General features: G+C 70.8%; 61 protein-coding genes, 1 tRNA gene and 1 pseudogene (1 of these 63 cut by a window edge). 40 read left to right on the forward strand and 23 right to left on the reverse strand.

What is annotated here, in order from left to right; translation table 11 throughout:
* The 3 genes and pseudogenes from OB08_RS00005 to OB08_RS00015 form a co-directional block, all read left to right on the forward strand.
* Positions 1-474 (forward strand): annotated as a pseudogene (locus OB08_RS00005) (L-arabinose isomerase); the annotation flags it as partial.
* 38 nt (positions 475-512) lie between these two features.
* Positions 513-3,497: an immunoglobulin-like domain-containing protein gene (locus tag OB08_RS00010; protein WP_461470805.1), complete on the forward strand. Its 2,985-nt coding sequence runs from the start codon at positions 513-515 to the stop codon at positions 3,495-3,497.
* Positions 3,498-3,595: 98 nt separating this feature from the next.
* Positions 3,596-4,540, forward strand: a complete 945-nt coding sequence (locus OB08_RS00015) for an aldose 1-epimerase family protein (protein ID WP_461470807.1) — start codon at positions 3,596-3,598, stop codon at positions 4,538-4,540.
* Positions 4,541-4,646: 106 nt separating this feature from the next.
* On the opposite strand, the gene OB08_RS00020 is transcribed toward OB08_RS00015, so the two are convergent.
* The 4 genes from OB08_RS00020 to OB08_RS00035 form a co-directional block, all read right to left on the reverse strand.
* Positions 4,647-5,216 (reverse strand): hypothetical protein, encoded by a 570-nt coding sequence (locus tag OB08_RS00020; protein WP_461470809.1) that lies wholly within the window; start codon positions 5,214-5,216, stop codon positions 4,647-4,649.
* A gap of 11 nt (positions 5,217-5,227) precedes the next feature.
* On the reverse strand, positions 5,228-5,644 hold the full coding sequence (locus OB08_RS00025; RefSeq protein ID WP_461470811.1) for a DUF4383 domain-containing protein: 417 nt from the start codon (positions 5,642-5,644) through the stop codon (positions 5,228-5,230).
* Between the two features lie 164 nt (positions 5,645-5,808).
* Positions 5,809-6,003 carry a hypothetical protein gene (locus OB08_RS00030; protein ID WP_461470813.1) on the reverse strand — a complete coding sequence of 65 codons (195 nt, stop codon included), beginning with the start codon at positions 6,001-6,003 and terminating at the stop codon, positions 5,809-5,811.
* A gap of 145 nt (positions 6,004-6,148) precedes the next feature.
* Positions 6,149-6,997, reverse strand: a complete 849-nt coding sequence (locus OB08_RS00035) for an SDR family NAD(P)-dependent oxidoreductase (protein ID WP_461470815.1) — start codon at positions 6,995-6,997, stop codon at positions 6,149-6,151.
* Positions 6,998-7,092: 95 nt separating this feature from the next.
* On the opposite strand from OB08_RS00035, the gene OB08_RS00040 reads away from it, so the two are divergent.
* The 5 genes from OB08_RS00040 (at position 7,093) to OB08_RS00060 (ending at position 10,343) form a co-directional block, all read left to right on the forward strand.
* Complete coding sequence (locus OB08_RS00040; protein WP_461470817.1) at positions 7,093-7,707, forward strand: asparagine synthase; 615 nt, start codon at positions 7,093-7,095, stop codon at positions 7,705-7,707.
* 70 nt (positions 7,708-7,777) lie between these two features.
* Positions 7,778-8,164, forward strand: a complete 387-nt coding sequence (locus OB08_RS00045) for an MmcQ/YjbR family DNA-binding protein (protein ID WP_461470819.1) — start codon at positions 7,778-7,780, stop codon at positions 8,162-8,164.
* A gap of 110 nt (positions 8,165-8,274) precedes the next feature.
* Positions 8,275-8,347: transfer RNA gene (locus tag OB08_RS00050), tRNA-Arg, on the forward strand.
* 52 nt (positions 8,348-8,399) lie between these two features.
* Complete coding sequence (locus OB08_RS00055) at positions 8,400-8,813, forward strand: AAA family ATPase (protein WP_461470821.1); 414 nt, start codon at positions 8,400-8,402, stop codon at positions 8,811-8,813.
* 345 nt (positions 8,814-9,158) lie between these two features.
* Positions 9,159-10,343 (forward strand): endonuclease/exonuclease/phosphatase family protein, encoded by a 1,185-nt coding sequence (locus tag OB08_RS00060; protein ID WP_461470823.1) that lies wholly within the window; start codon positions 9,159-9,161, stop codon positions 10,341-10,343.
* Positions 10,344-10,388: 45 nt separating this feature from the next.
* On the opposite strand, the gene OB08_RS00065 is transcribed toward OB08_RS00060, so the two are convergent.
* Together OB08_RS00065 and OB08_RS00070 are read right to left on the reverse strand one after the other, a co-directional pair.
* The gene (locus tag OB08_RS00065) at positions 10,389-10,967 is read right to left on the reverse strand and encodes a GNAT family N-acetyltransferase (RefSeq protein ID WP_461470825.1); all 579 of its coding nucleotides are present in this window, start codon (positions 10,965-10,967) and stop codon (positions 10,389-10,391) included.
* Position 10,968: 1 nt separating this feature from the next.
* Entirely contained in the window at positions 10,969-11,145 is a 177-nt protein-coding gene (locus OB08_RS00070) for a hypothetical protein (protein WP_461470827.1), read from the reverse strand.
* A 166-nt stretch (positions 11,146-11,311) separates the two neighbouring features.
* Between OB08_RS00070 and OB08_RS00075 the strand changes: the two genes are divergently transcribed.
* Positions 11,312-11,980: a Type 1 glutamine amidotransferase-like domain-containing protein gene (locus OB08_RS00075; RefSeq protein ID WP_461470829.1), complete on the forward strand. Its 669-nt coding sequence runs from the start codon at positions 11,312-11,314 to the stop codon at positions 11,978-11,980.
* Positions 11,981-12,278: 298 nt separating this feature from the next.
* Here OB08_RS00075 and OB08_RS00080 read toward each other — a convergent pair whose 3' ends face one another.
* Both OB08_RS00080 and OB08_RS00085 read right to left on the reverse strand, forming a co-directional pair.
* A complete protein-coding gene (locus tag OB08_RS00080; protein ID WP_461470831.1) occupies positions 12,279-13,052 on the reverse strand; it encodes an alpha/beta fold hydrolase in 774 nt (257 codons plus the stop codon).
* Positions 13,053-13,169: 117 nt separating this feature from the next.
* Positions 13,170-13,331, reverse strand: coding sequence for a hypothetical protein (locus tag OB08_RS00085; RefSeq protein WP_461470833.1), 162 nt, complete (start codon positions 13,329-13,331; stop codon positions 13,170-13,172).
* 157 nt (positions 13,332-13,488) lie between these two features.
* Here OB08_RS00085 and OB08_RS00090 point away from each other — a divergent pair, with 157 nt between their 5' ends.
* Complete coding sequence (locus OB08_RS00090) at positions 13,489-14,142, forward strand: hypothetical protein (protein ID WP_461470835.1); 654 nt, start codon at positions 13,489-13,491, stop codon at positions 14,140-14,142.
* 85 nt (positions 14,143-14,227) lie between these two features.
* Here the strand turns inward: OB08_RS00090 and OB08_RS00095 are convergent, their stop codons facing one another.
* The gene (locus OB08_RS00095; protein ID WP_461470837.1) at positions 14,228-14,509 is read right to left on the reverse strand and encodes a GlsB/YeaQ/YmgE family stress response membrane protein; all 282 of its coding nucleotides are present in this window, start codon (positions 14,507-14,509) and stop codon (positions 14,228-14,230) included.
* A 161-nt stretch (positions 14,510-14,670) separates the two neighbouring features.
* On the reverse strand, positions 14,671-14,853 hold the full coding sequence (locus OB08_RS00100; protein WP_461470839.1) for a hypothetical protein: 183 nt from the start codon (positions 14,851-14,853) through the stop codon (positions 14,671-14,673).
* 144 nt (positions 14,854-14,997) lie between these two features.
* On the opposite strand from OB08_RS00100, the gene OB08_RS00105 reads away from it, so the two are divergent.
* The 4 genes from OB08_RS00105 (at position 14,998) to OB08_RS00120 (ending at position 18,516) form a co-directional block, all read left to right on the forward strand.
* The gene (locus OB08_RS00105; protein ID WP_461470841.1) at positions 14,998-15,363 is read left to right on the forward strand and encodes a VOC family protein; all 366 of its coding nucleotides are present in this window, start codon (positions 14,998-15,000) and stop codon (positions 15,361-15,363) included.
* A 38-nt stretch (positions 15,364-15,401) separates the two neighbouring features.
* Positions 15,402-16,199 (forward strand): alpha/beta fold hydrolase, encoded by a 798-nt coding sequence (locus OB08_RS00110; RefSeq protein ID WP_461470843.1) that lies wholly within the window; start codon positions 15,402-15,404, stop codon positions 16,197-16,199.
* Between the two features lie 129 nt (positions 16,200-16,328).
* A complete protein-coding gene (locus OB08_RS00115) occupies positions 16,329-17,945 on the forward strand; it encodes an L-serine ammonia-lyase, iron-sulfur-dependent, subunit alpha (RefSeq protein ID WP_461470845.1) in 1,617 nt (538 codons plus the stop codon).
* A 115-nt stretch (positions 17,946-18,060) separates the two neighbouring features.
* Positions 18,061-18,516, forward strand: a complete 456-nt coding sequence (locus OB08_RS00120; RefSeq protein ID WP_461470847.1) for an Hsp20/alpha crystallin family protein — start codon at positions 18,061-18,063, stop codon at positions 18,514-18,516.
* A gap of 122 nt (positions 18,517-18,638) precedes the next feature.
* On the opposite strand, the gene OB08_RS00125 is transcribed toward OB08_RS00120, so the two are convergent.
* On the reverse strand, positions 18,639-19,832 hold the full coding sequence (locus tag OB08_RS00125) for a low temperature requirement protein A (protein WP_461470849.1): 1,194 nt from the start codon (positions 19,830-19,832) through the stop codon (positions 18,639-18,641).
* Between the two features lie 75 nt (positions 19,833-19,907).
* Between OB08_RS00125 and OB08_RS00130 the strand changes: the two genes are divergently transcribed.
* The 4 genes from OB08_RS00130 to OB08_RS00145 are packed head-to-tail and all read left to right on the forward strand — an operon-like array spanning position 19,908 to position 22,379.
* Positions 19,908-20,516, forward strand: coding sequence for a TetR/AcrR family transcriptional regulator (locus OB08_RS00130; RefSeq protein ID WP_461470851.1), 609 nt, complete (start codon positions 19,908-19,910; stop codon positions 20,514-20,516).
* A 19-nt stretch (positions 20,517-20,535) separates the two neighbouring features.
* Complete coding sequence (locus OB08_RS00135) at positions 20,536-20,826, forward strand: DUF4287 domain-containing protein (protein WP_461470853.1); 291 nt, start codon at positions 20,536-20,538, stop codon at positions 20,824-20,826.
* Positions 20,827-20,868: 42 nt separating this feature from the next.
* Positions 20,869-21,648: an ABC transporter ATP-binding protein gene (locus OB08_RS00140; RefSeq protein WP_461470855.1), complete on the forward strand. Its 780-nt coding sequence runs from the start codon at positions 20,869-20,871 to the stop codon at positions 21,646-21,648.
* Positions 21,645-22,379: an ABC transporter permease gene (locus OB08_RS00145; protein WP_461470857.1), complete on the forward strand. Its 735-nt coding sequence runs from the start codon at positions 21,645-21,647 to the stop codon at positions 22,377-22,379. Before OB08_RS00140 ends, OB08_RS00145 begins: the two co-directional genes overlap by 4 nt.
* A 76-nt stretch (positions 22,380-22,455) precedes the next feature.
* Here OB08_RS00145 and OB08_RS00150 read toward each other — a convergent pair whose 3' ends face one another.
* The gene (locus tag OB08_RS00150; RefSeq protein ID WP_461470859.1) at positions 22,456-22,896 is read right to left on the reverse strand and encodes a MarR family winged helix-turn-helix transcriptional regulator; all 441 of its coding nucleotides are present in this window, start codon (positions 22,894-22,896) and stop codon (positions 22,456-22,458) included.
* Positions 22,897-22,938: 42 nt separating this feature from the next.
* Here OB08_RS00150 and OB08_RS00155 point away from each other — a divergent pair, with 42 nt between their 5' ends.
* The 5 genes from OB08_RS00155 to OB08_RS00175 all read left to right on the forward strand — a co-directional run bounded on the left by OB08_RS00155 (position 22,939) and on the right by OB08_RS00175 (position 28,284).
* A complete protein-coding gene (locus OB08_RS00155; RefSeq protein ID WP_461470861.1) occupies positions 22,939-24,744 on the forward strand; it encodes a DUF2207 domain-containing protein in 1,806 nt (601 codons plus the stop codon).
* A 602-nt stretch (positions 24,745-25,346) separates the two neighbouring features.
* Positions 25,347-25,901, forward strand: coding sequence for an alternate-type signal peptide domain-containing protein (locus OB08_RS00160; RefSeq protein WP_461470863.1), 555 nt, complete (start codon positions 25,347-25,349; stop codon positions 25,899-25,901).
* 110 nt (positions 25,902-26,011) lie between these two features.
* Positions 26,012-26,566, forward strand: coding sequence for a hypothetical protein (locus OB08_RS00165; protein ID WP_461470865.1), 555 nt, complete (start codon positions 26,012-26,014; stop codon positions 26,564-26,566).
* 72 nt (positions 26,567-26,638) lie between these two features.
* The gene (locus tag OB08_RS00170) at positions 26,639-27,517 is read left to right on the forward strand and encodes a hypothetical protein (protein WP_461470867.1); all 879 of its coding nucleotides are present in this window, start codon (positions 26,639-26,641) and stop codon (positions 27,515-27,517) included.
* Entirely contained in the window at positions 27,514-28,284 is a 771-nt protein-coding gene (locus OB08_RS00175; protein WP_461470869.1) for a signal peptidase I, read from the forward strand. Before OB08_RS00170 ends, OB08_RS00175 begins: the two co-directional genes overlap by 4 nt.
* 29 nt (positions 28,285-28,313) lie before the next feature.
* On the opposite strand, the gene OB08_RS00180 is transcribed toward OB08_RS00175, so the two are convergent.
* The gene (locus OB08_RS00180; RefSeq protein ID WP_461470871.1) at positions 28,314-29,225 is read right to left on the reverse strand and encodes an aggregation-promoting factor C-terminal-like domain-containing protein; all 912 of its coding nucleotides are present in this window, start codon (positions 29,223-29,225) and stop codon (positions 28,314-28,316) included.
* A 251-nt stretch (positions 29,226-29,476) separates the two neighbouring features.
* On the opposite strand from OB08_RS00180, the gene OB08_RS00185 reads away from it, so the two are divergent.
* Positions 29,477-29,824 carry an HNH endonuclease gene (locus tag OB08_RS00185; protein WP_461470873.1) on the forward strand — a complete coding sequence of 116 codons (348 nt, stop codon included), beginning with the start codon at positions 29,477-29,479 and terminating at the stop codon, positions 29,822-29,824.
* Positions 29,821-30,288 carry a GNAT family N-acetyltransferase gene (locus OB08_RS00190; RefSeq protein WP_461470875.1) on the forward strand — a complete coding sequence of 156 codons (468 nt, stop codon included), beginning with the start codon at positions 29,821-29,823 and terminating at the stop codon, positions 30,286-30,288. The genes OB08_RS00185 and OB08_RS00190 overlap by 4 nt, the downstream gene beginning before the upstream one ends.
* Before the next feature lie 42 nt (positions 30,289-30,330).
* Here OB08_RS00190 and OB08_RS00195 read toward each other — a convergent pair whose 3' ends face one another.
* Together OB08_RS00195 and OB08_RS00200 are read right to left on the reverse strand one after the other, a co-directional pair.
* The gene (locus OB08_RS00195) at positions 30,331-31,143 is read right to left on the reverse strand and encodes an esterase/lipase family protein (RefSeq protein WP_461470877.1); all 813 of its coding nucleotides are present in this window, start codon (positions 31,141-31,143) and stop codon (positions 30,331-30,333) included.
* 124 nt (positions 31,144-31,267) lie between these two features.
* Positions 31,268-31,912, reverse strand: coding sequence for a TetR/AcrR family transcriptional regulator (locus OB08_RS00200; RefSeq protein WP_461470879.1), 645 nt, complete (start codon positions 31,910-31,912; stop codon positions 31,268-31,270).
* Positions 31,913-32,023: 111 nt separating this feature from the next.
* On the opposite strand from OB08_RS00200, the gene OB08_RS00205 reads away from it, so the two are divergent.
* Entirely contained in the window at positions 32,024-33,445 is a 1,422-nt protein-coding gene (locus OB08_RS00205; protein ID WP_461470881.1) for an MFS transporter, read from the forward strand.
* Here OB08_RS00205 and OB08_RS00210 read toward each other — a convergent pair.
* Entirely contained in the window at positions 33,429-34,445 is a 1,017-nt protein-coding gene (locus OB08_RS00210; RefSeq protein ID WP_461470883.1) for a GlxA family transcriptional regulator, read from the reverse strand. The two genes, OB08_RS00205 and OB08_RS00210, sit on opposite strands and share 17 nt — an antisense overlap.
* A 126-nt stretch (positions 34,446-34,571) precedes the next feature.
* Between OB08_RS00210 and OB08_RS00215 the strand changes: the two genes are divergently transcribed.
* The 4 genes from OB08_RS00215 (at position 34,572) to OB08_RS00230 (ending at position 37,607) form a co-directional block, all read left to right on the forward strand.
* Positions 34,572-35,639 carry a methyltransferase domain-containing protein gene (locus OB08_RS00215; RefSeq protein ID WP_461470885.1) on the forward strand — a complete coding sequence of 356 codons (1,068 nt, stop codon included), beginning with the start codon at positions 34,572-34,574 and terminating at the stop codon, positions 35,637-35,639.
* 38 nt (positions 35,640-35,677) lie between these two features.
* The gene (locus tag OB08_RS00220; protein ID WP_461470887.1) at positions 35,678-36,367 is read left to right on the forward strand and encodes a M23 family metallopeptidase; all 690 of its coding nucleotides are present in this window, start codon (positions 35,678-35,680) and stop codon (positions 36,365-36,367) included.
* Between the two features lie 87 nt (positions 36,368-36,454).
* Complete coding sequence (locus tag OB08_RS00225) at positions 36,455-36,730, forward strand: hypothetical protein (RefSeq protein ID WP_461470889.1); 276 nt, start codon at positions 36,455-36,457, stop codon at positions 36,728-36,730.
* Positions 36,731-36,773: 43 nt separating this feature from the next.
* Positions 36,774-37,607: an aldo/keto reductase gene (locus OB08_RS00230; protein WP_461470891.1), complete on the forward strand. Its 834-nt coding sequence runs from the start codon at positions 36,774-36,776 to the stop codon at positions 37,605-37,607.
* A 105-nt stretch (positions 37,608-37,712) separates the two neighbouring features.
* Here the strand turns inward: OB08_RS00230 and OB08_RS00235 are convergent, their stop codons facing one another.
* Entirely contained in the window at positions 37,713-38,456 is a 744-nt protein-coding gene (locus OB08_RS00235) for an SDR family oxidoreductase (protein WP_461470893.1), read from the reverse strand.
* Positions 38,457-38,586: 130 nt separating this feature from the next.
* Here OB08_RS00235 and sigJ point away from each other — a divergent pair, with 130 nt between their 5' ends.
* Positions 38,587-39,468: an RNA polymerase sigma factor SigJ gene (sigJ, locus tag OB08_RS00240; protein WP_461470895.1), complete on the forward strand. Its 882-nt coding sequence runs from the start codon at positions 38,587-38,589 to the stop codon at positions 39,466-39,468.
* A 33-nt stretch (positions 39,469-39,501) separates the two neighbouring features.
* Positions 39,502-41,634, forward strand: coding sequence for a S9 family peptidase (locus OB08_RS00245; RefSeq protein ID WP_461470897.1), 2,133 nt, complete (start codon positions 39,502-39,504; stop codon positions 41,632-41,634).
* Between the two features lie 14 nt (positions 41,635-41,648).
* Here the strand turns inward: OB08_RS00245 and OB08_RS00250 are convergent, their stop codons facing one another.
* The 6 genes from OB08_RS00250 to OB08_RS00275 form a co-directional block, all read right to left on the reverse strand.
* Positions 41,649-41,834: a DUF1918 domain-containing protein gene (locus OB08_RS00250; protein WP_461470898.1), complete on the reverse strand. Its 186-nt coding sequence runs from the start codon at positions 41,832-41,834 to the stop codon at positions 41,649-41,651.
* Between the two features lie 61 nt (positions 41,835-41,895).
* Positions 41,896-42,120, reverse strand: coding sequence for a hypothetical protein (locus OB08_RS00255; RefSeq protein WP_461470900.1), 225 nt, complete (start codon positions 42,118-42,120; stop codon positions 41,896-41,898).
* A gap of 26 nt (positions 42,121-42,146) precedes the next feature.
* A complete protein-coding gene (locus OB08_RS00260; protein ID WP_461470902.1) occupies positions 42,147-42,563 on the reverse strand; it encodes a VOC family protein in 417 nt (138 codons plus the stop codon).
* A 113-nt stretch (positions 42,564-42,676) separates the two neighbouring features.
* The gene (locus tag OB08_RS00265; RefSeq protein WP_461470904.1) at positions 42,677-43,054 is read right to left on the reverse strand and encodes a SpoIIAA family protein; all 378 of its coding nucleotides are present in this window, start codon (positions 43,052-43,054) and stop codon (positions 42,677-42,679) included.
* Positions 43,055-43,106: 52 nt separating this feature from the next.
* A complete protein-coding gene (locus OB08_RS00270; protein ID WP_461470906.1) occupies positions 43,107-44,084 on the reverse strand; it encodes a DNA-3-methyladenine glycosylase family protein in 978 nt (325 codons plus the stop codon).
* Positions 44,085-44,187: 103 nt separating this feature from the next.
* Positions 44,188-44,943, reverse strand: coding sequence for a winged helix-turn-helix domain-containing protein (locus OB08_RS00275; RefSeq protein ID WP_461470908.1), 756 nt, complete (start codon positions 44,941-44,943; stop codon positions 44,188-44,190).
* 579 nt (positions 44,944-45,522) lie between these two features.
* On the opposite strand from OB08_RS00275, the gene OB08_RS00280 reads away from it, so the two are divergent.
* The 8 genes from OB08_RS00280 to OB08_RS00315 all read left to right on the forward strand — a co-directional run.
* A complete protein-coding gene (locus tag OB08_RS00280; RefSeq protein WP_461470910.1) occupies positions 45,523-46,563 on the forward strand; it encodes a LacI family DNA-binding transcriptional regulator in 1,041 nt (346 codons plus the stop codon).
* Positions 46,564-46,670: 107 nt separating this feature from the next.
* Positions 46,671-47,978 carry an ABC transporter substrate-binding protein gene (locus OB08_RS00285; RefSeq protein WP_461470912.1) on the forward strand — a complete coding sequence of 436 codons (1,308 nt, stop codon included), beginning with the start codon at positions 46,671-46,673 and terminating at the stop codon, positions 47,976-47,978.
* 55 nt (positions 47,979-48,033) lie between these two features.
* Positions 48,034-49,005, forward strand: coding sequence for a carbohydrate ABC transporter permease (locus OB08_RS00290; protein WP_461470914.1), 972 nt, complete (start codon positions 48,034-48,036; stop codon positions 49,003-49,005).
* On the forward strand, positions 49,005-49,892 hold the full coding sequence (locus OB08_RS00295; RefSeq protein WP_461470916.1) for a carbohydrate ABC transporter permease: 888 nt from the start codon (positions 49,005-49,007) through the stop codon (positions 49,890-49,892). The genes OB08_RS00290 and OB08_RS00295 overlap by 1 nt, the downstream gene beginning before the upstream one ends.
* The gene (gene yicI, locus OB08_RS00300; RefSeq protein WP_461470918.1) at positions 49,892-52,132 is read left to right on the forward strand and encodes an alpha-xylosidase; all 2,241 of its coding nucleotides are present in this window, start codon (positions 49,892-49,894) and stop codon (positions 52,130-52,132) included. The genes OB08_RS00295 and yicI overlap by 1 nt, the downstream gene beginning before the upstream one ends.
* A complete protein-coding gene (locus tag OB08_RS00305; RefSeq protein ID WP_461470920.1) occupies positions 52,129-53,583 on the forward strand; it encodes a GH1 family beta-glucosidase in 1,455 nt (484 codons plus the stop codon). Before yicI ends, OB08_RS00305 begins: the two co-directional genes overlap by 4 nt.
* Positions 53,584-53,674: 91 nt before the next feature.
* Positions 53,675-53,974 carry a GNAT family N-acetyltransferase gene (locus OB08_RS00310; protein ID WP_461470922.1) on the forward strand — a complete coding sequence of 100 codons (300 nt, stop codon included), beginning with the start codon at positions 53,675-53,677 and terminating at the stop codon, positions 53,972-53,974.
* A 94-nt stretch (positions 53,975-54,068) separates the two neighbouring features.
* A protein-coding gene (locus tag OB08_RS00315) for a hypothetical protein (protein ID WP_461470924.1) crosses the window boundary here: on the forward strand, positions 54,069-54,238 show its 5' portion. It continues 58 nt past the right edge of the window; the window shows 170 of its 228 coding nt (coding positions 1-170); it begins with the start codon at positions 54,069-54,071; the stop codon falls past the right edge of the window.

Below are 54,238 nucleotides of genomic sequence, written 5' to 3' on the forward strand. Positions count from 1 at the left end.
GAGCGCATCCTCGGCGCCCACATGCTCGAGGTCTCGCCGTCGCTCACCAGCGCGAAGCCGCGCCTCGAGGTGCACCAGCTGGGCATCGGCGGCAAGGACGACCCGGTGCGCCTGGTCTTCACCGCCGACCCCGGCCCCGCGCTCGTCGTCGCCATGAGCGACATGCGCGACCGGTTCCGCCTCGTCGCGAACGTCGTCGAGAACGTCGACGCCCCCGACCTGCCCAAGCTGCCCGTCGGCCGCGCGGTGTGGGAGCCGGCCCCCGACTTCGCCACGTCGGCCGCGTGCTGGCTCGCCGCCGGCGCCGCGCACCACACCGTGATGACCACCGCGGTGGGCATCGAGGTGTTCCGCGACTTCGCCGACATCGCCAAGACCGAGCTCGTCGTGATCGACGAGGACACCACCGTCCGCTCGTTCCAGCGCGAGCTGCGCTGGAACCAGGCGTACTACCGACTCGCTCAGGGCCTCTGAGCGGACCGCAACACCCGAACCCGAGGGGGGCCTCACCGATGAGACCGCAATCGCCACCGTCCACTCGCGTACCGCGCCGGCGTTCCGCACGCCGCGCGGTCGCGGCATCCGTCGCCACGGCCCTCGCGGTCTCGGTGATGGGCCTCACGGCACCGCTGGCCGCCAACGCGGCCGCGGTGCCGGCTCCGAGCGCCCACTACGACATGTCACACTCGGGAACGTCGCTTCTCGACGTCTCGGGGAACGGCCGCAACGCGACCCTCTCCGGACTCGCTGACGGCTCGTTCGCGAAGGCGGGCGCCGATGACGTGCTGCGCTTCCGCGCCGACGGCTACGCGTCGCTGCCGAAGGGCCTCGTCACCGGCACCGACAACGACTTCACGGTCGAGTACACCGTGTCGACGCAGACCTCGGCGAATCACTTCGGATGGGTGATCGGCGACGGCGTCGGCCCGTGGAACACGACGACCCTCGGGAACCACATCTTCCTCAGCCCGCGGTCGTCGCAGAGCGGCTACACGAACCAGGTGCTGGCGGCGATCCGCGTGAAGAACGGCACCGACAACGGCGAGTCCCGCATGCCTGCCGGCGGCGGCCTGAACCCCGGCTTCACGACGCTGACCATGGTCGGCTCGGGCAACACGCTCACGCTGTACCGCGACGGCTCGGTCATCTCGACCCTGACCCACACGCGCTCGCTGAGCTCGATCATCCCCGCGGGCAACGTGCTCGGCTACCTCGGCCGCTCCCTGTACCAGGGCGACTCGCTCCTGCGCGCCGACGTCTCGGACGTGAAGTTCTGGGACGTCGCGCTCACCGGTGAAGAGGTCACCGCGAGCATGCCGACCGCCGCCGACAAGACGGCGGCCACCGCGGCCCTGCTGCGCGGAGACGTGCTGGCGAACATGCTCGGCGCCAACCCGTCGCTGGATGCGGTGTCGAGCAACCTCACGCTGCCGGCATCCGTCAACGGCGTCACGCTCACGTGGGCGACGTCGAACTCCGCCGTGATCTCGACCACCGGTGTCGTGTCGCGTGCGATCGCCGCGAACACGCCGGTCACGCTGACGGCGACCACGTCGCTCGGGTCGACGCTCACGTTCGACGCGACGGTGCTCGCCCCGAACGTGTCGGCCGACCTCGACGCGATCCGCCTCGCCGCGCGCACCACCGAGCACCTCCCGCTGGCCACGAAGGGCGCGGTGAACGGGGCCGCGATCACGTGGACGTCATCCGACCCCGAGCTCGTCACGCCGACGGATGCCGCGTACACGGCGCCCGCCGTCGGTGCGGCCGACCCCTTCCGCGGCGGCGGCCTCGTCGAGCGCCCCGCCTACGGCGAGGGCGACGTCGAGGTCACGCTCACCGCCCACGCGACGCTCAACGGCCAGACCGCCGAGCGCACGTTCGAGGTCGCCGTCGCCGAAGAGGGCCGCTGGGCTCCGGATGCGGGCTACGCCTCGGCGTACTTCAAGTCCGACGGCGACGAGAAGATCTACCAGGCGGCGACGTCGGGGAACGACTTCTTCACGTTCTCGCCCGTGAACGGCGGCAACGCGGTCATCACCTCGACGGCCGACACGAAGGGCCTGCGCGACCCGTACATCCTCCGCTCCAAGGACGGCGACAAGTACTACATGGTCGCCACCGACCTGTGCATCAGCTGCGGCACCGGCTGGGGCCCCGCGCAGTCCAACGGCAGCCTCAAGATCGAGGTGTGGGAGTCGACCGACCTGGTCCACTGGGACCGCACGAACGGCCAGAACACCGGCATCACGATCAACCAGCCCGCCGCCGGCATGACGTGGGCGCCCGAGGCGTACTGGGATGACGAGCTGCAGTCGTACGTCGTGTTCTTCGCATCGCGCCTGTACTCGGATGCGTCGCACACGAACAGCGACAAGCTGTACGCCCGGATGTTCTACGTGCTGACGCGCGACTTCCAGACGTTCACGTATCCGCCGGCCACGTGGCAGGACACCGGGTACGCGCGCATCGACTCGACGGTCACCAAGATCGGGGACTACTACTACCGCTTCACGAAGAACGAGGAGAGCGGCGCAGCCGGCACCCTCGAGGCGGGCAAGGACATCTTCCTCGAGCGCTCCAAGGTGCTCACCGCGCCGACGACCCAGTCGAGCTGGACGGCCGACCCGAACACCACATGGCAGCTGACCGACACCCGCATGACGAGCCTCGAGACCGGCCAGTCGGGCGAGGGGCCCGAGGTCATCAAGCTCAACGCGGGCGACCCGAACAACAACGCGGCCGGTGACGGCTACGTGTTCCTCGTCGACAACTACAGCGCGGGCGGCTACCGGGCGTTCGTGACGTCGGAGGGCGCCATCGCCTCGAGCCAGCAGTCCAACCGCCTGTCGCAGCGGGCGGAGTGGGTCGTGCGGGCACCGGGCGGCCTGCCGGCCAGCCCGCGCCACGGCGCCTTCGTGAGCGTCACGCAGACCGTGCTCGACGCGATGCACGACTGGACGGATGTCGCGGCCGTGGGCTCCACGACGGAGCTGACCGCCGCCGGCCGCACCGCCACCGCCGCGGTCGCCGCGGACGACGACGGCGACGTGGTCGGAACCGTGACGTTCGCCGGCGGCTCGTGGAGCGAGACCGTCGACCTCGAGGACGGGTCCGCTTCGGTCACCGTCCCGGCGGGCGTCGGCTCGGTCACCGCGACGTACGACGGCTACACCGACGGGCTCGTGAGCCCCTCGACATCGTCGGCGGTGACCTTCGGCCTCGAGCTGACCGCGACGGCGACCACGCGCTGCGTCGCCGGCAAGATCACCGAGATCGTGAGCGTCACCAACGCCGACGACGTCGCGGCCACCGTGACGATCACGGGGACGTACGGCATGAAGACCGTCACTGTCGCGGCGGGCAAGACGGCCTCGGCCTCGTTCGCCACGCGCGCCGCGTCGATCGCCGCCCACCCGGTGACCATCACCGCGCAGTCCGCCGACGGCCGCAGCCACACCTCCACGGTGTCGGTCGCAGCCGCCACCTGCCAGTAGTCCCGACGACGGGGGGCCCGCGACCGGTGTCGCGGGCCTTCCGCCCGTCGCGGGATACTGGGACCTTCCCGACACATCAGACCTGAGGATCTCCACCCATGGCACGCACCCCCTCGTCCGGCACCCAGCACGCGCTCCGCGCGGGCGACTACGAGGCCGTCATCGCGAGCGTCGGAGCCACGGTCCGCTCGCTCACCTACGCCGGACGCGACCTGGTCGTGCCGTTCGACGCCGACGAGGTGCGCCCGTCGTACCGGGGCGCGACGCTCGCCCCGTGGCCGAACCGCGTCGTCGACGGCCGCTACACGTTCGGCGGCGTCGAGCGTCAGCTCTCCCTGACCGAGCCGGCGCGCTCGCACGCTCTCCACGGCCTCGCCGCCTGGCTCGACTTCGAAGCCGTCGACAAGGGTCCCGACCACGTGACGCTGGCGGCCGTGATCCAGCCGCAGTCCGGGTATCCGTGGCGCATCGTCGTGGTCACGCGCTTCGAGCTCGGTCCCGACGGCCTGACGCAGACGGTGACCGCGCGCAATGAGAGCGCAGAGCCGGCCCCGTGGGGCACGGGCCCGCACCCGTACCTCGTCGCCGGCGACGGTCTCGTCGACGACTGGACGCTCGAGCTGCCGGCCGCCGAGGTGCTGGCCGTGACGCCCGACCGCCTCATTCCGACCGATCTCGTCGCCGTCGACGCCGACGAGCCGGAGCGCTTCGACTTCCGCACCGCCCGCACGATCGGCTCGGTCGAGATCGACCACGCCTACTCGGGCCTCGCCCGCGACGCACGCGGCCTCACGACGGTGCGCGTCACGGCGGCGTCGGGTTCAGGCGTGCAGATGTCGTGGGACGACGCGTGTGCGTGGGTGCAGATCCACACCGCCGACAAGCCCGAGCCCGCGCTGAGCCGGCTGGGCCTGGCCGTCGAGCCGATGACGTGCGCACCCGACGCGTTCAACGCCGCGGACTACGACTTCGACGCGGGGCTTATCGTGCTCGAGCCGGGCGCCGAGTCGACGGCGTCCTGGCGCATCGCGGCGATCGACTGAGCCGAGCCCGCGACGGTCTGAGGCGACCTCGTCGCCGCGGACGCCCGGCTGAGCCCGCCGAGGGGCCGGTGGCACCCTCGCCCGTCGACGGGCTCAGAGGTCCGGGTCAGTGGTGGCCGGGGTCGACGAGCATGTGCTCGCCGTGCGGTGACGCGTTTCGTCCCGCCTCGGTCGCAGCCAGCGCCGGCGTGACGACCGCCGCGACCACGATCGCGGCAGCGATCATCACCCAGGTGCGCGGGGGAGCGGCATCCGCTCTCCTCTCCCCGCGTCCGCGCAGGCGACTGGCGCACGCGAGTGCCGTCGCCAGCAGCAGGGCGGATGCCGCACCCACGGCCACGATGCTCGTGCGCACCGGGTCGGCCGTGAGTGCGAGGATGCCGGCGGCGATGCCCGCGAGACTCGCCGCAACACCCGTCCGCGGGACGACGATGCGTCCGCGGACGAGTGCTGCAACTCCCCACGCGAGCGCGCCGGCACCGAGAGCGACGAGGGCGATGCCGGCCCCCCGGGCGGCGCCTCCCTGCGTCAGTGCTCCCGCGCCGAGCGCGATCTCGATGAGGCCCGCGCCCCACGCCGCGACGGCCGCCCACGAGGGGAGGGCGCCGCGGAGCGCCGGGGGCACCCGGGTCTGAGACCCGGCTGCCCCGTCGGCGGTGGCGATCGCGGAGGTCATGACAGGATCCGTCAGACCGTCCGGCCGGTGGTCTCGGTGCGCACGCCGCGCTCCGCTCCCAGGCCGACGCCCAGCAGCACCAGCGCGCTGGCGAGGTGGAGGAAGTGGTCGGCGGTGTTGAGGGCGAGGATGTTCAGCGCCGTGTCGACGAGGAAGAAGCCGACGACGCCGAGCAGCAGGTAGACCGCGCCGACCGTGATGTTCACGGCCTTGGCGGCCGGCACCGACTTCAGGCCGGCGATGAGCAGCGCCGCGCCGATCAGAAGGTGGGCGACGTTGTGCAGCGGGTTGACCTCGAAGATCCCGAGCAGCAATCCGCCCTCGGTGGCGATGAAGCCCACGCCGGCGGTGAAGGCGAAGCCCAGCAACCCGACGAGCAGGTACACCGCGCCGAAGATGATGGCCACGAGGCGATTCGGTGAGCGCATGATCGTTCTCCTGTTCATTGCGGCGGATGCCGCTTCCTGTGTGATTGTTCGGACCGTGCTCCGGATCGGTTTGCCTCCCGAACCCGGGTCTTGAACGACAGAGGACCCGGAGCCGAAGCTCCGTGGCCCTCAGTCGCGTGCCGCTCATCGCGGCGGAGGCGGGGTCAGTCCCGCAGCTCCTCCTTGATGTCGTTGCGACGCTTCACCGAATCGCGCTCGGCCTCGGCCCGCTTGACGTCGGCGTCGGCCTTCATCTCGTCGGCCTTGTCTCCGATGCGATCGGTGGTGTCGTCCCACGTGTCGCCGATCTTCTCGCCGACGGCCTCGGCCGTCTGCCTGGCGTCATCCATGAATCCCATGGACTTCTCCCTTCCTGGCGGACTGTGCACTTTCGACGCTAGAACGGCGCGCGATCCGGGACAGGGGGCTTGCGCGGTCGCTGGAGCGTTGATATCACGCGGGTTCGGCAAGGCGCAGTACACCAGCCGGTCTGACCGCGGAGCCTCAGCGGATCGGCGTCGTCGTGTCGATCGCCTCGCGCAGCGGGCGGCGCATCGGCGCCCAGTAGCGCGTCGGCGTCATGCGGGTCAGCACGTCGACCAGGCGGGCTTCGCGGCCGACCATCACCCGCGGCTTCCGGCGGACGGTCGCCTCGACGATGCGCGCCGCGGCGTCTTCCGGCTCGGTGTGGTACATCGCGGCCTGCGCGGCCGCGGCGCGGTCGGCCACCGCGGGATCGATCGCGGCGGCGAAGCGGCCGCGTCCGATGATGCCGGTCTTGACTCCGGCCGGATAGATCGCTCCGACGCTCACCGTCGAGCGCTCGAGCTCGTGGCGCAGCGCCTCGGTGAAGCCGCGCACGGCGAACTTGCTCATCGCGTACGGGATGCGACCCGCGGGGGCGGCGAGGCCGTAGATGCTCACGAGGTGAGTGATGTGCGCCGCAGGCTCCTTCCGGAGCGCCGGCAGGAGCGCCTTGGTGATGTTGACGGTGCCCCACAGGTTGACGTCCATGAGCCATCGCATCTCGTCCATCGTGAGCTGATCGACATCGCCGAGCATCGACGATCCGGCGCACGTGATGAGGGCTTGAACGTGCGGGTGGGTTGCCTCGACCTCTGCCGCGAGCGCGAAGACGGCGTCGTCGTCGGTGAGGTCGACGACGTGCGAGGTGTGACCGGTTCCCGTGAGACGGGCGCGCGTCGCCTCGAGGCCCTCGGCGTTGCGGTCGACGAGGGCGACGTGGGCACCGCGCCGCGAGAGCTCGAGCGCGACCTCGGCGCCCATCCCGCTCGCCGCGCCGGTGATGACGGTCGTCCTGCCGCGCACCTCGAGCCGCTGCATCCGCGCCATGTTCGATCCCTCTCGTCGACGTCGACCAATGCCTACGATTCTCGCGGACTCGCGAGCCGCCGCCGGACGCTAGCCTCTTTGGAGGAGGAGGTGCGATGGGCAAGACCGCAGAGGCGATCGCCGAGGGCGTCTCCATCGCATCCGCCGCCGCCCGGCTGGCGGTGCGCAACCACATCCTGGTCGAGACGATCGCGCACGACGAGACCTTCGAGCTCGCGCGCGTGGCGCCGTTCGCGCACGACGCGCTGATCTCGCTGGCCGAGGAGCAGGAGGCCGCCGCGGCGCTCGCGAAGCGCCAGCGCAAGAAGGCCTGGGGCAAGTTCACCGACCCCGACGGCACGCACGACTACCGCGACCGCGACATGCGCAACCTCCGCAAGCGGTACCGCCAGTACATCGGCGTCGCCAAAGAGCTGCGTCGCATCGCCGACGACCCGCACGCCGTCCGCACGCTCGTCGAGCAGGCCAGGGATGCCGCCTGGGGTGACGTGGAGGCGAACCTCGAGCGTCGGCTCAACGTCGAGGGCATGCGGCCCGATCTCGACCCCGACTACGAGCAGATGCGCGCCGCGCGTATGCAGTCGCTGCGGCTCGTCGACCTGCCGCGCCTCGCCGCGCACCGGCGTCGTGCGGGTGCCGACGACGAGGTGACGGACGCCGCGCCCACCGCACGGGCGTCCGGGCTCGACCTGAGCGAACTCGACGCCTGACGGCGGGCCCCGCGATTCCGGCGTCGTCGGGCTGCGGGCCCCGTCGGTGCCCTGGGCGTACTCTCGGCGCATGGACGTCGACGCAGCCGGGCATCCGATGCGCTTCGCGCCGGACCACCCTCTCGTCGAGCGTGTGCGGGCGCTGTGCATGCCGTACCCGGAGGCCGCCGAGGTGATTTCGCACGGGCGCTACACGTTCCGAGCGGGCAAGCGGCAGTTCGCCATCGTCGGAGTCGCCCACGAGGGCGCGGTCGTGTTCATCCCCGAGGCGTCGGAGCGCCCGGTGCTGCTCGAGCGCGACGACGTCTTCGTGCCGCCGTACGAGGGCGCGTACGGCTGGCTCGCGCTGCGGGTGACCGCTGACGCGGGCGATTGGATGCTGCTCGCCGAACTGCTCGACACGTCGTATCGCCAGGTCGCGCTGCAGCGTCAGCTGAGGGCGCTCGACGGCGCCTGACAGCGCCGCGCGTGAAGACACGCCCGGGATCCGTCGCCGCCGGCCCTCGATTCGCGCGGGGCAGAAGCGTGGGGTATTCTTGACGACGTTGTGCGCGAGAGCGTCAACGTGCGCCCGTAGCTCAATGGATAGAGCATCTGACTACGGATCAGAAGGTTAGGGGTTCGAGTCCCTTCGGGCGCGCACTGTGTTGAGACAGTAAGCATTGAAAACCCGCGGAGTCCCGCGGGTTTTCGTGTTTCTGGTACGCGTGGCGACCGGCGTGGCCGCGTATGAGGCTGTGCGAGCAGCGGCGGAGCAGAATCTGGCTCTCGGGCGGACCGTCGTCGTCGATGCCGTCAACGACAGCGAGCCGGCGCGAGACACCTGGCGTCGCGCGGCCGCGGCCACACTGTCTCCGCTGAGGTTCGTCCTTCTCACCCTCGACGACGAGGGCGAGCATCGTCGCCGGCTGGAGGAGCGAACCCGGAACCTCGGCCACGTTCCCGAGCCGACCTGGGAGGATGTGCGTCGTCGCCGCGCGTCCTTCGAGCCGTGGAGCGGCCCGCACCTGCGGGTGAACGCGAGCGCGCCAGTGCACGAGGTCGCGGGTGTCATTCTGACGCAGCTCGGCTCGCTGCGCCCCGTGGCACGGACGCCGGATCCGTAGATGGGGCGGCGGCCGGCCGCGCCGATCCCCTGGGGCTGGCAGCCCTGGGCGTCCACCACGAAGGCGTCCGCTCCGCCCTCGCCGACCTCACCCCGCAGGAGGCGACAGTCGCCCGGCTCGCCGCCGAAGGGGCGACCGACGCCGACATCGCGGAGCGGCTGTTCCTCAGCCCGCGAGAGTGTGCCGTTGGCGCGGTTGACCGACAGCAGGCACGGAGATCCGAACTCATCCGTGCCCGACCAGATCTCCAGCCCCGGCTGGTGTATCAGGGCAGGCGGGCGCGGTTCCCTTCTGGTGACGGCGTCGATCGCCCGACGATCGGTGCAGAGCTCTCAGGGGGTTGTCATGGCTCAGCGAAGCATCCGGATCGCCGCGTACAACGTGGAGAACCTCTTCTCCCGTCCCCGCGCGATGAATCAGCCGGAGCCGGTCGCCGCCACGGTGCTCCGCGCCCACGCGAGGGTCAACGAGCTGTTCGAGCGCGAGGTCTACACCCCGGAGGTGAAGGCCGAGATCCTCCTGCTGCTGGGTGAGCTGAAGCTTCTGCGCGACGACGGCGACGCCACCCGGCGTTCGACCTACGTGGTGCTGCGGCGGATCCGCGGACGGCTGCTGCGACGGCCGAAGAACGACCCCGACGGATCGGCGGTCACCGTCGTCGCCGACGGACGAGCGGACTGGACGGGCTGGGTCGACCTCATCAAGGACCGCATCGACGAACGCGCGATCTCGAACACGGCTCGGGTCATCCGCGAGGTGTGGGCCGACATCGTCGGCATCGTCGAGGCGGAGGACCGGCTCACCCTCGCCCGCTTCACCGACTCGCTCGTCGTCGACGACCGGACCGCCGACCCTCTGTATCCGCACGTCATGGTGATCGACGGCAACGACCCGCGCGGCATCGACGTCGGGATCCTCGCCACCGGCTCCTACCCGCTCGCCTCGATGCGGTCGCACATCGACGACGGCCCGTTCGGCGACCGCGTCTTCAGCCGCGACTGCCCCGAGTACTGGTTCACGTTCCCCGCCGGAACGGCGCTCGCGGGCGAACGCCTCGTCGTGCTCGTCAATCACTTCAAGAGCAAGTTCGGCGGCAACAACCCGACGAGCATCGCCCGGCGCAAGCGGCAGTCCTCACGCACCGCCGAGATCTACGAAGGACTCCGCGCGGCCGGCGTCGAGCACGTCGTGGTGCTCGGCGACTTCAACGACACCCCGGGGAGCGAGGCGCTCGCGCCGCTGCTGACCGGCACCGATCTCGTCGACATCGCCGCGGTGACGCCTTTCGACGACGGCGACCCCGACGAAGACCGCCCCGGCACCTTCGGCAACGGCACGAAGTCGAGCAAGATCGACTACCTCCTCCTGTCGCCGGCGCTGCTCGCTCGGGCGACCGGCGCGGGGATCTTCCGCAAGGGCGTGTGGGGCGGCGTCAATGGCACGCTGTTCCCCCACTTCGACACGATCGAAGCCGACCACGAGGCGGCATCGGACCACGCCGCGCTGTACGTCGACATCGACCTCGGGTAGGCCTCCGGTCCGCTGGGCTGACACCGGGTCTCTCCCGCCCCTTCCTCAGGCCGGGGCGACGACCCTGCGCATCACGGTCTTGTTCTTGCCGATACGGCGTTCGAGCGTGAAACCCGCCTCCTCGAACATGCCGGGCGTCACGTTGTGGAGGAACGATGCCGAGACGCGCGTGCCCGGTTCGACGATATTGGGGAACGACACCACCTCTCCGCCGCCGGCCTGGGCGATGAGGTCGAGTGCCCCTCTCAGCGCCTCGAGGGCCACGCCCTGGCGCCGGTGGTCGCGGTCGACGAAGAAGCACGTGATGCGCCACGGTGCCGGCCTCGACTCGCCGGCGTCGTACTCCTTGCGGTGGTAGATGCGGGAAAGCTCGGACGGGCTGCCGTACTCGCACCAGGCGATCGCCTGCTCGCCCTCGAAGACGAGGGCCGCGTGGGCGACGCCCTCCTCGACCATTCGCCGCTTGAAGGCGGGACCGTCCATGTCCGCCTTCTTGGTGCGCTCGGTGTCGTCGTGGAAGTAGCGGCAGTAGCACCCGCCCCACACGCCGTTGTGCTTCTCGGCGAGCGCGAGCCATGCCGGGAAGGTGTCGAGCGTCAGGGGCCTGATGACGTGCGCCGCCATGTCAGGTCTCCTGGCGGCGGGGCTCGCGGTGATCGGCGACGTCCGGCTCCGCCCGGGCGACGTCGGCGATCTCCTCCTCCGGCCGGGGCGCGACGGACTCGTCCACCTCGATCTCGGGAATCGTGGGCTCACCCGGTCGGGGGATGTGAGGGTGCGACGGCTCGGCATTCGGTGACACGGCAGATCCTTCGATCGACGACACCGCCACTGTATGCCGACCGGCGATTCTCCGACATCGGATGCGCCACCGCGCCCCGTACGTGTCGCACGGCGTGCCTAGACTCGGCGGCAGCAATGGGCGGCGAGCCGGCACTGGCCGCGCCGGAACGACACCGAGGGATCACATGAAGCTGCTGCTCACCTCAGGCGGAATCACGAACGCGTCGATCCGTGCGGCGCTGGTCGAGCTGCTCGGCAAGCCGATCGAGGAGTCCTCGGCGCTGCTGATACCGACCGCGCAGTGGGGCCAGCCCGCCTGCTCGCCCCAGTCCGTGTGGAAAACCGTCGCCGGTCGGTGGGAGGGCGGCGCGAGCCTGGTCGACCTCGGCTGGAAGTCGGTCGGGGTGCTCGAGCTCACCGCCCTGCCGGGCATCGGCGCAGAGCGCTGGGCGCCCTGGGTCCGCGAGGCGGATGTGCTCCTGGTCGACGGCGGCGAGGCGGTGTACCTCGCGCACTGGATGCGGGAGTCGGGGCTCGCCGAACTGCTGCCGTCGCTCGACGACACCGTCTGGGTGGGGGTGAGCGCCGGAAGCATGGTGATGACCCCGCGCGTCGGCGCGGAGTTCGTCGATTGGCGCCCAGAGGGCGACGACGCGACGCTCGGCGTCGTCGACTTCTCGATCTTCCCGCACCTCGACTATCCGGGCTGGTCCTCGAACACCCGCGAGAGTGCGCACCGCTGGGCGACCCGGATCACCGGGGTCGCTTACGCGATCGACGACCAGACGGCGATCTCCGTGGTCGACGGCACCGTCGAAGTCATCTCGGAAGGGCGGTGGGAGCAGCTCCGCTGATCGCGGCGGAGACACGAGGTGGCAGGCGGGCGGCGATCGGCTGTAACCCACCGTCTCTCCGATTGTCAAGGGCCGCACGGCTTCGTGCCGTCCGGGTGCAATCTGCTCCGCGGAGGGGTACTCAGGGGAGGCCTGCGGGACCGGCGCTGGGTGATGCCCGGCCGCAGATACACCTCCCACCCTCTGCGCGGCACGGCGAGGGCCGGCCGCGGGGCGCGGGCCTGTCGAGCCTGTGGGGGACTCCGGGCCCGCGTCCGCCGAGCCTCGAGAACATCGCGCTGCCCCAGGAGTGAGTGCCTCAGACGCGGTCGCGCACCACGCGCGCCGTCGCCTCGGGGTCGGGTCGGTGCATGACCGACTCGGGGACGATCACGAGTTCCGCGCCGTCCATCGCCTCGGCGAGCCGATCCGCGGCAGTCACGAGGATCGGGAACGTCTGCTCGCCACGCAGGATCGTGACGGGCTGCTCGACGGAGAGCATCTCGGCCGGCGGCGTCGACACCTGGGCGGTGAGCCGGGCGTCGTAGACGGTCGACTGCGCGAGCGGCACGAGAGCGGCGAACTGCTCGCTCTGCCGGATGCCCTCCACCATGTCCTTCGGCAGTCCGACGCCCTCGAGCTGGAAGGTCACCACCGCCTCGTCACTCTTCCCGTCGTCGACCAGCCGCTGCAGGCGGTCGGTCAGGCGGGGGTCGGGCTCGTCGACGCCGAAGCGGAACGGCGGCTCGGAGAGGAACAGCGCCCGGATCGGCACTCCGCGCGACGCGGCGTACAGCGCGAGCACCGCGCCGGACGAGTGGCCGAGCGCGATCGCCTCTCCGCCGACGGCATCGATGACGGCAGCGACATCGGCTGCCTCGTCGTCGGGGGAGGAGCCGCGCTTGTCGCCGCTCGACCCGCGGCCGCGCCGGTCGACGGTGATCGCTCGGAACCCGGCATCCGCCAGCGCGCTCGCGAGACCCGCGCCGTCGGAGGCGACCGAGAACGCGCCCCCGAGGATCACGACGGCGGGTCCGTCGCCGACCTGCTCGAACGCGATGGTGGTGCCGTCGGCTGAAGTGGTGGTTTCCATGCCGTCACGAAAGCACGGGTCCCGGACACTCTCAAGGCCGGGGTGTGCGTACGCATCGCCCAGGTACGTCGCCTGCTCGGGCGGGCGCGTCGCGTCGCGGCATCCGTTCCCCGGCCCTCAGGCCTGATCGTCCTCCTCCGGTTCGAACGTCGACTGCTCACCGGTGTGCCCGGCGGCGACGCCGTCGGGGTCGTCCGGGATGGTTCCGTCCTCCCCGAGCCCGCCGGGCTTGGGCGTGCCGTCGTCGGGCCGGCTCGATCGCTCGGTGCTGCGCTCCATGTCGGTGCTCCTCTCGCCGTTCCCGGCACCGTACGACCGTCGCGCCGGTTCCGCGCACGGGTTGACAGCGCCGCGACGGCGTGCGGGCAGAGCGGACTTTCCACAGAACGGCCTCTCTGACCCACCGGAGCCGGAGCATACCTGCCATCATCTGCCCATGACGGTGCTCGAGGATGAGATCGCGACAGACACCCCGACGCCCTCGGCACCGCGCCGCCGGGTGGGATGGCGCGCGACGGTGATCGCGCTGGCGGGTCTGGCGGCGGCGGGTTGCGTGGCCTGGCAACTGGTGGCGGGTGCTGCGCTGGGCGGCGTGACCGTCCTCTACGACGCCCAGCCGATCACCTGCACCGGTGCCGAAGTCGGGGTCATGCCCGCTGCGATTCACGACGAGTTCCTGTCGCAGGTGGTCCAGCTGAAGCACGGGGCGAGGTGCGAATTGCGGATCCAGGTGATGAACGACGGCTGGGCCGAGGTGCAGATCGACGCGGTCACGCTGCGGATGCTGGCTGCGGGCAACGCGACCGACCTCGAGGTGCCGTTCGTCAACCCCAATGGGAGCGCGGGTGTCGTGGAAGGCCAGGATGTGGTGTTCGCACTCCAGGGCCCGTTGGTCGTGGGCGCCGGCGAGCTGCAGACGTTGGAGGCGCCGCTCGTCTACGGCGGCGACCCGCATCACATGGAGTGCACGAGCACGAGCTGGTCGATTCCGGCCGTCACGGTCTCGTCGCACGGACAGACCCGCGTGCTCGAGCCGCCTGCCCACTCGGCGTTCGCGTTCCTGTTCGGCGACGTCGAGGAGTGCGGCTGACAAGGCGAGAGGCCCCCCTCGACCGCATGGTCGCGAGAGGCCCCCCGCCCGCGTCAGCGCCAGGTGCCGACCGGGAAACTGCGGGTCAGCGCGTGCGTGCGCTGCCGCGTCGGGCGAAGAACACGTAGAGGCCGAGCACGATGATCGCGCCGATGATCGAGCCGATGATGCCGGCCGGCTGCAGGAACCCGCCGTTCGGATCGCTGCCGAACAGCAGGAATCCGAGGAAGCCGCCCACGAACGAGCCGACGATTCCGAGCACGATGGTCATCAAGATGCCCATGCTCTGCTTGCCGGGGATGATCGCCCGGGCGATGAGACCGGCGATGAGGCCGATGATGATGAGGCCGAGAATTGTCCAGAGCATGATTTCCTCCTCCATTGCGAGTGCCCGGGGGGCGGGCACTCATGGTGCGTCCGTCACGCTAACAACCACCCACTCGACAGGCCCCTGCCCCTACCCCTCGCACCGTTCAGCCGCTAATATCCGCGCCGACAGCTGTCGGTGACCGTACCGAGGAGGGCGGTTCAGTCCCTCGAGCGGTGCACGCCGCTGTCCCGGCGCTGAATCGTCACGGGCACCGCGACGGCGGCCGAGATGCACAGCACGCCGGCGATGAAGATCAGCCCGGGAAGAGTGGGCGACGCGAACGAGACGCCCACGAGGTACATGCCGCCGAGCAGCAGGATGGCGTACAGGGCGAAGAGCATGGTCGTCTCCGATCGTCGAGGTGAACGGCTCCTTCCTACGCGGATCCTGGTGACGGGCGATCGGGGGTTGACTTTCGTCGTCGGGCCGAGGGGACCTGCGGATCGTGCTGGCGGGGCGGAGGCGCGGGCGTGAGAATGTGCGGCATGAGACTCGTCCAGATCGCCCAGCACGCCGACGACCCCGACCGTGCCGCCGACTTCTACACGGTGCTGCTCGACGCGACCCCCACGGCGCGGTTCGACCCGCCGGGGCTGGTCTTCTTCGACCTCGACGGCGTGCGTCTGCTGCTCGATCGCAACGCCCCGTCGTCGCTGATCTACCTCCACGTCGACAACGTGCACGAGACGCTCGAGCGCCTGGACGGCGTCGTCGACGTCGCCACGCCGCCGCACGTGATCTTCGCGCACGAGGACGACCGCCTCGGGCCGCGCGGGCACGAGGAGTGGCAGACGTTCATCAAGGACTCCGAAGGCAACCTCGTCGGGCTCGTCGCCTTCCAGCGCGCGTGACCGCGACGCGGCATCCGCTCACGCGCGAGAATGGGCGGGTGGATGCCCCGTTCCCCGCCCTCACCGAGATGCCCGCTCCGCAGTTCGTCATGTCGGCGGAGGGTCATCGCATCGCGACCTACTCGTGGGGCGACGACGACGCGCCGGCCGTGCTGTGCGTGCACGGCTTCGCGTCGAGCTGCCGCGACAACTGGGTGAGCACCGGTTGGGTGCGCGACCTCACGCGCGCCGGGTTCCGCGTGCTGGGCGTCGACCAGCGCGGTCATGGCGCCAGCGACAAGCCGCACGAGCCGGAGGCGTACGGCATGGAGGCGCTCACGGCCGACCTCATCGCCGTGCTCGACACCTACCTCCTCGGGTCCGTGCTCTACGCCGGCTACTCGCTCGGAGCCCGCGTGGGATGGCAGCTCTCGGTGAACGCACCCGAGCACGTCGAGCGCGCGGTGCTCGGCGGCATCCCGGACGGCCGCCCGCTCGCCCGCCTGCAGATCGAGCAGGCGCGCGCGTACGCCGAGCACGGCACTCCCGTCGAGGACCAGGTCACCCGCAACTACGTCACGCTGGCCGAACGCGTGGCCGGCAACGATCTGCGGGCGCTCGTCGCGCTCGCCGAGGGCATGCGCCTGGGCGACGCCGACCCCGATCCCGCGCGTCCGCCGCAGCAGAAGGTGCTGTTCGCGACCGGCTCGGAGGACGCCATCCTCGAACGCTCGCGCCGTCTGGCCGAGGCGACGCCGCACGGCGAGTTCGTCGAGCTGCCCGACCGCCACCACTTCAACGCGCCGGGTTCGCGGGTCTTCCGGGCGTCGGCCGTCGAGTTCTTCACGCAGCGCTGACCGCTCCGCGGGGCACGTGCGACGCGGCGGGGCAGTCTGCCACGGGTCAGGCGTCGGCGACCGGCATCCTGCTCATCTCGATGTGATCACGGTGCGCAGTCTGCAGCCGCGACGGCGTAGCCTGGAGGGGTGAGCGCCTACGTCTCGGCGTTCGAGCTGTTCTCCATCGGTGTAGGACCCTCGAGCTCCCACACGGTCGGTCCCATGCGGGCCGCCCTCGACTTCGTCGTCCGTCTGCGCGAGCAGGGTCTCCTCGGCTCCGTCGCACGCGTGACGTGCACCCTCTACGGTTCGCTCGGGGCGACCGGCATCGGACACGGCACCCCGGATGCGATCGTCGCCGGCCTCATGGGCCTCGAGCCCGAGACCGTCGACCCCGACGCGGTCCGCTCCGCCTGGAGCGCGTGGCCCGAGGGTCGTGTGCTGCCGCTCGCCGGCAGCCACGCGATCGCCTTCGCCAAGGACGACGTGATCTTCGAGCCGCGAACGCGACTTCCCGGGCACCCGAACGCCATGACCCTCGAGGCATGGTCGACGTCCCATGCGTCGAGGGCGATGAAGATCGGGAAGGATGCCGCGTCCGCCGCGGTGCGCGAAACCGGCGCCGCCTATGCGCTCGGCGCCGCGCCGACCGCGCAGGCGGTCGAGGTCGCCGGCGACGACGGCCTCGTCCTGCGCGAGACGTACTACTCGGTGGGCGGCGGCTTCATCCGCCGCGACGGCGAGCCTCCGCGTGTGCGGGCGGCGAGCTTTCCACTCGACTATCGCTCGGCAGAGGAGCTCCTGGCGCTGTGCGACGAGCACGGCCTGACGATCGCCGAGCTCGCGCGCATCAACGAGGAGGCGCTGCGCGACGACGAGCACATCGCCGCCGGCCTCGACGCCATCTGGGACGCCATGTCCGGCTGCGTCGAAGCGGGTCTTCACGCCGACGGGGTCCTGCCGGGCATCCTCAAGGTGAAGCGTCGCGCGGGCTCGATCCGCGAACAGCTCGTCGACGCCGAGGCCGACGGTCGCCGCGAGCTCCCAGGCGAGTGGCTGGGCGCGTTCGCGCTCGCCGTCAACGAGGAGAACGCGTCGGGCGGGCGCGTCGTGACGGCGCCGACCAACGGCGCGGCCGGCATCGTCCCCGCCGTGGCCATGTACTGGTGGAGATTCCTCGCCGACTCCGGGCTGGGCGCGGGCAACGCCGTCACCCCGTACGGCGAGCTCGTCGGCAGCGCCCTGCTCGGCTACGACGGGCATGCGACCCCGCCGGAGGAGGCGGCCGCGTGGGACGACCTCACCGTCGCCGAGGCGAACCGGCGGCGCGGCATCCGTCGCTTCCTGCTCACCGCGACCGCGCTGGGGTCGCTCTTCAAGGCGAACGCCTCGATCTCGGGCGCCGAGGGCGGCTGTCAGGCCGAGGTCGGCTCGGCGTGCGCGATGGCGGCGGGCGGGCTCACCGCCGTGATGGGCGGGACGAACCGGCAGATCGAGAACGCGGCGGAGATCGCGATGGAGCACCACCTCGGCCTCACGTGCGACCCGGTCGGCGGGCTCGTGCAGATCCCATGCATCGAGCGCAACGCGATCGCGGCGTCGACGGCGGTGACGGCCGCGCGCCTCGCGCTCCGCGGCGACGGCTCGCACTACGTTTCGCTCGACGCCGTCGTCGAGACCATGCGTCAGACGGGCATCGACATGTCGCACAAGTACAAGGAGACGAGCGAGGGCGGTCTCGCCGTCAACGTCATCGAGTGCTGACCCTGAGTCGGTGAAGTCGTTGGCACTCTCGGTATGAGAGTGCTAATCTGATCACAGTTGAGTCGAGTCGACTCAACTCTTGATCAATCGACACATCGCACAGAAGGAGCACACAATGGCAACCTACGACCCGTTCCGCGACTTCGACCGCTTCGCGTCGAGCCTGCTGGATGCCCGCCGCGGTCCACGGCGCATGCCGATGGACCTCTATCGCGACGGCGACCACTACGTGCTGACCGCCGACATGCCGGGCATCGACCCCGGCTCGGTCGACATCGACGTCGACGGCCAGCTGCTGACGATCCGCGCCGAGCGCTCGCTCACCACGGGTGAGGGCGTGAAGTGGATCACGCGCGAGCGCGAAGCGGTGAGCTTCCTGCGCCAGCTCAACCTCGGGCAGGGCATCGACACCGAGCGCATCACGGCGGACTACAGCAACGGCGTGCTGAGCGTCACGATCCCGGTGAGCGAGAAGGCCAAGCCCCGCAAGATCGAAGTGCGGTCGGATGCCGGTGCGCAGACGATCACCGCGCAGGAGACCCGCGACGAACCGCAGCCCATCGAGCAGTGACGACCGGCTGAGACGCCCGACGCCCCGCATCCTCAGTGATGCGGGGCGTCTCTCGTTCCGACCCTTCGTCTCACCCGCCGGATCGCGAGCGGCTCACCCTCGGGCTCCGACGCCCAGCAGCTTCAGCCGCCGCTGCGGCGCCCGCGCCGCACCCGCTCGAGCGTCTCGCCCGCGGCGACGAGAGCGAGGAGCGCCGACGCGAGCACGGAGAGCGTCAGTGCGTCCAGCGGCACGAGGGTCGCGGCGACGCCTATCAGCACCGCCAGTGCGATCGCGCCCGCCACCTGGCTCCGCGCCCACCGCTTCTCGAGGACCCAGCGGAACAGCGTCGTGCCGATGAGGAAGAGAAGCGGGCCGCCGAGCACGCCGAGCGCCGGAGCGAGTCCGTGCTCGTGCGGATGCGACAGCGCCTCCTTGTCGCCGACGCTGAGCATCACGACGCCGCCGATGATCGCGAGGTGGATCCACGTGTACGCGGTGCGGGCGAGCCGGCCGGGCTCGTCCGACGCGTCGATCGCCTCCGAGCCGATGCGCTCACCGTGGTCGAAGTAGATCCACCAGCATGCCGCCGCCGCGACGAAGGCCGCGCTCATGGCGATGATCGTGTCGGCGGACGACTCCTTCGCGACGAACGCGAAGCCGGAGACCAGGAGGCCCTCGCCGAGGGCGATGAGCACGAAGAGCGCGGTGCGCTCGGCGATGTGGGGGCCGGACAGGTCCCACGCGCCGATGAGCACGCGGCCGCGGCCGGGGACCGGGAACCCCAAAGCGGTGCCGAGCAGCTCGAGGCCGAGCGCCGCGATCCAGAGGGGCAGCTGCCACGGGAGGGGGAGCAGGGCGCCGACGATCCACAGCACGCCGCCGGCGACGGTCCAGACGAGCACCAGTGCGAAGTCGCGGGCGACGGGCCGGTCATGCCGTGCCGTCGCCCACACGATGAACCCGGTGCGCCCCACCTGCAGGACGACGTACGCGACGGCGAAGGCCCAGGCCCGCTCGCCGAACGCCTCGGCGATGGCGACGCTCATGACGAGCGCCACGAACGCCAGAGCGATCACGGCGCCGCGCACGGGAAGGGTCACCGGGTCGAGCCAGTTCGTGACCCACGTCGTCGAGACCCACGCCCACCACAGCGCGCAGACCATGATGACGCCCTCGAGCACGCCGAGACCGGTCTGGTTCTCGTACAGGTACGTCGACAGCTGGGTCAGCGCGAAGACGAAGACGAGGTCGAAGAACAGCTCGACGTAGGTCACGCGGTCGGTGCGCGGCGAGTCGACGGGCCGCATCACGTCGCGGCTCATCCCGAAGGGCATGCCTCATCCTGGCACCACGGGTCGCGAAGCGGGGCGGCGATGTCGTCGCCGTGCCCGCAGTCGTAGGCTGTGCGCGTGGTGGAGTACGTCGTGCCCGCGCCGAAGCGGCGCCGCGGCCGGCCGCGCGCGGGCGAGTCCGACGCGCGCGAGCGGATCCTGGCGGCGGCCATCGACGAGTTCGGCGAGGCGGGCTACGACGGTGCGACGATCCGCGGGATCGCCGCGCGCGCCGGCGTGGACTCCGCCCTGGTCCACCACCACTTCGGCACGAAGGCCGACCTCTTCGGTGAGACCGTCGGTGCGCCGATGCGACCCGACCTCGCGATCCCCGAGATCCTCGCCGGCCCGCGGGATGAGGTCGGCGAACGGATCGTCCGGTACGTCCTCGACGCGTGGGAGCAGCCCGACGTGCGCCGGCGCGGCGTCGTGCTGCTGCGCCACGCGATCGGCAACAAGCTCACCACGCCGCTCCTCGCCGGCTTCCTCTCTCGTGAGCTCCTCGCGCGCATCGCGCGCTCCCTCGAGGTGCCCGACGCCGAGCTGCGGGCCGCGCTCGCAGCGTCGCAGGTGGCGGGCATACTGATCGCGCGGTACGTTCTGCGGCTGCCGGCGCTGTCCGAGGCATCCGTCGACGACATCGTCGGGCGGGTCGGACCGACGCTGCAGCGCTATCTGTATGACTGATCACCAGCGAGAGGACCCCATGACCTTCCAGGCATATCTCGACAACATCGAGGACAAGACGGGGCTGACTCCGCGACAGTTCGTCGACCTCGCCTCCCAGAAGGGGTTCGGTCCGGGTAGCAAAGCGGGCGAGATCGTCGCCTGGCTCGGCGAGGACTACGGCCTAGGGCGCGGTCATGCGATGGCGCTCGTGCACGTCATCACCAAGGGCCCGCAGATCAGCGCGAAGCACGTGGGCACCGGCACCGCGCACTCCGATCCGTCCGACATGCTGTGGCTCGACGGCAAGGCGACCAATCCCCGCGCGTAGGTCTTGACCCCGCGGGCTGGCGGGCGAATAATTCATCGCGTGATGAATAAACAGCCGGGGAATGCGGTCGAGGTCCGCGGCCTGCACGTGCGCAGGGGCACCACCGAGGTGTTCTCGAGCCTCGACTTCGACATCCCGCGCGGCCAGATCACCGGCCTCATGGGGCCGTCAGGGTGCGGCAAGACGACGCTGATGCGCTCGATCGTCGGCGTGCAGAAGGTCGCCGGTGGCACCGTGACCGTGCTCGGCTCGCCTGCCGGGACCGCCGTCCAGCGGCGACGCGTCGCCTACGACACCCAGGCGGCGTCGGTGTACGGCGACCTCACGATCGAGCAGAACCTCCGCTACTTCGCGCGCATCATCGGCGCCCCGCGGTCCGACGTCGATCGCGTGATCGACACGGTGGGGCTGAGCGGTCAGGCCCGCCAGACCGTCGACTCGCTGAGCGGCGGCCAGGAGAGCCGGGTCTCGCTCGCGGTGGCGATGCTCGGCGCGCCGGAGCTGATCGTGCTCGACGAGCCCACCGTCGGGCTCGACCCGGTGCTGCGATCCGAGCTGTGGGACATGTTCCGCGGCCTGTCCGACGCCGGAGCCACGATCATCGTGAGCAGCCATGTCATGGACGAGGCGCTGCGGTGCGACCGGCTCATCCTCATGCGCGGCGGCCGCATCATCGCCGACACGACACCGCAGGGGCTTCTCGCCGAGACGGGGCAGACCGATCCGGATGCCGCGTTCCTCACGCTCATCGAGCGCGACGCGTCCCGCGCCGGGCACCATCCCGCCACGCGGCGCGAGGTGCGCGAGGAGGCCGGTGAATGAACGGCATCCGCACCCTGGCCACCGCCGCGAGGATCCTGCGCCAGCTGACGCACGATCCTCGCTCCATCGCGCTGATGCTCGTGGCGCCGAGCCTGCTGGTCGGCCTGTTCGCGTGGCTGTTCAGCGACCAGGACGGCGTGTTCGACATGTACGGACCGCCGATCCTCGCGCTCTTCCCGTTCATCATCATGTTCCTGATCACGTCGATCACGACGCTCCGCGAGCGTCGCTCCGGCACGCTCGAGCGGCTCATGACCACTCCGCTCGGCAAAGCCGACTTCATCGTCGGCTACGCGCTGGCCTTCGGTCTCATGGCCATGCTGCAGGCGGTCGTGACCGTGTCGTTCGCGGTGTGGGTGTGCGGACTCGAGACCGAAGGGCCGGTGTGGCAGCTCGGCCTGGTCGCGGTGACCGACGCGGTGCTCGGCATGGCACTGGGGCTGCTGGCGAGCGCGTTCGCGCGAACCGAGTTCCAGGCGGTGCAGTTCATGCCGCTCATCGTCTTCCCGCAGATCCTGGTCGGCGGCCTGTTCATGCCCCGCGAGGACATGCCCGAGGCCCTCTACGTGATCTCGGACTTCCTGCCGCTCAGCTACGCGATCGACGCGATCAACGCCGTCACGGCGGGCGACGAGGGGTGGGACGTCTACGGACCGCTGCTGGTCGTCGCCGGATTCCTCGTCGGCGCTCTCGTGCTGGCGTCGCTGACGCTCCGGCGCCGCACCCCCTAGCGGCCCGGCGCCGAGGGGTCGCAGATCACCGTCGCACGTGTGACCGAACGGTCATTCGTGACTTCCCGGCGTGGGGTCAGCAGCCGGGCTGCTTCTTGCGGAGCTTGGCCGTCAGGTCGCGCAGCTGCGCGAGCTCGTCGTCGCTCAGCAGCGACATCCGGTCGGCGATCGCCCGGCCGTGGGCGCTCGCGAGCCGGCGGAACGCCGAGGCACCGGCATCCGTCGCCCGCACCAGCGCGCCGCGACCGTCGTCGGGATCGGCGCACTTCTCGATCAGGCCCCGCGCCGCCATGCGGTCGACGAGGCGCGAGACGCTCGGCTGACTGATGAGCATGTTGGCGGTGACGTCGCGCAACCGGGCCGTCATGTTCTCGCCCCGGGTGACGGTGAGCAGCACGTCGTACTCGGCCTGATTGAGGGTGTCTTCGTGGAAGTCCTCGTTGATGTCGCCGAAGACCTCGTGCTGTGCGCGGAAGAGACTCTCCCACGCGTCGATGGCGAGGCGGCGATCCGTCATGTGCACCAGATTACGACCAAAGGGCACCCCTAGGCTGGGCGCATGGGGACAGTCGCGTCCATCGTGCGGGACGCACGCCGTCGGCGGCGTGCGCTCGTCGCCGGACTGATCGCGCTCGCGCTCGGCGCGGGGATGATGCTGGCGGGCGTGCTGCCCGCGCGCGCCGACGTGAACGACTTCGTGTTCGAGAGCCTCGACGTCGAGTACCGACTCGACCGCGCCGAGGACGGTTCGAGCACGGTGACGGTCGTCGAGACCTTCGTGGCGGTCTTCCCCGAGTTCGATCAGAACCGGGGCATGCAGCGGCGACTGCCCGACTCGTATCTCGGCGCTCCGCTGCATCCGGAACTCGTATCGCTCACCGACGGCGACGGCCGTCCGCGCGAGAGCGAGGTCGAGTCGGAGGACGGCTACTACGTGATGACCTCGCGCGCGGGCGACTACGTGCACGGGCGGCAGACGTACGTCTTCACGTACACGCTCGACAACGTCACGCGCTTCTTCGACGACACGGGGGTCGACGAGTTCTACTGGAATGTCAACGGCACCGAATGGCAGCAGCCCTTCGGCCGCGTGACCGCGCGGGTGACGCTGCCGTCCGACCTCGCCGATGCCCTCACCGGGTCGCAGGCCTGCTACGTCGGCTACGAGGGATCGACGCAGACGTGCCCCATCTCGTCGGACGGCGACGGGGTCGAGGCATCCGCTTCGCCGGTCGAGCCGTTCCAGACGATGACGATCGCGGTCGCGTTCGATGAGGGGACGTTCACGCAGTTCGACCCGTCCTACCTCGCGTCGCCGTGGGGATGGCTGCAGGCGATCGCCGGACTGGGCATGGTTGGCGCGATCGTGTTCGCCGGCGTCATGCGCTCGCGGCATCTGCGGGACGAGCCCGGGCGCCCCGTGATCATCGCGGAGTACACGCCGCCGCGCGCGGTGGACGCGCTCGAGAGCGCGGTGATGCTCGGCCACATGACGAAGGCGATTCCGGCGGAAGTGCTCGAGCAGGCCGTCGTCGGCAGCATCCGCATCGTCGAGGGCGAGCGCAAGTTCTTCGGCGGCGCGAAGCTGCGCGCCGTGCTGATCGATCCGTCGAGGGCGGACGGCGACGGCCGGATGCTGCTGGACGGCCTGTTCCCGTCCGGTGCGCCCGGCGAGGAGTTCGAGTTCGGACGCACCGACACGCGGTTCTCGTCGGCGGCGCAGAGCATCCTCAAAGCCGCGAACCAGGAGCTGGTCAACCGCGGCCTGCGCCGCGAGGTGCCTGCTCGTGTGAGGGTGCTGCCGCTGCTGGCGGCGATCGGCGCGGCGGTGCTGATCTTCCTGACGGGGTTCGCCGCTCTTGACAACCTTGTCTACCCGCTCGTGCCGATCCTCATGATCGTCGGATCGGTGCTGGCGACGATCTGGGTCGGTGGGATGGTGTCGCGCAAGCCGCTCACGGCCGCCGGCGCCGAGACGCGCGACCACCTCCGCGGGCTCGAGCAGTTCATCGAGTGGGCGGAGGCGGACCGCATCCGCATGCTGCAGTCGCCGCAGGGCGCCGAGCGGATGCCGGTCGACACGACCGATCCGCGCGTCATGCTGCGGCTCTACGAGACGCTGCTGCCGTACGCCGTGGTGTTCGGCCAGGAGAAGGACTGGGCGCGCGAGCTCGCCGTGCTCTACGGCGAGGGGAACTCGCCCGGCTGGTACTCGGGCACGAGCGGGTTCAACGCGGCGTCGTTCTCGTCGGGCATCTCCACCCTGTCGTCGAGCACCGCGTCGTCGTCATCCACGTCGGGCGGCTCGAGCGGCGGCGGCTCGGCGGGCGGCGGGGGCGGTGGAGGAGGCGGCGGCGGCGTCTGAGCGCTGCCCGGAGTCCGAGGCCTGCCGGGAGTGGGCGGGCGTGGCAGGTCGATGCGTCCCCGCGCGAGCGCCGAAACCGTCTCGGAGAAGTCGCGGAAGCGATGGCGCCTGGCCGCGCGCCGCAGAGGCACAGAGTAAGGGCCGGTCGGAGAGGCTACCGACCGGCCCTTGTCCCTTGCACCAAGAGTGTCCTGCAATCACATGCGGGTAGCTGCCACAGCAAAACAGCTAACCGTTGAAAGCACTCTATAACGGAGAGGTAACGACGACAAGTGATCAGCGTTATCTTTTCGTGATTCATTTCCGGGCGAGACACGATCCGTGAGTCAGATCGTCCTTGCTCAGCTCGAAGGACCGTCCGCCGTCGTGTCCGCGAGCCTGCATCCCGAGGCTTAGGCGCCCGGCCGGAGGCCTTTCCGAGCACGCGCCGTGGCGCATCTTGCGGTTCGGGCGAAGCCTCGGGGTTCTCTTGCGCAAACGTTGCGTATCCCGTGCGCGAATCGGGAGTTGCGTTTTCCAGACTGTTCTCATCAGGCCGAAGCGAACCGCAGGGCCGCAGAGAACCGGGCCCCAGACCCGCAGATCCCTTGGGGGGAACAGACATGAAGAAGTCCATGAAGGGCACGATCGCCATCGCCGCCGGAATCGCACTGCTGCTCGGCGGCAGCGGATCGCTCGCCTACTGGCAGGGTTCGGCTCAGGTCAGCTCCGCCACCGTCCAGACCGGCGAGCTGAGCGTCGCGCTCACCTCGGGTGCTACCTGGCAGGTCAAGCGCGGCAGCACGACGACCGACATCACGAGCACGCTCTCCTCCTTCAAGATGGTCCCGGGCGACACGGTCGTCTACACGGTGCCCTTCCAGACCAAGGCGAACGGCACCAACCTCACCGCGGGCGGCGCTATCAACTGGGGCGGCTACGCCGCCGTCCCCGCGCACCTCACGTCGAGCGTCGCCGGCACGTACAACAGCGCCGCCATCTCCGGCAGCGCCTTCACCGTCGCGAGCGGCACGGCCAACGGCCAGCTCGTATTCACGCTCACCTGGCCCTTCGGCACCAGCGCCACCAACGACACCGCGGCGTCGACGATGAACCAGAGCTGGAACCTGGGTGCGACCACCGTCACGGTCACGCAGACCGCCAACGGCGCATCCTGATCCAGCGCTCCTGACCGAAGGGGGCGGGCGGCGACCCGAATGCCGCCCGGCCCCTTCTCCACCACAGCACCACCCACCGCCCCGGACGAACCGCACAGATAGGCAGACGGATGTCGCGCAAGAAGGCAAAGGCCCCGCTGGGGATCGCCGGACTGATCGCCGGTGTCGTCGCGGTCGCGGTCGTCATGGCCCCGGGCACGCTGAGCTACTTCGTGTCGAGCACGCAGACGCAGGCCGTCTCCGTCTCGTCCGGTGGGGCCGCACTCGTCATCACGGGCACCGGCGGATCCAGCACCGGCGTCTACCCGGGCGGACCGGCGCAGCTCATCGCGACGCGCACGATCGCGAACACCGGTGACGTGCCACTGAGCCTCGCCTCGACCTTCTCGGCCACCGGCGGGCTCGCCGCCAGCGTCATCCTCACCGTGGGCGTGCAGTCCGGCGCCTGCGCCGCGACGCCGCCCGCTACGTGGCCGGCGGACAGCGGACGCTGGCAGGGCACGACCGCCGCGTCCACCACCGCCGCCGACACCACGCTGGCGCCAGGGGCCGCGCGCACGATGTGCGTGTGGCAGAGTCTGGATGCGAGCGCACCTAACGGCACGCAGGGCCAGACGGCCGCCGCGGCCATCACGATCACCGGCACCCAGATCGCCGCGCCCTGATCCGGCGGGCACCCTCGTCGCCCACCGGCCACAGACAGCACAGACACCGCCCACCACGACCGAAGGCACATCATGACGAAGCGAGCGAAGCTCATCACGGCGCTGGTCGCCGCGATCGGCCTGGTCGTCGTCACGCCCCTCGCCGCCGTCGCCTACTGGGTCGTCACCGCGCAGCTCGCCGTCACGGCACAGGCCAGCACGTTCTCGATCGCACCGTACGCCGTCGCACCGGCATCCGCTTCCTCTTCGTCGACCTTCGCCGGATGGAAGACGACGCAGTACTACACGGCGCCGCTCGCGAACAACGGAACGACGCCGTGGGCCGGCCAGACCGTCGCCCTGAGTGCGGGCACCGGGTTCGGCCCCGCGGCCGTCGCGAACGCGCAGGTCGCATTCAAGGCTGACGCGGCGGTCTGCCAGAACGACGCCACCTACACAGGCGTGACGCCCAAGAGCGTGCTCAGCGCGTCGACGTGGTCGTCGAGTGCGGCCGTCGCTCCTGGCGCGAGGGTCTATGCGTGCATCAAGCTCGACATCGCCGACACCGACACCCGCACGCAGTCGGGGCAGGCGGCGCCCGCGCAGACCCTCCGGCTCACGACCACCGCTTCCGCCGCCCAGAACAACTGGACCGCGGACGAGCAGTCCGCGCTCACCCTCTCCAGCACCGGCTGGGCGGCGTGCTCGACGACCGGCAACAGCGCGGTGCTGACGGCGCCGGTGCCTGTCCCGCCGGGGGTCTACACCGCGACCCGTGCCGACACCGGCGCCACGTTCTTCGTCACCGCGTCGCCGAACGGCAAGTCCGTCAGCGTCTCCAATCCGACGATCCTGATCGGCGACACGGCAGAGACCTACGTCACGATCAAGAATGCGCAGGGCACCGTGATCGCCTACGCCAACGTGATCTTCCGCTCGCCGCTCTTCAACAAGAGCGTGGTGTGCGCATGAGCGCCGTGACGACGGACCGGTCGCACGCCGGCACTGTGGAAAACCCGATCGACGCCACCGGGGGTGCGATGCTGGACGACATGACGGATGCCGCGGCCCCCGCGTCCCGTGCCGAAGGGCGCCGCTCCGACGACGAGCGCACGTCCGTTCCGCGCATGATCCTCACCGGGTTCTCGTGGGCGATCCTCGCGCTGGTCGCCCTCCTCGCGATCGTGGTCGTCGTGGTGCCGTTCGTGACCGGGTCGAAGCCGTACACCGTGCTCACGGGCTCGATGGCGCCGCAGTACCCGCCGGGCACGCTGGTCGTCGTCAAGCCGGCGGGCATCGACGAGATCAACCTCCGCGACGTGATCACCTATCAGCTCGAGTCGGGGCGTCCCGAGGTCGTCACGCACCGCGTGGTCGCGGTCGGCGCCGCTGCGGACGGTGAGCCGCTGCTCATCACCCGCGGCGACGCGAACGATGCCGACGATCCCGACCCGGTGCGCGAGGTGCAGATCGTCGGCAAGCTCTGGTACTCGGTGCCCTACATCGGCTGGATCAACAACGTCGTGACGGGGGAAGCGCGCGCGTGGGCGATTCCGATCCTGGTCGCCGGGCTGTTCGTGTACGGGCTCGTCGCGATCGCGATGGGGTTCCGTGACCGGCGACGGGCCAAGGCGGCTCTCGCCCGAGGCACCCGGCGCGACGCGGGCACCGAGGGCGACGCGGACACCGAGGGCGACGCGGGCGACGCCGGCGACGCCGTGACCCGCGACGACGCCTGAGCCACGCCCGAGCCCTGCCTGACCCCGGGTCAGTACCAGTCGGTGGCCTGCGAGTGCCCCCACGCGCTGCACGGCGACCCGTAGGCACGCGCGATGTAGTCCAGGCCCCACGCGATCTGCGTCGTGGCGTTCGTCTGCCAGTCAGCACCCGCGGTGGCCATCTTGCTGCCGGGCAGCGACTGCGGGATGCCGGTGGCACCGCTCGACGCGTTGTAGGCCTGGTAGTTCCAGCCGGACTCCTTGGTCCACAGCGACTCGAGGCACGAGAACTGGTCGGCACCCCAGCCGTACTTCGCCGAGGCCATCCGGGCGGCGGTGGCCTTCGCGCCGTCGACGGTGTTCGCGGCGGCGGCGGCCCGCGCGGCCTCGGCGGCCGCCTCCTCCGCCTCGCGCTTCGCCTTCGCGGCGGCCTCCTCCGCGGCCTTCTTCTCGAGGGCGGCATCGAGCCGCGCGCGCAGCTCGGCGACGCGCGCCTCGACCGCCTGCGTCTCGTCGACGAGCTCCTCTGTGGCCGCAGGGAGGAGCAGCACGGGAAGCAGCTCCAGCTCCGCGAGTCGCCCGGTGGCGTCGAGCAGCGGCACGACATCGACGGCGGTGCTCTCCGCGCCGAGGTCGAGCCCCGCGGTCGCGATGTCGGACTGCACGGCGCCGGCGGCGGCGAGCGCCGCACGCCCGGCGCCGACCGCGTCACGGGCGTCGGAGGTGATGTCGCGCAGCGTCTCGCTGCCCGCGGTGGCCTGGATCGCCGACGACGTCCCGGCGCCGGCGGGCGTCAGTGTCGCGGCGGCGGCCTCGACGGCCTCGGCGGCGAAGGTCGGAGTCGCCGCGGCGAGTCCCGCGGCCGAGACCAGGCCGAGCACGAGGCCGGTGGCGACGGAGAGAGAGGCGAGACGGTGGGAACGGGGCGCGCGGGCAGGCGCGGAAGAACGGTTCTCGAGCATGGGGGAGCGATCGATCCTTCGGGTGGATCCGCGCCGGCAGACGGGCACGGTGCGCCCTCGGGTCGGACGCCGAAACATCGAGTCTGCGTGGCTCTTCTGGACGAATCCGCTGTAGTCCCTGGCAGAACCGTGGGAGCGCCGATCCGGAAAAGTCCCGATCACGCGGCTGCCGCGATGTCTCAGGCGAGCGGATGCCGCGCCCCGCGGCATCCTTCCTCACCATCGCAGGCCACCCCCGCTACGCTCGCCGCATGGTCGTCAGTCAGTCTCGCCGCGCCCGCGCGTCGCGCCGCCGCGCACGTCGCGTGGCGGCCGCCGACAACGACCTGACGGCGGAGGAGTGGGTGTCGATCCTCGAAGCGTGGGGGGCGTGCGCGTACTGCGGCTCCGGCGACGGCCCGTTCCAGCGGGACTGCGTGCTGCCGATCTCGCGCGGCGGCCGGTACACGTTCGAGAACGTCGTGCCTGCCTGTCGCTCATGCAACGCCAGCAAGTGCAATGACGAGGTCACGGGCTGGCTGCGTCGCAAGCGGCTGGACGAGCGCGCTTTCCTGCTGCGGCACGTCGAGATCCTGCGGGCCTGGCGGGTGAGCTCGTGACCATCACCATCCGCCCGTACGAGGCCCGTGACTGGGCCGACATCTGTCGCATCCACGACGCCGCGCGCCTCGACGAGCTCGGCGGCGCCGGACTGCTCGACGCCTACCTCGACCTCGAGGCGACGTACGAGAACGAGGGCCTCTTCGACGACGAGGTCTGGGTCGCCGAGGCCGACGGCCGCGTCGCCGGCTTCCTCGCCGGATCCGGCGGTGAGATCACGTGGGCCTACGTCGATCCGGCCCTGTACCGTCGCGGCGTCGGCCGCGCGCTCGTCCAGCACGTCCTCGACCGCGCGACCGGACCGGTCGAGCTCGAGGTGCTCGAGGGCAACAGCGCCCGCGCCTTCTACGAGGCGATGGGCTTCGTCCTCGAGACCACGACGACGGGCAAGCTCGCCGGCAACGAGGGGTTCCAGGCGACGGGCCACACGCTGGTGTGGCGTCCGGCCGCGGCATCCGGCTGATCCGCGCGTGACCGCGCGTCGCCCGGCGCGCGCCGCCCGCGCTCAGCCGGCGGCGAGGTGCCTGATGCCCTGAAGGACGGCCTCGTGGGTCGTGGGCGAGCCGAGCACGCGGAAGTGCCCCGCCGTCGGGACGGCCACGTTGGTCGCGCCCTCCAGCGCGCTGCCTTCGGGGATGTGCGCGTCGTAGGGGCCGAACACCGACACGATGCGGCCGTTGATGGACGTCTCGCGCCCCAGCATCATGATCGTCTCGTCGCCGGGCAGGAACGCCCGGATGCTCGGGTCGAAGAACAGGCGTGCCCGCCGCGCGCCGCCGAAGGGCGTGGCGACGGCGACGAGCCCGATCATGCCGAGGGGCGGTCCGCCCGTCGGGGGAGTGGCGCTCGCCGCGGCCTCGGCGGCGTCGCCCCCGGTGGACGCCTCGACGGCGGCAGCGGTCGCGGCGCCCGAGGTCACGAGCAGGTGTTTGGCGATCAGGCCGCCCTTGCTGTGGGCGACGAACACGCGTCCGGCGGCGGGTGTCTCGCCGCGGGCGAGCAGCCGGCCGAGCCGCTCGGACGTCTGCGGGATGCTCCGCCGGTTGACGCCGAGTCCGTGCACCACGACGACCCGGTGGCCTGCGGCGGCGAGGGCGTCCCCGAGCGGACGCAGGAAGGTCCAGTGCTCGTAGACGCCGGGAAGCAGCACGATCTCGGGCAGCTCCGCCGACCCGCGGCGCCACGCGTCGGGGATCGGGCGGGGTCGCCAGAAGGTCCACGGGAACGAGAGCACCGCAAGCTGCCGCTTCGCGGCGTAGAGGTAGTCGGCGGCCCACCACAGCGCCCGCCGCACGGGCGAGGGCCGGCTGCGCGTCATGCGCGAAGTCTACGGGGCGGGGTGTTCGCCCCGGCCACCGGTTCATCTGTGCGAAACGGCTCCTCCGCGCAGGGTCGAAGGTCGCTTTCGCACAGATGAACGCACGCCGTCGACCGGGAGCGCGTCACACCGGGGCGGTGGTGCCGCGCACGGCGACGATCGCGGACTCGACCACAGCGGCGGCCAGCGCATCGATCACCGGCTCCGGCTGCCACTGCAGCGGACCGTGCACGGCGATGTCGGCGAAGCCGTGCACGGCGGACCAGCACGCCCACTCGGCGTAGAGGCGGCGCTCGGGAGCCAGCGCACCCGCGGCGACCATGGCGTCGAGGGCGTCGAGCAGCAGCTGAAAGGGGGCCACCACCTCGTCGTCGAGCGTCACGATGCCCTCGCTGGCCTGCGGGTCCTGCGTCGCGAACGCGAGCTCGAACCAGCCCCGCTCGGCGCGGGCGAAGTCGATGTAGGCGAGTCCGACGCGCCGCAGGCGGTCGACGGATGCCGCATCCGCGGGCAGCCCGGGCGGGGTGGCGTCCACGCGCGCGACGATCGCCCGCGCGAGCGCCAGCTGCGCCTCGGCGGCGACGGCGCGCACGAGGTGCTCGCGGTCTTCGAAGTGGCGGTAGGCGGCGTTCGGCGAGACCCCTGCGGCGCGGGTGACCTCGCGTAGCGAGACGGCCGCCGGGCCGCCGGTGCGCGCGAGGCCGAGACCCTCCTCGACGAGCGCACGTCGGAGGTCTCCGTGATGATAGGTCCGCGTCTGCGCAGCCATTGCATAGCCTCGCCTTGATGTGTACGGTGTGAACATTAATGTACACGGTGTCTACATCGAACGTAACGGCACGCGTGACGCCCATCCGCCGCACACGCAGAGAGAAGTCTCATGAGTCAGCCGACGTCCGCTCCGCAGACGAACGACGATCCGCTCCAGTACTCGCCCGGGCCGCGCACCGTGCGGGCGTTCCACCAGGTCCTCGCGAACACCGCGCTGGCGAACGTGACCTCCAGCTTCCTGTGGTTCGCGCTGACGTTCTGGGCCTACCTCGAGACCGAGTCGGTGCTCGCGACGGCGATCATCGGCGGCTCGTACATGCTGCTCGTCGCGGTCTTCGGTGTCGTGTTCGGCGTGATCGTCGACCACATGAAGAAGAAGGCCGTCATGGTGCTGTCGAGCGTCGTGACGCTGTCGACGTACCTCATCGCCGGTGCGCTGTTCCTCGCCTTCCCCGAGAGCGTGCTGATCGACTGGGGTGGCCCGTGGTTCTGGGTGTTCGCAGGGGTGATCCTGGTCGGCGGCGTCGTGGAGAACCTGCGCAACATCGCGCTGTCGACCACGGTGACGCTGCTCGTGCCGTCCGACCGCCGCGACAAGGCCAACGGTCTCGTCGGGGCGGTCCAGGGCATCGCGTTCATGGTGACGAGCGTCTTCTCGGGCCTGTCCATCGGCCTTCTCGGCATGGGCTGGACCGTGATGATCGCCATCTTCGCGACAGCGGTCGCCCTCATCCACCTCCTCTTCGTGCCGATCCCCGAGCGCGGTGTCGCCCACGTCGAGGGTGAGGCGCCGAAGGGCTTCGGGTTCAAGGGAGTCATCCCCGCGGTGATGGCCGTGCCCGGTCTGCTGGCGCTCATCCTGTTCACGACGTTCAACAACCTCGTGGGCGGCGTGTTCATGGCACTCATGGACCCGTACGGCCTGACGCTCTTCTCGGTCGAGGTGTGGGGCGTGGTGCTCGGCATCACGAGCATCGGGTTCATCGTCGGCGGCGGCCTGGTGGCGAAGTTCGGGCTGGGCAAGAACCCCGTGCGCACGATGCTGCTCGTCAACATCGGCATCGCGATCCTCGGCATGACCTTCGCGATCCGCGAGTGGTGGTGGCTCTACGCCGTCGGCATCCTCATCTTCATGTGCCTCATGCCCATCGCCGAGGCGGCCGAGCAGACGATCGTCCAGCGGGTGGTGCCGTTCGAGAAGCAGGGGCGCGTGTTCGGCTTCGCGGCGAGCGTCGAGTCGGCCGCCGCGCCGATCTCGGCGTTCCTCATCGGTCCGCTCGCCCAGTTCTGGCTGATCCCGTACATGGACTCGCCCGCCGGCCAGGACTCGCTCGGGTGGCTGCTCGGGCCGGGCGAGGCGCGCGGCATCGCGCTGGCCTTCCTCGGCGCGAGCGCCCTGCTGCTGATCGTCGTGATCCTCGCCTTCGTTTCGAAGCCCTACCGCGAGCTGTCGGCCGCGTACGCCGCGGCCCCGCCCTCGCTGACCACCGACGAAGCGGAAGCGCCGCCCGCCCTCACGCCGAAGTCGTGATGAGCGGCACGCGGTAGCGGCGCCGGTACACCGCCGGCGTCAGGCCGGTGATCCGCTTGAAGAGCCGGCGGAAGAACGCGGGATCCTCGTACCCCACGTGCCATCCGATCGCCTCGACCGACTCCTCGGAGCGCTCGAGGCGCCGCTTGGCCTCCTCGATGCGGATCCGCTGGACGTACGCGAGCGGGCTCACGCCGGTCGCGTCGGTGAACCGCCGCTTGAACGTGCGCTCGGCCAGGCCCGACCGCACGACCATCTGCTCGACCGGCGTCGCCACCGGGTAGTTCGCGCTCAGCCACTCCTGCGCTTCGGCGACCACCGCGTCGCCGTGGTCCTTGCGCCCCTCGAAGAGCATGTACGGCGCCAGTCCGTCCTGATGCCACTGCAGGGCGAACATGCGGGCAGCCTCCTGGGCGACGGATGCCCCGGCGAAACGTCCGGTGAGATACAGCACCAGGTCGTGCCACGTCGTCGAGGCGCCCGAGGTGATGAGCTCGTCGCGGCTCCCCGCGACCATCAGCGCCCGCTCGGGGTGGATGCGCACGGCGGGGTACTCGGCCTGCAGGTGCGGTGCGTAGTCGTAGTGGACGGTGACGTCGCGTCCGTCGAAGAGGCCCGTCTCGGCGAGCAGGAAGATGCCCGAGCAGGCGGAGCAGAGCAGCGCCCCCTGCTCGTGCATGCGGGTCGCCCATTCGACGATCTCCGGGTACCGGCCCCGCTTCCAGCCGCCGGGACCGAGCACGATCGAGGGCACGATGACGATGTCGGTCCGGTCGAGCCGCGCCACGCTCTCGGCCACCGGCACCGGCACGCCGCTGACCCCCATGAGCGGACCGGCTGCGGCGCCGACGATCTGCGCGCGGAACGGGGGCGGCGCGTCGGTGCCGCCGATGCCCATGAGCGCGAAGGAGTTCATGACGTCGAGCACCCCGAACATCGTCGCGACGCCCGTGTCGGGCAGCGCGATCACCGACACGCTCAGCGTGCGCTCCGCGGTCATCGAGCCTCCTCGACCCACATCGTGGCACGAATGGACCGACCGAGGGTGCGGATGCCCCTGAACCGGCGGGCGCGGCATCCCGAGCATGGAAGGACAACGATCAACGGAACCCGAAAGGACCGAATCATGGAGACGACCACCATCGACGAGACCGCGCTGCAGGCCTTCGTGCTCAAGGCCGTGGACGACCTCGCTGCCGGCTACCTGGGGGTGATGGTCAGCATCGGGTCGAGGCTCGGGCTCTACCGCGCGCTCGCCGAGTCCGGCCGGCTGACCTCGGCGGAGCTCGCTCGCCGCACCGACTGCGCCGAGCGCTACGTGCGCGACTGGCTGTCGTCGCAGGCCGCCGCCGGCTACCTCGTCTACCACCCCGAGGAGCAGACCTTCGAGCTGACGCCCGAGCAGGCGCTCGTGCTGGCGGACGAGTCGAGCGCGGTGTACCTGCCGCCCGCGTGGAACGTGCCGGCGGCGATGTGGTCGGACGAGGCGAAGGCGCTCCACTCCTTTCGCACCGGCGAAGGCATCGCCTGGGGGGATCACGACCCCCGACTGGCGCACGGCACCGCCGCGTTCTATCGCAACGGTTACCGTGCGAGCCTGACCTCGGAGTGGCTGCCCGCGCTCGACGGAGTCGTGGCCGCCCTCGAGCGGGGGATCGCCGTCGCCGACGTCGGTGCCGGCCATGGGCACACGACGGTGCTGATGGCGGAGGCTTTCCCGAACTCGCGGTTCCACGGGTACGACAGCCACGTGCCGTCGGTCTCGGAGGCCCGGCGCAACGCCCGCGAGGCGGGCCTCGAGGAGCGCGCCGTCTTCACGCAGGTGCACGCCGACGAGTACGAGCAGCGCGGGTTCGGGCTGATCTGCTTCTTCGACGCGCTCCACGACATGGGCGACCCGCTCGCCGTGCTGCGCCACGCCGAGAAGGCGCTCACGGCCGACGGCACGCTGCTGCTGGTCGAGCCGAACGCGGCCGACCGGCTCGAGGACAACCTCACCGTCGTCGGGCAGACCTACTACGCGGCATCCAGCATGATCTGCACGGCGCACTCGCTCTACGATGGCGGCGAGCTCGTGCTCGGCGCGCAGGCGGGCCCCGCACGCCTCACGGCGGTGCTGAACGACGCCGGGTTCTCCCGGGTGCGGATCGTGGCGGAGACGCCGTTCAACCTCATCATCGAGGCGAAGCGCTGACCGGCATCCGGCACGGGCTCCGGGCTACGCTCGGACCCGTGCCGGACGAGCTTCAGGATGCCGTGGTCGTCGAGTTCCCGCTGCGCGGCGAGGGCTGGGTGGCCGTCACCACTCCGGCGGCGCGCGTGCCCAGTCACGGCGTCGACCTCCTCGGCCAGCGGTACGCCTACGACTTCGTCAAGGTCGACGATCGGCCCGGGATCCACGTCCATCCGGCGTCCACCTTCCGGGCGTCCACCGTCGGCGGCCGCACCGACGAGTGCTACGCGTGGGGTGCGACCATCCACGCGCCGTTCGACGCCGACGTCGTCGCGGCCGTGGACGGGGTCGCGGAGCGGTCGTGGATCAACCCGTTCCGCGAGGCCGCCCGCCAGATCTGGAACGGCATCACGTTCCGTCCCGAGAAGATCCCCTCGATCCTCGGCAATCACGTGATCCTGCGCGCGGGTGATGTGTACGCCGGCTTCGCCCATCTCGCACCCGGCTCGCTCGCCGTCGCTGCGGGGGATCGCGTGCGCACCGGAGACGTGCTCGGGCGCGTCGGGCACACCGGCAACTCGACCTCGCCGCACCTGCACTTCCAGCTGATGGACTCGGCCGACCTCATGGCGGCCCGGGGTGTGGCCTGCGCCTTCGCCGCCTACGACGTGCGCGCCGAAGACGGATGGCGACGGGTCGAGGGAGGCATTCCCGGACCGCGCGAGCGCCTGAGGATGCTCGCCGAGTAGCCCGAACCAGCACAGGTCGCAAGCCCCTCCGGCGCCCCCGGTCGCCGGGGCTACCGTCGCTTCACCACGACCGAGCGGAGCCCCATCATGTCGCACCCCAACCTTCCTCCCATCGTTCCCGGCGACGGCGACGACCTCGTCGACGACGGCCGGTCCCGCGACGGCAGCGCGTCCGGCGACGACCGCGACCGCGGTGTGGGCGTTTTCGCGACCGGCGACGACGGAGCGCCCACCCTGCTCACGGGCGACGACGATCGCCCCCTCGATCCGGATGCCGACGACGACGCACTGTCGAGTGCCGACGCCGACGAGCGCGCCGCCACCGAGGGCACTCTCGACGGCGACGTCGACGACCGTCCGTGACGCCGGCCGCCCTCGCCGCTGGGATCCGCGACAGGATGGACCCATGACCTCGATCCCCACCGTGACGCTGAACGACGGCCATCCGTTCCCGGAGCTGGGCCTGGGCACCTACAACCTGCGCGGCGAGGAGGGCACGGCGGCGATCGTCGACGCCATCGACTCCGGCTATCGCCTGCTCGACACCGCGGTCAACTACGAGAACGAGCGCGAGGTCGGCGAGGCCGTCCGTCGCAGCCCGGTCGACCGCGACGAGCTCACCGTGACCTCGAAGATCCCCGGACGTCACCACGGCTACGAGCAGGCCATCGACAGCATCCAGGGGTCGCTGGGCCTCCTCGGGCTCGAGCGCATCGACCTGCAGCTGATCCACTGGCCGAACCCGAGCGTCGGCAAGTACGTCGACACGTGGCGCGGCATGGTCGAGGCCCGCGAGCGCGGGCTCGTCCGTTCGATCGGCGTCTCGAACTTCACCGAGGCGATGCTGACGGAGCTCATCGACGCCACCGGGGTGACGCCGGCCGTGAACCAGGTCGAGCTGCACCCCTACTTCCCGCAGGGCGCGCTGCGCGCCTTCCACGCCGAGCACGGCATCCGCACCGAGAGCTGGAGCCCGCTCGCCCGTCGCAGCGAGCTGCTCACCGAGCAGCTGCTGCAGGAGCTTGCGGTCGTGCACGACGTCACCCCCACACAGGTTGTGCTCCGCTGGCACGTCCAAATCGGGAGCACGCCCATCCCGAAGTCCGCCGACCCCGACCGTCAGCGCGAGAACGCCGACGTCTTCGGCTTCACGCTCACCGACGACCAGGTCGACGCGATCTCCGCCCTCGAGCGCGGCCGCCTGTGGGGCGCCGATCCCGACTCGCACGAGGAGATGTGACCGCGCCCGTCGGGTGAGAGCCGAGCGGATGCCGCGCCGGCGGCGTGCGGTACACCCGGCGGCGTGCGGGAACCCCGGCGCCGTGCGCTGCACGGCGCCGTGCGCTCAGCGCTGCCGGGTCAGCCAGTCGGCGAACGTCTCGGTGCCGAGCACCGCGCCCGCACCGGGCAGCGCGAGCCCGGACCGCATGCCCTTCATCTGCTTGCCGGGAAGGCTGATCGCGGGGATCCAGTCGCGGTGACCGCCGTGACGAGCGAATGCGCGCACCATCTCGTCGAGCTTCTCCTCGCGGGGTCCGGCGAGATCCGCGGCCCGGCCCCGCGCGTCGGCGGACGCGAGCGACACGAGGTGCGCGCCCACCTCGCGCGCGGCGATCGGCTGCACCCGCGCGCGCGGCGCCACGTGCAGCGGCCCGATCCGGGCACGGTCGTACAGCTGCGCGGCGAACTCGTGGAACTGCGTCGCCCTGACGATCGTCCACGGCACGTTCGACGCCTCGACGACCTTCTCCTGCGCGACCTTGCCCGCGTAGTAGTCGTACGGCATGCGGTCGACGCCGACGATCGACGGCAGCACGAAGTGCCCCACCCCGGCGCGCCCGGCCGCGGCGATCAGGTTGCCCGTCGCCGCGGTGAAGAACCTCGTCGCCTCGTCGGCTGACAGCGTGGAGACGTTGGCGGCGTCGATGACGGCGTCCACCCCCTCGAGCGCGGCGTCGAGCCCCCGTCCGCTCACGGGGTCGACTCCGGCGCTGCGGCTGAGCACGATCGGCTCGTGGCCGGCGGCGCGGGCGGCCTCGACTGCCGGTGCGCCGACGGTGCCGGTGCCCCCGGCGATGGCGATTCTCATGTGTGTGGCGATCCCTTCCGGAGCGATCCTCCCGCTCCTGCATCATCGACGATGCGGGAGGCCAGAATGTGAGGTGCGGGCTCACGTCCGGTGCGGCTGCGTCGTCGAACGTGCGAGAGGAACGGGTGACATGGACGATGTCGAGGTGCTCGAGCGCGAGCGGCGAGGACTGCTCGGGCTCGCCTACCGCATGCTCGGCACCGTGACCGATGCCGAGGACGCGGTGCAGGAGACGTATCTCCGCTGGTACCGGCTCACCGACGCCGAACGGGCCGCCATCCGCAACCCGGCGGCCTGGCTCACCCGCGTGGCCGGCCGGGTCTGCCTCGACATGCTGGGCACCGCCCGGGCGCGCCGCGAGCGATACGTGGGCGAGTGGCTGCCCGAGCCCGTGCCGGGGGAGTCCCCGATCGCGGCATCCGCTCCCGTCGATCCCCTCGACCGCGTGACGCTCGACGACTCGATCTCGACCGCCCTGCTGGTCGTGCTCGAGTCGCTCACGCCCGCCGAGCGGGTCGCGTTCGTGCTGCACGACGTCTTCGGCGTGCCGTTCGCCGAGATCGCCGAGGCGGTGGGCCGCACCCCCGATGCCGCGCGCCAGCTGGCGTCGCAGGCGAGGCGCCGCGTGCGCGAGCGCCGCCCGGGAGCCGCCAGCCGCGAGGAGCACGATGCCGTCGCGCGAGCCTTCGCCGCGGCGACCGCGACGGGCGACCTCGCGGCGCTCGTCGCGCTGCTCGATCCGGACGTCGTGCTGCGGGCCGACGGCGGGGGTCTCGTCTCGGCCGCACGCAAGCCGGTGCACGGCGCCGATCGCGTGGCGCGGTTCCTCCTCGGTCTGCCTCACCTGCTGCCGGAGGCGCAGGTGGCGCCGACCGTCACCGCCGACGGCCTCGCTTTCCTGGTCACCGTCGACGGCAGGGCGGACGCCGTGATGTCGCTCACCGTGGCCGACGAGCGGATCACCGACGTGTACATCGTGCGCAATCCCGAGAAGCTCACCCTCTGGCGCTGACGGCGGGATCGCACCTCGGGTTAGCGTGGAGCCATGCCGACGACGCCCTTCGACTCCCTCGACGACTTCATCGCTCTTCCCCGGACGGAGGCCCTGGCGCTGTCGCCGGACGGGCGGACGGTCGTGCTCACGGTCGCCGCCCTCAAAAAGGACGGCACCGGCTACGACCGCTCGCTCTGGAGCGTCGCCGCCGACGGCACCGGCTCCCCGCGCCGCCTCACGCGCTCGGCGAAGGGCGAGGCCGGGGCCGCCTTCACGGCCGGCGGTGACCTGCTGTTCGTATCGGCCCGCCCCGACACCGAGGGCGACGCCGACGACGAGTCGGGCCAGCTGTGGCTGCTCCCCGCCGCGGGCGGCGAGGCGCGGCCCGTCACGAGGCTCGCCGGCGGCGTCGACGGCATCGCCGCGACCGCCCTCGCATCGGACCGCGTCGTGGTCGCGGCATCCCTCCTCCCCGGCGCCGACTCCCTCGAGGCGGAGGCCGCCCTTCGGGCACGGCGCAAGGAGAAGAAGGTCTCCGCGATCCTGCACGAGACCTATCCGGTGCGATTCTGGGACCACGACCTCGGCCCCGCCGAGCCGCACCTGCTCGCCCTCGACGTCGACGCCCTCGCCGACACGATCGCCGCAGCGGTGGCCGACAGTGCCGCCGAGGCGCAGGAGCGGACGGATGCCGCGGCCGACGCCGCTGGCGCGTCAGAGCCCGCGAAGGCCGACCCGAAGCCGTACCCCGCCACGCTGCCACGCCCGCGCGACCTCACGCCGAAGCCGGGCAGGTCGGCGGACCACGCCGAGGCCGCGCTGACGCCGGACGGCCGCACGCTCGTCGTCTCGCTCGACCGTCGCGAACAGCGAGGAGGGAGGAGGGTGATCGTCGCGATCGACACCGACAGCGGGGAGCGCACCACTCTCTTCGACGAGGTCGACGTCGACTTCGAGATGCCCGTCGTCAGCCACGATGGCGCGCGCCTTGCGTTCATGCGGACCGTGAAGAGCACGCCGGCGGGACCCACCGACTACGAGCTGTGGATCTCGGGCATCGACGGCGCCGGCGCGCGCCGCATCGCCGAGGACTGGGACCGCTGGGCGACCTCGCTCCAGTTCGACGCCGACGACACCGGCCTCATCGCCACCGCCGACGACGACGGCCGCGGGCCGGTGTTCCGGCTGCCGCTCGACGGCGGGGCGGCGGAGCGACTCACCGACGACGACTTCGCGTACGCGAACGTCCTGGTCGACCGCGCCTCGGGCGACCTCGTGGCGCTGCGCTCGTCGTGGGTCGTACCGCCGCATCCGGTGCGCATCGCGCGCGACGGATCGATCACCGCGCTGGCGACCCCGGCGGAGCCGCCCGCCGCGCCCGGCACGATCACCGAGGTCGAGACGACCGTCGAGGACGGAGCCCGGGTGCGCGGATGGCTGCTGCTCCCCGAAGGCGCCTCGGCCGAAGCGCCCGCCCCGCTGCTGCTGTGGATCCACGGCGGCCCGCTCAACAGCTGGAACGCGTGGAGCTGGCGCTGGGCGCCGCTGCTGGCGGTCGCGCGCGGCTACGCCGTGCTGCTCCCCGACCCGGGGCTCTCGACCGGGTACGGACTCGACTTCGTCGCGCGCGGCTGGAACAGCTGGGGAGGCAAGCCGTACACCGACCTGCTCGCCATCACCGTTGTCGCGGAGGCGCGCGCCGACATCGACGAGTCCCGCACGGCGGCGATGGGCGGCTCGTTCGGCGGCTACATGGCCAACTGGGTGGCCGGTCACACAGACCGCTTCCGCGCGATCGTGACCCACGCGAGCCTGTGGGCGCTCGACCAGTTCGCCGGCACCACGGACAGCTCCGACTACTGGCAGCGGATCTTCACGACCGAGGCGATGGCCGAGAACTCACCCCACCGGTTCGTCGGCGACATCCGGACACCCCTGCTCGTCGTGCACGGTGACAAGGACTACCGCGTGCCGGTGGGCGAAGGACTGCGGCTGTGGTCGGAACTCGCCGAGCACCATGCCGACGACGACGGGCGCATGGCGCACCGGTTTCTGTACTTCCCGGATGAGAACCACTGGATCCTCAAGCCGCAGCACGCTGTCATCTGGTACGAGACGGTGTTCGCGTTCCTGGGCGAGCACGTCCTCGGCGCGGAGCCGAGTCGGCCGGAGCTGCTCGGCTGAGGCATCCGATCCGGTCAGGACCCGTGCCGGATCTCGCAGTCGCTGCCGGGCGAAAGGATCGCCTCATGCCCGTCGTCGAACCGGACGACGAGGAGCGGGGTCGCTTCGTGCCCCCGGATCTCGATGACCTCGCCGGCCCGCTCCGCCGCTCCGACAGTTCGACCGTGGATGATCACGCGATCGCCGACGCTGGCTTGCATTCGAACCACCTCCTGGCGCACACGATACGACGGGCGTCGTCGAAGCGATAGGCGGCCTTCGCTAGAGCTGTGCCCCGTTGTCGTCGCGGTTCTCGAGACCGACGTTGCGTCCGCGCCAGGACTCGTACGCGATCAGCCAGCCGATCGAGACGGCGAACGCGAGGAACAGGCCGACCAGAAGCTGGCCCCAGATCATTCCGAACACGATGCCGACGGCGAAGATCAGCGCGGTGCCGAAGGCCCACCCGGAGTGGCCCCTGGTCCAGCGCTTGCGAGGTGTGGTCATGGCGACAGCCTAGAGGGCGGTGCGGCCTACGACTCCGGAGCGTCGAGGGCGATCATCCAGTCGATGCCGAAGCGGTCGGTGAGCATGCCGAACTTCCCGCCCCACGGAGGGGTGTCGTAGGGCATGACGACGGTACCGCTCTCGGAGAGCTTGTCCCAATAGCCCTGGAGGGCGGCCTCGTCGTCGCCGCTCACCGACACGGACATGCCCGCCGGGGCGCGGTACTCCATGCCGGACGGCGTGTCGGCCGCCATGAGCACGAAGCCGTCGGGGCTCGTGAGCTGCGAGTGCATGACGAGGTCGTTCTCGGACGGGTCCTGCACCATGCCCTCGTACTCGCCGAAGGTCGAGATGTCGAGGTCGCCGCCGAACACGTCCTGGTAGAAGGCCATCGCGTCGCGGGCCTGGTTCTTGAACGAGAGGTAGGGGTTGAGGCTGGGCATTTCGTCACTCCAGTTCGTCGGGAGTATCGGGGAGGATGCCGCGCCCGGCCGCGTGGCGAGTCTCAGTGTCGTCCGGGCCTCCGACATCCACAAGAGCCCCGCGCGTGTCCGGTTCAGGACGTCTTGGGGCCCTCCCCGGCCCACGCGATCGCGTCGTCCAACGCGTCGACGGCGAAGATGCGCAGCTCGCACGGGAAGAGGAACGAGATGCCGTGGATGATCTCGCCGATCACGGAGTGGTCGGTCACCAGGGCAATCCGCCCCCACACGTGCGCCGGCTTGCCCTCGAGCCTCGCGTCCTGCCAGAGGGCGCCGAGCGAGTACCGCTCGAACTCCTCGCCCAGCACGAAGACGAGGTTCACCTTGTCTCCCCGCTCGATCGCGGCGTCGATCGCCGGGTCGAGGACGGCTTCGTAGTCGGATGCCTCGACGGCGCCGACGGCGCGGAATCCGAGCACGCTGTCCGGAAGGCCCTGCAGAGTCTCGATCATCGCCCCATCCTGTCGTGCCGGGCCAGCCGGGCGCCAGCATCGGCCCCGCGTGTCAGCGGTCGCGGTGATCTTCGGGGTGAAGGCGCGGCGCCTTGCGCGGCTCGCGGACGCCGCTCGCGTACAGCAGGCGGACCACCCGCTGACGCTGACCGGCCCACGGCGCGAGGAGGCGCAGCATCCCGTCGTCGTCAACCCTCTCGCCGGTGAGGGCGTAGCCGACCTCGTGCGCGAGGTGGAAGTCGCCCACGCTCACCGCGTCGGGGTCGCCCAGGGCGCGGATGCGGGTCTCGGCCGAGGTCCACGGGCCGATGCCGGGCTGGCTGACGAGCACCCGGTCGACGGCCTCGCCGTCTTCGGCGGCGAGCACGGCGTCGACGATCGCGTCGCCCCGACGCGCCGTGCGCACGACCGTCTTCGACTGGGGCGGCTCGAGACCGGCGCGGTGCCAGGCCCAGGACGGAACGTGCCTCCAGCCGTCGACGGTCGGCGGGGCGAACATGGGCCGCGGCGTCGGGCCCGGCGCGCGCTCGCCGCACCACGTGAGGATGCGGCGCCACGCGGCGAACGCCTGCATGCCCGTGATCTTCTGCTCGAAGACGGCGCACGCGAGCGCGTCGAAGACGAGTCCGGTGCGGCTCAGCCGCAGGTCGGGATTGCGGCGGTGGGCTTCGGCGATGAGCGGATGCCGCGACCCGTCGAAGGCGGAAGGGTCGTCGTCGGCGCCGCAGAGAGCTGGCAGCTGCGCGAGCGCCCACTCGCGGCCCGGCCCCCACGCGGCGCCGCGGATCACCCCGCGGTGCGTCTCGCGGATCGCGAGCGTCGCCACGCCCTCCGGCGTGCGGCTCGCCCGCCAGATAACGCTGCCCGCCACGGTCATGGTCGGGTCGTTCGCGCCGCGCCGCAGGAACAGCACCGTGCGGTGCAGATCGAGCGGATGCCGCGGCCGGTACTCGGTCTCGAGCGGCCGGCCGGCATCGGGTCGCGGGTCGCGCGTGCCCGCGGACAGCGGGAGCGGCGCGACGGAGGTCATGCCACGACGATACGCCCCGGCCTCCGACATCCCCAGTCCGCGGATGCCGCTCGTCGCCCCTCCCATCGCCTGAATCCGACGAGCGACGGGCGGCCGCGAAGAGTCAGAAGCGGTCGGGCGAAGGCGTGCCGTGGCCGTAGCGGATCACGACGTCGGCGTGGCGGTCGAAGCGGTATCCGACGCCGCGCACCGTGCGGACGATGTCCTCGTACCGGCCGAGCTTCGCGCGCAGGCGACGGACGTGCACGTCGATCGTGCGCTCGCCCGGCGCGTCGTCATCGGACGCCTGCCAGAGCGACGTCACGAGCTCGGTGCGCTCGATCGTGCGGCCCTCGCGGAGCACGAGGTACTGCAGCAGCTCGAACTCCTTGAACGTGAAGGCCGCCGACTCGCCGTCGATGAGCACGCGCTTGCGCGAGATGTCGACGACGACGCCGCCGGCGGCGCGGTCCTCGTCCTCGGGCTCCTCCTGCTTGGTGCGGGCGATCGCGGACGGCTCGTGCAGCGCGAGGCGCACGACATCGACATCGCGGCCGCCCGACCCGACGGGGGCGAGGGCGACGGTGGCGTAGGTCTCGGCGTCGGGGGCGAGCTCGCCGAGCGTGCGACGCAGGGCCTCGACGAGGACGCCGAGATTGACACCGGATGCCGCGGCCTTCGCCTCGTCGATGCCGACGTAGAGCGCGAAGCCGCGGGGTGCGGTGCCCGGCGGGAGGGCACGCTGCGCGGGGGCGGCGGGGGCGGCGGGAGCGGGGGCGGGCGTGGCAGGAGCGTCGACGGTCGGGACCGGACGCGTCACCGCGCGGAGGTGACGGACGGGGGCGGTGGTGGGGCGGTCGAGGAGTGCGGTGTTCGACATGATGATGGTCCTTGCGGAACAGGAGCCCTGCCGTGGGTACGGCGCAAGAGGACTCGGATGTGCTGATGCCCGGTGAGGCGGGTGCCCTGGGCAGTGCCCGGTGAGGGCGGCCCTTCGTCGGGCGATGTGCGAGGCGTCCGGGTCTGCGTGATCGACGCAGGAAATCCCGGGGCTTCGGGGGACTCGCTCAGCCGTTGTTCAGAAGCGGCGGGCGGGTCCGGCGGGTCACCGTGCTAGTGGCACATTCGACAACACATGGCAACGCGGCCGGCCATCATCATGCCGGCAGCTCCGTTCGCCTCCCAGGCGGACAGTGAGCGTGCGTTGTCAGTCATGTGGCCGATTATGACGGAGTGGGTCGTAAGGCGTCAAATCGCTCGGCCCCGGCATCCGGATCATGACGAAGTGTGACACTTTGCTCACTCGACGGGACGAGCGGTCTCATCGCGCGAAAGATGAGATTTGTTGGTTAATTCCACAAATCGCTTGCGCATCCTCGACGAACGTGCCTAACATGCCTGTCGAAGCGTTTCCGCGAAGCGTTTCGAATGAAAACTTCCGACAGACGACGAGGTCGACGTGGCGAACATCAACGAGGTGGCCGAGGCCGCCGGGGTGTCCATCAGCACCGTCTCGTACGCCCTGAGCGGAAAGCGTCCCGTCGCCCCCGACACCCGCCGGCGCATCGAGGAGGCCGTGCGCGAGCTCGGCTACAGCCCCAACGCCGGTGCCCGCATGCTGGCCGGGTCGCGCACGCAGATCTTCGCCCTCACCGAGCCGCTGCGCAAGGACACCCACGCCCCGACCCACATGGCGTTCGTGCTCGCGACCGCGGTGGCTGCGCGGCGCAACGACTACGACATCCTGCTGCTCACCGACGAGCAGGCGCACGCCGGCATGAGCCGCGTTGCCGCCAACGGCCTCGTCGACGCGATCCTCGTGCTCGACGTCGCGCCGGACGACGCGCGCGTCGACCTCGCCCGGCAGATCGTCACCCCGACGGTGTTCATCGGCATCCCCGACGACAACGAGGGGCTCATCTGCGTCGACCTCGACTTCGAGGCCGCCGCCGCCCAGGCGGTGGACCTGCTGGTGGACGCGGGGCACACCTCCATCGGGCTGGTCGGCCAGGCCGAGGCCGCCTACGTGAAGTCGAACTTCCCCCCGAGGGTGCGCGCGAGCGTCCTCGCCCGCGGGGGGCACCGCGGCGTGACGGTCGCCTACGGCACGACCGGGAAGAAGCGCGCCGACCGCGCCGCCGCCCGCCGCACCGCCGGCGACCTGCTCGACGCCGGCGCCACCGCTCTCATCCTGCACTGCGCGGAGGAGGCGCACGCCGCGGTGCTGACCGAGCTCGAGGAGCGCGGGCTGAGTGTGCCGGGCGACGTCTCGGTCATCTCGGTCGGCGCATCCTTCGACACGACCGCGCTCGCGGCGGCGGTGGACTCGATCCCCCTCGTGCCCGAGACGTCGTGCGACCTCGCCGTCGAGCTGGCGCTCGCCACGCTCGGCGCCGATCGTCCCGAGCCCGGGGTCCGGCTCATCCCGCCCACCTACAGTCCGCATGGCACGATCGCCGCACCGCCGGGCTCCTCGACGTCGGAGGCCGCGGCGCCCTGAGCCGAGGCATCCGATCCCGCGTTTCGCCGCCCGTCATCGAAGCGCTTCGATCACAACTGAATCCCCCGCACCGACCAATGCAGGTCATCCAGAAAGGAGTGCCACCGATGGCACGAATCACACGCAAGAACGCACGACGCGGCCTCGCCGCGATCGGCGCCCTGACCGTCGGCGCGATCGCGCTCGCGGGCTGCGCCGGCGGCTCGTCCGACTCCGGCGACGGCGACACCCTCAAGCTCTGGCACTACGAGGGCGAGGACAGCGCGATGGCCAAGGCCTGGAACGAAGCCATCGCGATCTTCGAGGAGGAGACCGGAGCGACCGTCGAGTTCGAGCAGAAGTCGTTCGAGCAGATCCAGAAGACCGCCAGCCAGGTGCTGGACTCGGATGCCGCGCCCGACCTGATGGAGTTCAACAAGGGCAACGCGACCGCGGGCTTCCTCGCCTCGACCGGCCTCATCGCCGACATCTCGGACGCCGTCGACGAGTACGGGTGGGCGGACAAGCTCGCGCCGTCGCTGCAGACGACCGCGAAGTACTCCGAGGACGGCGTCATGGGCGGCGACGCCTGGTACGGCATCCCGAACTACGGCGAGTTCGTCGGCGTGTATTACAACAACGACGCGTTCGCGGAGGCCGGGCTCGAGATCCCGACGACGTACGACGAGTTCGTCGACGTGCTCGACGCCTTCGTGGCGCAGGGCATCACGCCGCTGGCCGAGGCGGGCGCCGAGTACCCGCTCGGGCAGCTCTGGTACCAGCTCGCACTGTCGCAGGGCGACCGGCAGTTCGTCAACGACTACCAGCTCTACGAGAACCCGGTCGACTGGCAGGGTCCGGAGTTCACCTACGCGACGGAGACCCTCCAGGACTACGTCGACAAGGGCTACATCGCATCCGACGTCTCGTCGGTGAAGGCCGAGGACGCGGGGGTCTCGTTCATCAACGGCACCGCGCCGATCTTCGTGTCGGGCTCGTGGTGGTACGGCCGCTTCGTCGAGGAGGCCGGCTTCGACTGGACGCTGCAGGCCTTCCCGGACTCGCAGCTCTCGCTCGGCTCGTCGGGCAACCTCTGGGTCGTTCCGGAGAACGCCGCCAACAAGGAGCTCGCGTACGAGTTCATCGACATCACGATGCGCCCGGAGATCCAGGCGATCATCGGCAACAACGGCGGCGTGCCCGTCGCCGCCGATCCGGCCGACATCACCGACCCGAAGAGCCAGGAGCTGATCGCGGCGTTCAACGGCGTCCTCGACCAGGACGGGCTCTCGTTCTACCCCGACTGGCCGGCCGCGGGCTTCTACGACGTCATCGTCCAGCAGCTCCAGGGCCTCGTCACCGGCACGCAGGACGCCGAGACGACCAACGCCAACCTCGGCACCGAGTACGAAGCAGGAACAGCGGACTTCCGCTGACCCGACCGGCGGTGGGCGGCGGCAGCGCCGCCCACCGCCCGACAGGAGTCCCACCATGTCCGTCATCACGCGCGCCGAGCCCCGCACCCGCACGAGGCTTCCCGCCGACGAGCCGTCGATCCCGCAGCGCCGCGGGGGAACCGCGGGGTACTGGCTCTACCTGCTTCCCGGGTTCGTCCTGCTGCTCGTCATCGTCGTCATCCCGCTGCTCTTCAACGTCTACCTGACTTTCACCGAGTGGCGCGGCGTCCGCACGCCGGAGTTCATCGGGCTCGAGAACTGGGCGGAGATCTTCACCGACCAGAAGTTCTGGACCTCGTTCGCGAACTCCATCTGGATGGTCATCGCGATGGTCGTCGTCCCGACGATCGTGGGCCTCATCGTCGCCGCGCTGCTGTTCGACGTCGTCGGACGCAAGTTCGGCGGCAAGGTCGGCAGCTTTCTGCGGGCCACCTACTACCTGCCGCAGATCCTCCCCATCGCCGTCGCCGGCATCGTCATCGGCTGGCTCTTCCGGCCGGGCGAGACCGGGGCGATGAACCAGATCCTGAGCGTCGTCGGCATCCCCGCCGTCGACTGGCTCGGCCAGATGCCCTCCGCGCTGCTCGTGCTCATGCTCGTGCTCGTGTGGGTGCAGCTCGGCTACCCGATCGTCGTGTTCATGGCGGCGCTGCAGCGCGTCGACCCTGAGCTCTACGAGGCGGCCGAGCTCGACGGCGCGAACTGGTTCCAGCGCTTCGGCGCCATCACGCTCAGCATCATCAGGCCCGAGGTCTTCGTCGTCACCCTCACGTGCACGATCGCGGCGCTGAAGGTGTTCGGGCCCGTGTACGTGATCACGCAGGGCGGACCGGCGGGCGCCACGCTCGTTCCCGCCTACTACGCCTACACCGAGTTCTTCACGAAGCGCGACATCGGCTACGGCGCGACCATCGCGACGGTCCTCACGATCCTCGTCGTGATCGTCTCGATCATCTTCATCCGCGTTCAGAACTCCCTGGAGCGCAAGGAAAGGGCGGGACTCTGATGGCCGCGACGACCGCAATCATCACCGGAGGCAAGACCCGCGTCCGCCCCCGCGGCGGCATGACCAAGAAGCGGGCTCTCGACTGGGTGCTCCTCGCCGCCGTCATCGTCGGCGCGCTCATCGTGCTCGTGCCCTTCTACCTGATCCTCGTCAACGCCTTCAAATCGCCGGTCGACTACGCCACGTCGGGGCCGTTCGCCCTTCCGCAGGCGATCGACTTCACCGGCATCCAGGCCTTCTGGGAGCGCGTCAACTTCCCGCAGAAGGTGTGGAACTCGATCTTCATCTCGGGTCTCGTGGCGGTGCTCGCCGTGCTGATCTCGGTGCTCAACGCGTTCGCGATCGGCATCGGGCGCGTGCGCGGCCGCACCTGGATCGTGCTGCTGTTCCTCCTCGCCAACCTGCTTCCGCAGGAGGCGCTCCTCTACCCGCTGTACTACATGTTCAAGTCGGTGGGCCTGTACGACAACGTGTGGTCGGTCATCATCGTCTTCACCGTCGTCCAGGCCGCGTTCGGCACCTACCTGCTGGCATCGGTCTACGGCACGTTCCCGAAGGAGATCCTCGAGGCGGCGTCGCTCGACGGCGCGACGAGGTGGCAGATCCTGTGGCGGGTGGTCTTCCCGATCAGCCGTCCGACGCTGTCGGTGCTGCTCATCTTCTTCTTCATCTGGACGTGGAACGAGTTCCTCATCCCGCTGACGTTCCTGCCGTCCAACGCCAATCAGACCGTGCCGGTGGCGATCAGCGTGCTCACCGGCGATCGGCTCATGGACGTCACCACCACCGCGGGGGCGGCGCTCATCAGCATCGTCCCGACGATCATCTTCTTCCTCATCTTCCAGCGCACCCTCACGCGCGGCATCACCTCAGGAGCGGTCAAGTAATGAAGTTCACCGACGGGTTCTGGCAGCTCCGGCCCGGAGTAGAGGCGCTCTACGCGCAGGAGGCGTACGACGTCTGGCAGACCGACCGCACGACGGACGGCGCCGGCCTGGTCGTGACCGCCCCGACGACCGTCATCGCCAAGCGCGGCGACACCCTCAACCGTCCCGTGCTCACGGTGACCCTGTCGTCACCGCTGGAGGGCGTGGTGCGGGTGCGCATCGCCCACCACGAGGGCGGCCGGTGGCACGGAGGGTTCTCCCTGCCCGGCGCGGTGGACGGCGGGGCGGGCGAGGCCGCCGTCACCGCCGGAGGGGGCGGGACGCTCACGACGGGCGGGCTCACCGCGCGCATCGCGAACGGCGCGCCCTGGTCGCTGTCGTTCGAGCACGACGGCCGGGTGCTGACCTCGAGCGGGCACAAGTCGCAGGGCTACGTGAAGCTGCGGCCGGATGCCCAGGTCGACACCGGCATCGTCGGCAATGCCCGCGCCGACGAACCCGCCCCGGTCGAGCGCATGTTCGTCCACGAGCAGCTCGACCTCGGCGTCGGCGAGTTCGTCTACGGGCTGGGCGAGCGCTTCGGACCCGTCGTCAAGAACGGCCAGAGCGTCGAGATCTGGAACGCCGACGGCGGCACGTCGAGCGAGCAGGCCTACAAGAGCGTCCCGTTCTACTTGACCAACCGCGGCTACGGCGTGCTCGTCAACGACCCGGGCCACGTGTCGTTCGAGATCGGCTCGGAGGCTGTCGAGCGCGTGCAGTTCTCCGTCTCCGGGGAGGTGCTCGAGTACTTCGTGATCGACGGCCCGACCCCGAAGGACGTGCTCTCGCGCTACACCGCTCTCACCGGCCGCCCGCCGGTGGTGCCGGCGTGGTCGTACGGCTTGTGGCTGTCGACGTCGTTCACCACCGACTACGACGAGGCGACCGTCACCTCGTTCATCGACGAGATGGCCGCGCGCGAGCTGCCCGTGTCGGTGTTCCACTTCGACTGCTTCTGGATGCGCGAGTTCAACTGGTGCGACTTCGAGTGGGACCCGCGCACGTTCCCCGACCCCGACGGCATGCTCCAGCGACTGCACGACAAGGACCTGCGGGTCTGCGTGTGGATCAACCCGTACATCGGGCAGCGCTCGCCGCTGTTCGCGGAAGCCGCCGAGCAGGGCTTCCTCGTGAAGCGCGCCGACGGCTCGGTGTGGCAGTGGGACCTGTGGCAGGCAGGCATGGGCCTCGTCGACTTCACCAACCCCGCCGCGACCGAGTGGTACCAAGCGCACCTGCGGCGACTCGTCGACCAGGGCGTCGACTGCTTCAAGACCGACTTCGGGGAGCGCATCCCCGTCGACGTCGAGTGGGCGGACGGCGCCGACCCGCAGCGCATGCACAACCTCTACACCCAGCTCTACAACGAGGCCGTGCACGCGGTGCTCGTCGAGGCGCGCGGCGAGGGCGACGCGGTGCTGTTCGCGCGATCGGCCACCGCCGGCGGCCAGACGATGCCGGTGCACTGGGGAGGCGACTCGACGTCGACCTTCTCCTCGATGGCCGAGACGCTGCGCGGCGGGCTGTCGCTCGCCTACAGCGGCTTCGCGCACTGGAGTCACGACATCGGAGGCTTCGAAGGTACTCCGGATGCCGCGGTCTACAAGCGCTGGACCGCGTTCGGCCTGCTCGGCAGCCACAGCCGCTTCCACGGCTCCGGCTCCTACCGCGTGCCGTGGGCGTTCGACGAGGAGGCCGTCGAGGTCACGCGCGTCTTCACCCACCTGAAGATGCGGCTCATGCCGTACCTGTTCCAGGCGGGCGTGGACGCGGCATCCGACGGCGTGCCCCTGCTGCGGCCCCTGCTGCTCGAGTTCCCCGACGACCCCGCCGTCGTGCACCTCGACCGGCAGTACATGCTCGGCGGCGACATCCTCGTGGCGCCGGTGTTCTCGGCGTCGGGCGAGGTCGAGTTCTATCTCCCCGAGGGCGAGTGGACGAGCCTTCTGACGGGAGAGACGGTGACGGGCGGAGGCTGGCGCCGCGAGACGCACGGCTTCGACAGCCTGCCCCTGTACGCCCGCCCGGGAGCCGTCATCCCGTGGGGCGCGCGCTCGGATCGGCCGGACTACGACTACCTCGACGGTCTCGAGCTGCGGGTGTTCCCCGGCGGAACAGGCACGCGCGAGGTGACGGTCACCACACCCGACGGCCGGGCGCAACAGTTCGTCGCCGATCTCGCGGAGGTGACACGATGACACCCGTGACCTCCGCGACGATCACCCAGGGCAGCCCCGACTACCGCGATGCGGGCCTCGTCTTCCCGCCCGGCTTCACGTTCGGATCGGCCACCGCGTCGTACCAGGTCGAGGGAGCCTTCGACGAGGACGGGCGCGGCCCGTCCATCTGGGACACCTTCAGCAAGACGCCCGGCAAGGTGTGGAACGGCGACACCGGCGACGTCGCGTGCGACCACTATCACCGGGTCGAGTCCGACCTCGATCTGATGAAGGAGCTCGGCCTCGGCGCCTACCGCTTCTCGATCGCGTGGCCGCGCATCATGCCGACGGGCACAGGGCCGGTCAACCAGGCGGGCATCGACTTCTATTCGCGTCTCGTCGACGGCCTGCTCGAGCGCGGCATCCGCCCGGTCGCGACGCTCTACCACTGGGACCTGCCGCAGGCACTGGAGGATGCCGGCGGCTGGCCGGCGCGCGCGACCGCCGACGCCTTCGAGCGATATGCCGAAGTGATGGGCGGCGCGCTCGGCGACCGCGTCCACACGTGGACGACGCTCAACGAGCCGTGGTGCTCGGCCTACCTCGGCTACGGCCAGGGGGGTCACGCCCCCGGCCGTCACGAGCCCGCCGCAGCGCTCGCCGCAGCGCACCACCTCAACCTGGCGCACGGACGTGCGGTGCAGGCGCTCCGCGCGACGTCGACCGGCGACCCCGACTACTCGGTCACGCTCAACTTCCACGTGCTCCGCGGCGTCGGCGACGGCGCGGGCGAGGCGATGCGCCGTATCGACGGCCTCGCCAACCGCGTCTTCACGCACCCCCTGCTGAAGGGCGAGTACCCGGCCGATGTGCTCGAGGACACGGCATCCGTCACCGACTGGTCGTTCGTCCAGGACGGCGACCTCGCCGCGATCCACCAGCCGATCGACGTGCTCGGGGTCAACTACTACTCGACGGCGACCGTGCGACTGTGGGACGGCGTCTCGCCCAAGCAGATGAACGACGGGCACAAGGGCGCTGCGGGCGGCACGGCATGGCCCGGCAGCGACCGGCTCGTCGAGTTCGTCGAGCAGCCGGGCCCGTACACCGAGATGGGCTGGAACATCGCGCCCGAGGGCCTGGAGGAGCTGCTCCTCGGGCTGAAGGCGGACTTCCCGGACCAGCCGCTCATGGTGACCGAGAACGGCGCCGCCTTCGCCGACGCGGTGGCCGAAGACGGCTCCGTGCCCGACCCCGAGCGCCTGGACTACCTTCGGCGGCACTTCACCGCCGCGCACCGCGCCCTCGAGCAGGGCGTCGATCTGCGGGGGTACTTCGTGTGGTCGCTGCTGGACAACTTCGAATGGGGCTACGGCTACGCCAAGCGCTTCGGAATCGTGCGCGTCGACTTCGACACCCTCGAGCGCACCGTCAAGGACAGCGGCCGGTGGTACTCGCAGCTCGCACGCACCGGAGTGCTGCCCGCCTGACCTGAGCGCCGGCCGGGAGGTCGCTCCGCGAACGCCGCGACATCCCGGCCGGTCGGGCCCTCGTGGGGGAGGGCGGGTTTAGCCTGTCGAGGTGACCGACCTGCGCTTCACACACGAATCGGATGCCTCGCGCTACACGCTGCACCGCGGCGACGACCTCGTGAGCGTCCTCGACTACCGCGACGACGGTCGCACCGTGGCGATGACGCGGGCCTACACCGTGCCGTCCTTCCGCGGCCACGGCTACGCCGGCGAACTCGTCGACCGCGCCGTCGCAGAGCTCGAGCGCGCGGGTGGCCGCACCGTGATCCCGGTGTGCTGGTACGTCGCGGACTGGTTCACCGCGAACCCGGGCCGCGGCGACATCCTCACGTCGCGCCGGTCGGCCTAGGCTGCGCGGCCGACCGCGGCTGACTCACCTTGTCAACCCCCTGACGCCCGGCTCCGCGCCGCGCGAGGGTGGAGGCTGACGAGAGGAGCGAGTCATGGACCGTGACCTGCCCGAAGGGGTGATCGACGCCGACCCGCCCGGCGGCTGGGATGCCGTCGGCGACATCGAGGCGCAGGAGCGCAGTGCGGAAGCCGCCGACGCGGAATCGCTTCTCACCGACGCGACGCTGAGCCCGGACGACCCGATCGAAGGGGAGGCGGCCCG

It is taken from the genome of Microbacterium sp. HJ5 (assembly GCF_054824025.1).

Coding starts and splice junctions, on each gene's coding strand:
- OB08_RS00235 (WP_461470893.1), bottom strand. CDS start 38,456: ATGAGAATCGCCATCGCCGGGGGCACCGGCACCGTCGGCGCACCGGCA.
- OB08_RS00030 (WP_461470813.1), bottom strand. CDS start 6,003: ATGGGATTCATGGATGACGCCAGGCAGACGGCCGAGGCCGTCGGCGAG.
- OB08_RS00145 (WP_461470857.1), top strand. CDS start 21,645: ATGAACGGCATCCGCACCCTGGCCACCGCCGCGAGGATCCTGCGCCAG.
- OB08_RS00135 (WP_461470853.1), top strand. CDS start 20,536: ATGACCTTCCAGGCATATCTCGACAACATCGAGGACAAGACGGGGCTG.
- OB08_RS00090 (WP_461470835.1), top strand. CDS start 13,489: ATGACGGTGCTCGAGGATGAGATCGCGACAGACACCCCGACGCCCTCG.
- OB08_RS00270 (WP_461470906.1), bottom strand. CDS start 44,084: ATGACCTCCGTCGCGCCGCTCCCGCTGTCCGCGGGCACGCGCGACCCG.
- OB08_RS00100 (WP_461470839.1), bottom strand. CDS start 14,853: ATGCTCTTCGCCCTGTACGCCATCCTGCTGCTCGGCGGCATGTACCTC.
- OB08_RS00075 (WP_461470829.1), top strand. CDS start 11,312: ATGAAGCTGCTGCTCACCTCAGGCGGAATCACGAACGCGTCGATCCGT.
- OB08_RS00165 (WP_461470865.1), top strand. CDS start 26,012: ATGTCGCGCAAGAAGGCAAAGGCCCCGCTGGGGATCGCCGGACTGATC.
- OB08_RS00160 (WP_461470863.1), top strand. CDS start 25,347: ATGAAGAAGTCCATGAAGGGCACGATCGCCATCGCCGCCGGAATCGCA.
- OB08_RS00295 (WP_461470916.1), top strand. CDS start 49,005: ATGGCCGCGACGACCGCAATCATCACCGGAGGCAAGACCCGCGTCCGC.
- OB08_RS00140 (WP_461470855.1), top strand. CDS start 20,869: ATGAATAAACAGCCGGGGAATGCGGTCGAGGTCCGCGGCCTGCACGTG.
- OB08_RS00225 (WP_461470889.1), top strand. CDS start 36,455: ATGTCGCACCCCAACCTTCCTCCCATCGTTCCCGGCGACGGCGACGAC.
- OB08_RS00020 (WP_461470809.1), bottom strand. CDS start 5,216: ATGACCTCCGCGATCGCCACCGCCGACGGGGCAGCCGGGTCTCAGACC.
- OB08_RS00155 (WP_461470861.1), top strand. CDS start 22,939: ATGGGGACAGTCGCGTCCATCGTGCGGGACGCACGCCGTCGGCGGCGT.
- OB08_RS00205 (WP_461470881.1), top strand. CDS start 32,024: ATGAGTCAGCCGACGTCCGCTCCGCAGACGAACGACGATCCGCTCCAG.
- OB08_RS00215 (WP_461470885.1), top strand. CDS start 34,572: ATGGAGACGACCACCATCGACGAGACCGCGCTGCAGGCCTTCGTGCTC.
- OB08_RS00265 (WP_461470904.1), bottom strand. CDS start 43,054: ATGATCGAGACTCTGCAGGGCCTTCCGGACAGCGTGCTCGGATTCCGC.
- OB08_RS00245 (WP_461470897.1), top strand. CDS start 39,502: ATGCCGACGACGCCCTTCGACTCCCTCGACGACTTCATCGCTCTTCCC.
- OB08_RS00230 (WP_461470891.1), top strand. CDS start 36,774: ATGACCTCGATCCCCACCGTGACGCTGAACGACGGCCATCCGTTCCCG.
- OB08_RS00150 (WP_461470859.1), bottom strand. CDS start 22,896: ATGACGGATCGCCGCCTCGCCATCGACGCGTGGGAGAGTCTCTTCCGC.
- OB08_RS00180 (WP_461470871.1), bottom strand. CDS start 29,225: ATGCTCGAGAACCGTTCTTCCGCGCCTGCCCGCGCGCCCCGTTCCCAC.
- OB08_RS00210 (WP_461470883.1), bottom strand. CDS start 34,445: ATGACCGCGGAGCGCACGCTGAGCGTGTCGGTGATCGCGCTGCCCGAC.
- OB08_RS00120 (WP_461470847.1), top strand. CDS start 18,061: ATGGCAACCTACGACCCGTTCCGCGACTTCGACCGCTTCGCGTCGAGC.
- OB08_RS00275 (WP_461470908.1), bottom strand. CDS start 44,943: ATGTCGAACACCGCACTCCTCGACCGCCCCACCACCGCCCCCGTCCGT.
- OB08_RS00025 (WP_461470811.1), bottom strand. CDS start 5,644: ATGCGCTCACCGAATCGCCTCGTGGCCATCATCTTCGGCGCGGTGTAC.
- OB08_RS00250 (WP_461470898.1), bottom strand. CDS start 41,834: ATGCAAGCCAGCGTCGGCGATCGCGTGATCATCCACGGTCGAACTGTC.
- sigJ (WP_461470895.1), top strand. CDS start 38,587: ATGGACGATGTCGAGGTGCTCGAGCGCGAGCGGCGAGGACTGCTCGGG.
- OB08_RS00065 (WP_461470825.1), bottom strand. CDS start 10,967: ATGGCGGCGCACGTCATCAGGCCCCTGACGCTCGACACCTTCCCGGCA.
- OB08_RS00285 (WP_461470912.1), top strand. CDS start 46,671: ATGGCACGAATCACACGCAAGAACGCACGACGCGGCCTCGCCGCGATC.
- OB08_RS00040 (WP_461470817.1), top strand. CDS start 7,093: ATGGGCAAGACCGCAGAGGCGATCGCCGAGGGCGTCTCCATCGCATCC.
- OB08_RS00170 (WP_461470867.1), top strand. CDS start 26,639: ATGACGAAGCGAGCGAAGCTCATCACGGCGCTGGTCGCCGCGATCGGC.
- OB08_RS00255 (WP_461470900.1), bottom strand. CDS start 42,120: ATGACCACACCTCGCAAGCGCTGGACCAGGGGCCACTCCGGGTGGGCC.
- OB08_RS00105 (WP_461470841.1), top strand. CDS start 14,998: ATGAGACTCGTCCAGATCGCCCAGCACGCCGACGACCCCGACCGTGCC.
- OB08_RS00200 (WP_461470879.1), bottom strand. CDS start 31,912: ATGGCTGCGCAGACGCGGACCTATCATCACGGAGACCTCCGACGTGCG.
- OB08_RS00085 (WP_461470833.1), bottom strand. CDS start 13,331: ATGGAGCGCAGCACCGAGCGATCGAGCCGGCCCGACGACGGCACGCCC.
- OB08_RS00095 (WP_461470837.1), bottom strand. CDS start 14,509: ATGCTCTGGACAATTCTCGGCCTCATCATCATCGGCCTCATCGCCGGT.
- OB08_RS00035 (WP_461470815.1), bottom strand. CDS start 6,997: ATGGCGCGGATGCAGCGGCTCGAGGTGCGCGGCAGGACGACCGTCATC.
- OB08_RS00290 (WP_461470914.1), top strand. CDS start 48,034: ATGTCCGTCATCACGCGCGCCGAGCCCCGCACCCGCACGAGGCTTCCC.
- OB08_RS00015 (WP_461470807.1), top strand. CDS start 3,596: ATGGCACGCACCCCCTCGTCCGGCACCCAGCACGCGCTCCGCGCGGGC.
- OB08_RS00060 (WP_461470823.1), top strand. CDS start 9,159: ATGGCTCAGCGAAGCATCCGGATCGCCGCGTACAACGTGGAGAACCTC.
- OB08_RS00305 (WP_461470920.1), top strand. CDS start 52,129: ATGACACCCGTGACCTCCGCGACGATCACCCAGGGCAGCCCCGACTAC.
- OB08_RS00175 (WP_461470869.1), top strand. CDS start 27,514: ATGAGCGCCGTGACGACGGACCGGTCGCACGCCGGCACTGTGGAAAAC.
- OB08_RS00195 (WP_461470877.1), bottom strand. CDS start 31,143: ATGACGCGCAGCCGGCCCTCGCCCGTGCGGCGGGCGCTGTGGTGGGCC.
- OB08_RS00080 (WP_461470831.1), bottom strand. CDS start 13,052: ATGGAAACCACCACTTCAGCCGACGGCACCACCATCGCGTTCGAGCAG.
- OB08_RS00125 (WP_461470849.1), bottom strand. CDS start 19,832: ATGCCCTTCGGGATGAGCCGCGACGTGATGCGGCCCGTCGACTCGCCG.
- OB08_RS00010 (WP_461470805.1), top strand. CDS start 513: ATGAGACCGCAATCGCCACCGTCCACTCGCGTACCGCGCCGGCGTTCC.
- OB08_RS00045 (WP_461470819.1), top strand. CDS start 7,778: ATGGACGTCGACGCAGCCGGGCATCCGATGCGCTTCGCGCCGGACCAC.
- yicI (WP_461470918.1), top strand. CDS start 49,892: ATGAAGTTCACCGACGGGTTCTGGCAGCTCCGGCCCGGAGTAGAGGCG.
- OB08_RS00260 (WP_461470902.1), bottom strand. CDS start 42,563: ATGCCCAGCCTCAACCCCTACCTCTCGTTCAAGAACCAGGCCCGCGAC.
- OB08_RS00185 (WP_461470873.1), top strand. CDS start 29,477: ATGGTCGTCAGTCAGTCTCGCCGCGCCCGCGCGTCGCGCCGCCGCGCA.